The following is a 57,671-nucleotide window of genomic DNA, read 5'->3' on the forward strand; positions in this document are numbered from 1 at the left end:
TTCCAATCTACAGTAATGGTAGGGTCAACAATAGAAGCAGAACCAGGTATGTATTGCTCAGTACCATTAGTCCAAGAAGAGTTGTTAGTCCAAAGACCATTACTTGTTGTTGTATATGGTAATGGAGCAGCTTGATTATCCATAATATTTTTACCTGTTACTAGGTACTTTATTCTAACCCAGTTTTTGTGTCCAGAACCATCAACAACTGTTGTACCATAAAATTCATTTATGTTATGGTAAGCTTGCATCTCATTCCACGGTAAACTTGTTGCTTCATTAAGCGTGATAGTTTGTGGAAGGTAAGCACCATTAACAGTACCACTAAGGTTTTCTAGTTCTTGATTCATTAAATATTTGATTTGGTTTTGAGTTAATACTCTATCCCAAATTCTTACTTCATCTATATCTCCGTTAAAAGAATTACTAATAGTGTTTTTATCTATATAGTTTGCACCAATAGCAAAATAATCTGTAGTGGCAACAGGAATAGCTACTCCGCCGATAGGACTATTACCGTCTTCTACACCATCTATATATAGCCTTAAATTACCACCAGAATAGGTATATGCTATATGATGCCAATTAGTATCGGTTATTGAAGTAGCAGATTGTGCGTAATTTGTACCATTAATATTGGCTCTAACTCTTCCGTTACTCATAATTTCGAAATTATAAGCATTTCCTTTAGAGACATAATCACCTCCGTTTCCTAGATTTCTAACCCATGCAGATACTGTAAAAGAATTATTAAGGTTTACAAAGTTTTCACCTACTAAAAAATCACCAGCAGAAAATTCTACATTATATTTTCCTTCAACTCTTGAAGCAATACCAAAAGTGAAGTATTTAGTGTTTTCAAAATCATACCAAGTTTCAAAAGTTGATCCATTAACATTCATAGGAATAACGTCAACAATATCATTAGATCCAAAAGATGAAGAGTTAGAAACTACTAAAGCATATTCTTCATCAGCAGCTTTAGTAGGTAACACAGATGAAGGAATTGATATTTTAACGTCTCTAACATCATTTCCATTTTCAACAATTTTCCAACGTCTATCAAATAAAGTTGTTACAGAAGTTGAAGATGCACCTAAGTTTACAGATAAAACAGTAGACCCAGATAATGCTCCATTGTTGTGTCCCCAAACTAAATAATCTCTATCGTTATCAAAATTGTTAGTGTTGTTAGAGTTTGTTGTAACTATGTCCCCATGTCCAATTGTAATAACGCTAGATGTATTAATACTTTTAGATTGTTTTTGTTGGTGGTTAGAAGCATCGTCTCTAAATATTCCTGCAATATCATGATTAAATCCAGAATTAGCAGATGCATCCCAAACGATATTTCCGTTAGAATCTATATAATCCATTGCAGTACCGTTAACACCAAGTGTAATACCGTATTTTAATGCTAAATAGCTTTCAATTCTTCTTCTTTCTGAAGCACCGTCTAGTTTTCTTGAATTAAAAGTAATAACTTCTGCTATTTTACCATCAAAACTTCCTTCGTAATACTGACTTCTACCTAACCAATACTTTCTATTGTTAATTGGTGCGTAAAGAGAAATATCATTTAATGTAGTAGAAACAGAATTAGAGTTTAGGTAAACTTCCATATCTGTGTTTGCTGAATTTTGTCTTACGTTTATAATGTTGAATTTATTATAATTGTTAGCACCAGATGTGTCACCACGACCATATCCAGTATACGGACCGTTACCACTACTAGTACCAATGCAGTAGGTAAAACGCTCACCAGATAATCTTTGTGTATATCCACCAAATCCAACACCTGTTACGTCTTCGGCATAACTTTCTGCTAGCGGGTCAGTACTTGTAAAGGTGTCTAATGGATTCATAGATCCTGTTACTGTAGGATCTGCTACAACCACTAAAAACATGTCATTACTATTAAATCCTGAAGAGCCACTTAACTCATCTCTTCCGTTAATATATGTCATGTCAGGACTTGCAGTATTATGATTGTTTTCAAAATCAATTACAGGGTTGAAGTTTATGTTGTCTGTTTCATTATTTCTATAAACAGGCTCTTGTCCAGATACAGTTGTTGTTGCATTATTACCCTTACCGTTATCAACCCAAGTGGTTACGTTAGTACCATCAGTAGTAACACCATAACCATCAATTTTATCACCTCTTAACCATAAATCTAAATCTGCACTTACTCCTCCAGGACCATTTGTTGGTGTACAAAATGAAGTACCAGAAATTGTTACTAAATCAATAAATACTTGATCATCATTATCACTAGCATCACATCTTACTCTAAATCTTGATATAGCTGAAAATGTATAATCTGTAGCTAATATAGAAACGGTTCTTGCATAGAAAATAGGAGAGTTTGTTGATTCAAAATCTGCAGTTTTTTGTGCTACTTGTCCACTTTCAAAAGTTTTTACAGTAGTCCAAGATAGACCGCCATTATTACTATATTCTATTAAGAAGTTTTCTGAGTATGTTTTATTGCTACCACTGTATGAAGAATCCATACTGTTAGGTGCAAAGAAAAATTTAAAGTCTACTTTGTCATAAGCTGTAAAATTAAATATAGGAGAATCAAAAGAAGAATTAGTTCCTGAGTTATCTCTTACTACTAAAGAACTATTCCCAGAGTATGACCAAGTTGCATTAGTTGTTCTATATGCGTCATTTGAAAGTATATTTCCTTTAACCCATCCATTAGTTCCAGATTCGAAATCTGCAGTATGCAATACGGTTGTACCACAAGGAGGTGGAACTATACCTGTACCTTGTATATTAAAGTTGAAAGGGTTTTCATCTGTATCATCATTAGCAAACGATACGGTTGCTGTTCTTACTCCCGTAGCACTTGGATCAAATTGGATCGTAAAAGAAGTATTACCTCCTGGAGCTATAGGAGTAGTTGGATTGGTTATTAACGTAAAGTCTGTAGCATTAGCACCAGTTATTGTTACATAAGGAGAAGCGCCTGTTAAATTTAAATTAATATTTCCAGAATTTATGATAGAGAAGGTTTGGTTAACAGTTCCTCCTGCGATATCGGCATTTCCAAAATCTGTACCATCAACAGTTGAAGGTGTTGTGTCACCATCATCTATATTTGTAGCGTTTCCTGTAACACTAACTTCATTGTATGGGGTAGCTGAAACAATGTTTACTGTATAATCTTCAACTTCTCCGTAAGAAAAAACTTCACAAGAAGTAGGTGTACCACCAAACTTCATACTAACTCTCATTGTGGTATTACCAGTTAAAGCTGTAGCAGGTACAGTAAAACTTCCAGATACAGGAGAAGCGGTGCTTGCACCGTTAGAAAAAACTAACTCACCTGGATCTGTAAAATCGTTATCTTGATTATAGTCAATCCAAACCGCATATCCTTCGCTATAAATAGGACCTGTCCATATAGGTGTTACCGTTATCGTATAGTTAGAATTTTGAGTAAGATCTGTACTTATTGCTGTAAAATCTGAGTACCCTGTACTTGTTGTACCTACACCAGAGGTGTTATCAATTGCTTGTAATTGAACACGACCTATGTATTCATCATTTGTATTATTACCATTTGATGCACATTGAGAAAAGGCATAATTGCTTAAAAATAAATTAAACAAAATGACAATAGCAAGACATGACTTGTTTAAGTTTTTTGATTTCATAATAGTTTGGTTTAGATTAGTTTGGGGCTAATCTTGTTGTTGAATATTTACTTTTTACACTTAAAAAAGGGTGTTTCCTTTTTATTGTTTTATAAGTGTTTTAGTTATTAATTGTTGGTTTTCTAAGTCTTTTATTTTGATAAAATAAGTACCGTTAGAGATTGATTTTAAATTATCAACATTTATTGCTTTTTGATCAAAAACAGAATTTTCTTGTATTATTAATCTACCTCTCATATCATAGACAGACACTTCTATTTTATGACCTATAAAATTTGAGGATAAGCTTATATTAAAACTGTTATTAAATGGATTTGGATAGATTTTTACATCATTGATTGTAAATTGATTATTGCTTAAGCTTGGTTCAGTAATATTTACAGTGTAGTCTTCAACTTCTCCGTAAGAAAAACTTTCGCAAGATGCTGGACTAGCATTATACTTCATAGAAACTCTCATTCTAGTGCTACCTATTATAGCATTTCCAGGTATTGAAAAGTTACCAGTAACAGGTGTTGTTTGAGAAGCAGGACTATTAAAAACAGTTTCACCTGCATCTTCAAAGTCGCCATCTTTATTAAAGTCAATCCAAACAGTTACAGCTTCATTCCACATAGTTCCTGTCCATATTTTAGAAACACTGATATTATGTGTTAAGGTTTTGTCTAAGTCTGTTATTATGTATGTATAATCAGAATAACCAGTATCTGTAATACCTATTCCAGAATCATTGTTAATAGTGTTTAAAGTTACATTCCCAATATATTCATCAGAAGTACTTTGACCATTTGAGTCACAATAGTTAACTTCTGTTGTAGTAAAATTAATTGTAGATGAATAAGAAGATGTAGCTGTATCACATTTAGATCTAACCTCTACTTCATAAGTAGTTGTTGCTAGTAAATTTGTAATTGTATAACTACTAGTAGTTACATTTAGTATATCTGTCCATGTAGATGAACCTAAAACACGGTAACGTAAATCATAAGTTGCAGATGGTATTGCATCCCAAGTTACTGTAGCTTCAGTAGCTGTAATTGAAGATGTAGACACGTTTACAGGAACATCAGTTTGACAAGGTATTTGAATACTAATAATTTTAAAATCATCAATAAAAAAACCATCAGAAGTAGTTGTGTAATTTTCTGATACGTTACTACCATCTGTTCTAAATCTAAATCTGAATTTAACATTATTAGCACCTAATAAGTAAGAATTGTTTGCTGCATCTATAGCAATTTCTTCCATCACCCAATTATCTCTTCTGTCTCCATCATAAACTTGTCCCATACTATTAGCTTGGAAGTTAGAAGATCCTCCTTTATTATCATGGGTTGTAGTATTACTAGTTGCATTTGGTTTTGTATACTTACCACAAAGAGATTGCCAGTTATTACCACCATCAGTTGAACCTAAGATTTCAACAAAATCATAATTTCTTTCAATATCCCATTTAGAATAGTATTGTACAACAACAGATGTAGAATTAGAAAAGTCATAACTATTGGTAGTAGTTAATGTTCTTGTTGTATTATTAGAGTACGGAGCAACACCATTTGTTCTTAAAGTATTTGTTCCTGTATAGGTGTCTGCACTAGATAATGTCCATCCACCAGATTGTGTCCAACCAGTAATGCCATCTACATCAGGATCATGGTCAAAAAGTACTGTTGGTTGGTAATATTTTTCGTAGTTAACATCATATATAACACCATTATCGTTAGATAATTTTACATTATATTCTATTTTTTCGTTAGCAACAATGCTTGGATCTAGTTGTATTTGAGCAGATACATTTCTTTGCTCTAAGACATTCATACCAGTTTGTGTGGCAGGAGCATTAATACTAATTATATTAGATGAAATAGGAGTGATAGTTAAGGTGAAATTACTTGCAGTTTGACCAATTCTTTCAATTCCAAAATCTAAGTTAGCAGTTGTATCATCTATGTTGCTTTGCGTTAAGTCATGAAGTTTTGCGTATTTACCACCATAATAGGCAGTACCAAAAGAAATTCTCATCGATCTTTTTGCAATAGGAATAATAGATGTTTGTGGAGGCCAAAAACCTTCACTTCCGTGCTCTGGTGTAGTACCTAATATAGCTTGACCAGAACCAGTAGATCCATTATTATCAGGAGCTCCTCCTAACATCCAATCGTCAGGAATACCATTAGACTCATAAAAGATCGTAGCACCATATAGGTATCTGTTGTAGCGAGTCATTTCTTCGTGCCAACTATAAAATTCATCTTCTCTTCCTGAGTTTAAAGAAGGTACACCTCCATAAGGATGAGGTACAGAATTAGCGTAAGAGTGATTCCAAACAGCAGTTTGAAAGTTTTTACTTAAAATAAAATCTTCCATAATCTGAGTTTCAGGCTCAGAAGAAGGAGATGGACCTCTGTAAGTATTACTTGTTTGACTACCAGAAGAACCAACGTTATTGTAACCCCAATAATAATCAAAGTTTCTGTTTAAGTCTACACCTCTAATAGAAGTCGAACTTGAATTGCTACCTGTATTAGGTCTCGTGTTTTTACGTTGCATTCCACCTCCATTTGGACTTAAATGCTCATTCCATCTTAGTCCGTCAGGATTAACTATAGGTACAAAGTATAATTCATTATTATCTACTAATTCTTTAATAGCGTCATTGGTATTGTAGTTTTCAATTAAATACCACATGAAGAATATATTGTTCATTAAGGCGCTTACTTCTCTTGAGTGAATCATTGAAGTGAAAAGAATTTGTGGTTTTGTGTTTTCTGGAGTTGAAGATTCGTTACCAGTAATTCTTACATAATATATAGTTTCTGGGTTCCATCTACTGTTACCTATACCACTATAAGTTAATCCATTATTAAAAATTGTATTAGAAGGATTTCCCCAAGTGGTTTGTCCTGTAGGTGAAGCATCTAATTTTTGAGAAACTATATCTAAACCATTAGTAATAGAGAAACTTCTCATTTCATCAAGTTCAGTTTTCATTTCATCTACAGTTAAACATCCACCCATAGAACCAAGATGAAAGTTTTGTGGTGTTACCCAATTAATTTCATCACAGTTTATATATTGTATAATATTGTCTTGTACTGTATTAGAAATAGATGCGCGTTGTGTTGTGTTAGTGTTAGTAGCTGATAAAGATTTTTCAGCATTTAACTGCGCTATTGCTTTAGCTTTAGTTTTTACTGCTCTTTTTCTGTAAAATTCTTCTAAATCATCGATAATAACATTAAAAGAAACATTTTTATTAACTAATGCATTAACTTCTTCTTTTGATAAATCTAAAACAAGATTATCATGAGAGTGGCTAGCTCCGCAATTTAAATCTATACCAGAAGTAGCTATTTTTAGTAATGTTGATTTAGAAGGGTTAGTTATACTAATTCTTTTATGAGAATCCTGAGCTATAATTAATTGTGATAGCAATAATAAAATAAGAGTAACTAGTAGGTTAGTTTTTTTCATGATTTTTTAATTCAAATAAGGGTTTAATTAATTAATAATTTGGGTTAAGCAATATTAAAATATCCTAATCCGTAAATACTATTTCAATTATTGGAATCATTAGTTTTCTTTTAAACGCAAATTTATCCGACAAAAGGTATAAGTATTCGCTTACAAATGTAACTTACTTTAGTTAAATCATCTGTAAAACGCATAATTTTTCGATGAAATGCATATTTTTTTATCTGAAGCGGCGAAAATACGTACACTTGTAATATCAATTTTTTCATAAATTGACTATTCATTTTATGAAAAAACATACGTTTTTATGTTAATTATCTGTTTTTTAACAGGTTAAATCTTAATAAAAAGGTAATCTTAATTAATAATAAGTACGGGAATAGTAGAAGAAAAAACTATTTTATTGAAAAATAAAAAAGCTAAGACATACATCTTAGCTTTTTTCTTGTAGCGAGGACGAGATTTGAACTCGTGACCTCTGGGTTATGAATCCAACGCTCTAACCAACTGAGCTACCTCGCCATATTTTGGAGGTGCAAATATAATAACATTATTATATCAAGCAAACATTATTTTTAAAATTAAATATTTTTTAAAATGATTTCTAAACTTGTTAATTAATGTATATATTGGCAGTAATAATTTTCAAGTAAAAATAAATGGAAGAAAAAATTAAGTATGAGTTAGAGTTTCCTATCCATGCATCACCGTCATTAATATACCAGTATATATCAACACCTTCTGGATTGTCAGAATGGTTTGCAGATAATGTTAACTCTAGAGGAGAATTATTTAAATTTATCTGGGATGGAGCAGAAGAACAAGCTAAGTTACTAACAAAAAAGTCTGGAGAACGTGTAAAATTTAGATGGTTAGATGATGAAGATGATCCTTATTACTTTGAAATTAGAATTCAAGTAGACGAAATTACCAAAGATGTATCTTTAATGATTACAGACTATGCTGAAGAAGACGAGGTAGAAGAAGCAAAAATGTTATGGACTAATCAAATCTCTGACTTAAAACAAGTCTTAGGTTCTGCTTAAAAATCGCAACAATTAGAGTATATTTGTCCCAAAGAAATTTGGGACTTTTTTTATGATAAATTTTAACGGAAATCTTCAAGAAAATAATACAGTAATTACAAACAATAATCGTGCATATGCCTATGGTGATGGGCTTTTTGAAACCATAAAAGCAGTACACGGTAAACTTCTTTTTTTTGAAGACCATTACTTTAGATTAATGGCATCTATGCGTATTATGCGTATGGAGATACCTATGAGTTTTACTTTAGAGTTTCTTCAAGATGAAATTTTAAAAACCATAAAAGCTAATCAATTAGATACAGCTACTTGTAGAGTAAAATTGCAAGTGCATAGAGTAGAAGGTGGATTATATAAACCAGAAAGTAATGATGTAGAGTTTATTGTTTCTGTAAAAGCTTTAGATCAAGACTTCTATTTATTAAATGAAGGCGATTATGAAGTTGATTTATTTAAAGACTTTTATGTGTCTCCTAGTTTAATTTCAACATTAAAATCCAATAATAAAGCCTTAAATGTTGTTGGTAGTATTTATGCAAAAGAAAATTACCTTGACAACTGTTTGTTAATTAATACAAATAAAAGTGTAGTTGAGGCTTTAAACGGAAATGTATTTTTAGTTAAAGGGAATACTATTAAAACACCACCATTATCAGACGGATGTTTAAAAGGAATAATTAGAAAACAATTAATAGAAATTATTAATTTAATGGAAGAATATACTTTAGAAGAAGCTTCTATTTCGCCTTTTGAAATACAAAAAGCAGACGAAATGTTTATTACTAACGTAATAACAGGTATACAACCAGTATCAAAATATAGAAAAAAGCAGTTTGCGACAGATGTAGCAAAAGCATTATTGCAAAAGTTAAATGTAAAAGTTAGACTAAGCTAGTTATAACTTGGGTTTTCTGGAGCATTAGACCAAATAGAATAGTCACCACCTAACTCTAACATCTTTTCTTTCCAGAAGGTCTCGTAATCTTTTTCTATGATATCTTTTTCATAAGTGTTTTTTGTAACAACCCATGCATTAGATTTTAATTCGTCTTCTAGTTGATTTATTTCCCAACCAGAATACCCTAAAAAGAATTTTATATCTTTTTGATCAATTTTCTTTTCGGCAATAAGATTAGCAACTACATTAAAATCTCCTCCCCAAAAAATTCCTAAAGAAATTTCTATGCTATCTGGGATCAAATCTGGTCTTTTATGTATAAAATATAGATTGTCTTGCTCTACAGGTCCACCATTGTAAACTCTAAAAGAGGCATCAAGTTCTGGTATTAAATCTTTAATAGTGTAGTTTAAGGGCTTGTTAAGTATAAATCCAATAGAACCTTCTTTATTATGGTCTGTAAGTAATACTATAGATCTGTTAAAAGAAACATCTCCTATAATAGAAGGTTCTGCAATTAATAAATCACCCTTTTTTGGTTTGGTTGTAGTCATAATTTAAAAGGATTATTACATTAAATGTAACATTAATTTGTTTAAATACCAATTATAATACTCTATTAACAAAAAAAAGCCTTCTAAAATAGAAGGCTTTTTGGTAATTATTTTAAGCAAATACTAGTTTACAGCGTTTGCTAAATCAGATCCAGCTTTAAACTTAACAACGTTTTTAGCTTTGATTTTGATAGTCTTTCCTGTTTGAGGGTTTCTTCCTTCTCTTGCAGCTCTTCTAGTAACTGACCAAGATCCAAAACCAACTAAAGAAACTCTGTTTCCTTTTTGTAAAGCTCCTTCAATTTCGATTAATGCACACTCTAAAGCTTTTTTTGCTGCTGCTTTAGTAATTCCTGCGTGCTCCGCCATAGCGTCGATTAAATCTGTTTTGTTCATAATTTTAATTTTAATTATTAATAAATAGTTGATTAAACATATTTTTGTTAAATCCTCTTACAAATTTATACGGATTATGCTACTATGCAAGTAATAGTAAGGGAAATAGAGTGTTTTGTTAATAAGTTGCCCCTTTTGTTAATAAAGAAGCTTATTTTTTTTGCTTTTTTAATGAAATCAGTGATAATAAGGCTTTACAGCATTTTTGCATTTTCACTTAAAGAAAATCCGTTTAAAAGTGATTTTACATCCATATTTCTCTTTCCTGGAAGCTTAATTTCTAGTATTGATATAAAACCACCTTTTACTGCTACCTTAATTGAGGATTTGTCAAAAATAACAGTTCCTGTTATTAAATTATGATTTTCGGATTCTTTTTCAGCTTTATAGATTTTTACGTCTAATTCTTCATCTTCATTTTTTAAAATAGACCATGCAGCAGGATATGGACTAAGTCCTCTAATTTGGTTAAATATTTGATCTAAATCTGCTTCCCAATTAATTTTACAATTATCTCTATTTAATTTATAAGCTGTTTTACTAATAGCATCTTCTGGTTGAGGCGTAGTGTTTACATTTCCTTTTTCTATAAGTTTTATGGTATCTATAACCAGATCGCTACCAATATGCATTAATTTGTCATGTAAACTACCGGCATTTTCTGTTGGATCAATTTCTATTTCTTTTTGAAGGATCATTTCTCCTGTATCAATTTTTTCATCTATAAAAAATGTAGATACGCCTGTTTTAGTTTCGCCATTTATTATTGCCCAATTTATTGGTGCTGCACCGCGATAGTTTGGTAATAATGAAGCATGAAGATTAAATGTACCATGTTTTGGCATATCCCAAACTACTTTTGGTAACATCCTAAATGCTACTATAATTTGTAGATTGGCGTTTAGCGCTTTTAATTCGTCTAAAAAATCTTCGTTTTTAAGGTTTGTTGGTTGTAAAATGTGTAATCCTTTTTCTTTTGCAAAGGTTTTTACAGCGCTTTCGTTTAATTTTCTTCCACGACCGGCTGGTCTATCTGGTGCTGTAATAACACCAACTACATTATAATTATGCTCTAATATGGTTTTTAAGGTTTGCACAGCAAAATCTGGCGTCCCCATAAATACTATTCGTAAATCTTTCATTTTATAAATGTTTTAATTTATAAGTGTTTGTTGCTGTAACTTCTATTATGTTACGCTCTAACATTTGTTTTAATGTATTGTTTATTTGTTCTTCAGAAAAAGGTAATGCTTTAAATAAGTCTTTAGAGCTTAAATGACCAAATTCTAATTGTTTTATGATTTCTTTATTGACATCTGCTGAAGTTGTTTTAGCAGGAGCATTTTTCTTTTTAATACAGACTGAGCAAATTCCACATTCCTCTAATTCTTTTTCTCCAAAGTAGGATAGTAGCTGAATGCTTTTACAAACGTCATTATTATTTACATAATCTAAAACGGCTTTAACTTGCTTTTGCTTTAAGTCGTTTTGTTGTTTTATTGTTTTGGCAATACGGTTAATTGTTTTATCATCTTCTCTTGGTTCTATAAAGGTGATTTGAGCATCTGTTTTATGAATGTTAAGTGTAATAACTTCATCTTTTTCTAAATGCTTTAAAGCCATAAAAAGTTGCTGCTCACTTACATTTGCTTTATTAGCAACTAAATTGTTATTTATTTTTGTTTGATGTTCAAAAATACCACCATAGGTTCTTAAAATAGATTTGACGATGGTAGCAAGTTGTTTATTGGTTTCTAAATAAGAAAACAATGCTTTGTTAGGTATAATAAATTGTACTTCTGTACGGTTATTAAATTGTTTGCTTAAAGTTATTACGCTATTTCTATCTAAAATTTGTAATGTATTGTAAGCGCTTGTTGAGTTAAAGTTATAGGTTTTGCAAAAGTGATTAAAATTAAATTCAAAAGTTTGGTAAGCGCCTTCACCATAAGACACTTGAAAATAGTTACTTAATTTTCTATATACAGTTTTAACAAAATCTACTGTAGGTAATACACTTATAAATTGTTTGTGTAAAAGTGCATCGTCATTTTTATTTTTTAAGATAACTGCGTATGCTTTAGTATTATCTCTTCCTGCACGACCAGCTTCTTGAAAGTAGTTTTCTATACTATCTGGTAAGTTTAAATGTATAACTGTTTTTACATCTGGTTTGTCTATGCCCATTCCAAATGCATTAGTCGCTACCATAACTTGTTTTTGATTAGTTATCCATTGGTTAAGATGTTGGTCTTTTTCTGTATTATTTAAACCGCCATGATAAAAAGTACTACTGATGTTTTTTTGTTCTAAAAAGTTAGAAATTTCAATGGTCAGTCTTCTGTTTCTAACGTAAATAATTGAGGATTGTTTATTTTTATTTAAAATAGCTTCTAGACGAAAAAATTTATCTTCTTCTTCAAAAACCATATAAGCGATATTTTTTCTGTAAAAAGATTGCTTAAAGATTTTTGGATCTAAAAAATCAAGCTCGGTTACAATATCGTCAATAACATTAGGTGTTGCACTAGCTGTTAGCGCAATAACGTTAACGCTTGGTTGTAATTCTCTTAATAAGGTTATGTTTTTATAAGCAGGTCTAAAATCGTTTCCCCATTGGCTTATACAGTGTGCTTCGTCTACAGCAATTAAATTAACATTCATTTGTCTAATACGATCTTGTACTAGCTCTTGTTGTAAACGCTCTGGCGATAGGTATAAGAATTTGTAATTTCCGTAGATACAATTGTCTAAAAGGGTATCAATTTCAGAAGGTTTAATTCCGCTAGTTAATGCAATTGCTTTGATACCTTTATTTTGTAAAGCCCTAACTTGGTCTTTCATTAAAGCCACTAAAGGCGAAATAACTATGCAAATACCTTCTTTAGCCAAAGCCGGAACTTGAAAACAAATACTCTTTCCGCCACCAGTTGGTAGTAACGCAAAAGTGTCTTCGCCATTTAAAACAGCGTTTATAATATCTTCTTGTAAGGGTCTAAACGATGTAAATTTCCAATAACGTTCTAATATATTTATTGGATGTTGCATTACAAGGCTTTTACAACGTTTAAAATATGGTTAGCTCTTTCTTCGATACTTCCAAAAGGTACGTCTTGTAAGTGATAATCGTACTTTTTATAGGTTTCTAAAAGACATTCGTGTATTTGTTTTGCTTGTTCAAAGTTTTCATAACGTTCGTTATCACTTCTAAAAATTTCTTGCCAAGGTGCTAAAATAAAGACATAATCATAAGTATTTTCTTGACATGATGTAATGAAGTTTTCAGGATAACTTTCGTTAGCATAATCCATATATGCAACAACATCTGGTATACCACGGTCTAAAAATACAAATTCGTTGTTACTATTAGATGCGTTAGTATATTGCTTTTCTCTTCCTTTTAGTAATAACTCGCTAAATAATAATGGTTTGGTTAAAAATAATTGATCAACACCATCTTTTCTTGCATCTAGAGTAACTTGTCTAGAGATTTCTTCGTAGCAGGTATAACCACGTTTTGTAAGCTCGTTAATAATTGAAGATTTACCTGTTCCTGGTCCACCAGTAATAACTATTTTTTTTGTAATCAAGGTCTGTGTATTAAAGTGTAAAAATCGGAATTAAATTCTTTAAAAAAAAATGTAAACAAATTGGTATATTTGCGACTTATAATAACGCTATGGATAATATACCAAATAAAGACGAATTTTACGCTAAGTTAAAAAGCCAATTGCAAGATACCGCAATGTGGCCTACAGAATATTTGTATAAATTTATTGTGCAAACCGAAAAATCAAAAATAGAACACGTAGAGGTTATTTTTGATAACATGGGCGCAGTAATTAATACAAAAGAATCTAGCAATGGTAAATATACCAGCGTTTCGGTTAGCGTAAAAATGAAAAATCCAGACCACGTTATAGAAAAGTATAAAGAGGTTGGAGAAAAAATTGAAGGCGTAATAAGCCTTTAATTTTTTTTTGTATTTTGCAACTGCATTTAGAAACTTCAAAATGCAAAATATATAAATACTACACTTATTTAATTTTGATAGACAATTTAGAGTATAACACAGAGCGTGAACACTTGATTATTCCAGAGTATGGTAGACATATTCAAAAAATGATTAACTATGCAAAATCACGCGAAACAAAAGAAGAACGTAATAAAGTAGCCAAATCTATAATTGCAGTAATGGGTAATTTACAACCACATTTACGCGATGTTCCAGATTTTCAGCACAAACTTTGGGATCAACTATTTATTATGTCTAATTTTGAGTTGGATGTAGATTCACCATTTGAAAAACCTTCTAAAGAAGAATTATCAGAACGTCCTGTACCATTAAGATATCCCCAAAACTTTCCAAAATATCGTTTTTATGGAAACAATATTAAAACTATGATTGACGTTGCTAGAACATGGGAAGAAGGTGAAATGAAAGAAGCATTAGTGTATACTATTGCAAACCATATGAAAAAATGTTTCTTAAACTGGAATAAAGATACGGTTGAGGACGATGTAATTTATGATCATTTATTTGAATTATCTAATGGCGAATTAAATATCAAAAATTCAGAAGAAGATTTAACAGACTCTAGTAGTCTAATGAAAGCTTCTAGCGGAAAGAAATATTCCAACAACAAAAAAGGACACAAAAAAAATAACAGAAACCGAAAAAGATACTAAACTTATTTATGGGAACATTTAAAATTGAAGGTGGACACCAACTAAAAGGAAGCATTCAACCTCAAGGAGCAAAAAACGAAGCATTACAAATCTTATGTGCAGTATTATTAACTCCAGAAAAAGTCACCATAAATAACATACCCGATATAATAGACGTCAATAAACTAATTACTTTATTAGGAAACTTAGGCGTTAAAGTAGAAAAACTTTCTGAAGGTACTTACAGTTTTCAAGCCGATCAAGTAGATTTAAAATATTTAGAGTCTGCAGCTTTTAAAGAAGAAGGACGCGGTTTACGTGGCTCAATAATGATTGTTGGTCCATTATTAGCACGATTTGGTAAAGGATATATCCCAAAGCCTGGAGGTGATAAAATTGGTCGTCGTCGTTTAGATACTCACTTTGAAGGATTCATAAATCTTGGAGCTAAATTTAGATACAACCGTGAAGATTATTTTTACGGCGTAGAAGCAGATCAATTAGTAGGAACCGATATGCTTTTAGACGAAGCATCTGTAACAGGTACAGCAAATATTGTAATGGCTGCTGTATTAGCACAAGGTACTACGACAATATACAACGCAGCTTGCGAGCCTTATTTGCAGCAATTATGTAAAATGCTTAATAGAATGGGCGCAAAAATCTCTGGCGTTGGTTCTAACTTATTAACTATTGAAGGTGTTGAAAGTCTTGGCGGAACAGAGCATACCATGTTACCAGATATGATCGAAATTGGTAGCTGGATTGGTTTGGCTGCAATGACTAAGTCTGAACTTACTATAAAAAATGTAAGTTGGGATGATTTAGGACAAATACCAAATGTATTTAGAAAACTAGGAATTACTGTCGAAAAACAAGGAGACGATATACATATTCCTGCACATACAGATGGTTACGAAATACAAAACTACATAGATGGTTCTATTCTAACTATAGCAGATGCCCCTTGGCCAGGTTTTACTCCAGATTTATTAAGTATTGTTTTAGTTGTAGCTACACAGGCTAGAGGAGAAGTACTAGTACATCAAAAGATGTTTGAAAGTCGTTTATTCTTCGTAGATAAATTAATAGATATGGGTGCAAAAATTATCCTTTGCGATCCACATCGTGCTACAGTTATTGGTCATGATTTTAAATCACAATTAAAAGCAACAACCATGGTTTCTCCAGATATTAGAGCTGGTATTAGTTTGTTAATTGCTGCACTTTCTGCAAAAGGAACAAGTACAATTCATAATATTGAACAAATTGATAGAGGTTATCAAAAAATAGTAGAACGTCTTAAAGCTATTGGAGCAAAAATTGAACGTTTAGAAGGAAATTAATTTTAATTAATTCCTGAAAAAATAAAAGCATCTAATTTTAATTTAGATGCTTTTTTGTTTAATGCTTTTTCTAGGATACAGCTTCTTTATAAACCTTTAAGCAGCGTTCTCTAGCTTCTTTATGGTCTACAATTGGTTTAGTATATGTTGACTTTTGATACTCTGGGACCCATTTTTTTATATACTTATGTTCTTTATCAAACTTATCAATTTGTGTGGTTGGATTAAAAATTCTAAAGTATGGCGCTGCATCTACACCAGATCCTGCAACCCATTGCCAGTTACCAACGTTGCTTGCCATTTCGTAATCGTGTAATTTTTCGGCAAAATAGGCTTCGCCCCAACGCCAATCTATTAATAAATGTTTACATAAAAAACTACCAACTAACATGCGTACACGGTTGTGCATAAAACCAGTTTCGTTTAGTTCGCGCATACCAGCATCTACTAATGGGTAACCTGTATTTCCTGTTTTCCAAGCTTCAAACTCTTCTTTATTATTTCGCCATTTTATGTTATCGTATTTAGATTTAAACGCATTGGTTTGCGTTTTTGGATAATGCCATAAAATTTGCATAAAAAACTCGCGCCAAATTAACTCTTGCCAAAAGATTTCGTTTTGTTCTGCAATTGCTTTTTTAACCATTTTACGCACGCTAACCGTACCAAATCGTAGATGTGGACCAAGTTTTGAAGTCGCGTCTTTGGCAGGAAAATTTCTTTTGTCTTCGTATTCTTGGATTAACGTTGGTGTTACTGTGTAATCTGCAATTTTTTGTGAAGACGTTTTAAATCCCATGTCAGAAAGCGTTAAGTTTGGCAATCTTGTATTTTTTACCAAATTGTCTAAATACTCGTTAGTGTAATAGATGTTGAGGTCGTAGTTTTTAAAGTTTTCTTTCCAAGTACGCATGTATGGTGTGTAGACAACGTATGGATCGCCATCTTGCTTAACAACTTCGTCTTTTTCAAAGATAACTTGGTCTTTAAAGGTTTTAAAATTGATGTCATTTTCAGATAAGATGGTTTCAATTTCTGTATCACGTGTCTTAGCGTAAGGCTCGTAATCGTGATTGGTGTAAACCGTATCTATTTCGTAATCTTCAACTAACTGTTTAAAAACTTCTTTTGGAGTACTGTAATATATTGCAATACTACTGTCACGTTCATCTTGAAGTGTATTTCGCATGTTTTGCAATGTATTAAAAATGAAAGTTACTCTTGCGTCATCTTCTGGTAGTTCGTTTAAAATTTCTTTATCAAAAATAAAGATTGGCAACACAGGTTTATCTGCTTTTAGAGCATTGTAAAAGCCTACGTTATCATCTAATCTTAGGTCACGTCTAAACCAGAATATATTTAAAGGTTGTTTCATTTGTTAGTACTTAAAGTAGTTAAAGTGTCTAGAGTTGTAAATATTTAAAGTTAGTGTTTTTGTCTGTCTGATTAAAATTTACCAAATAATTCTTCTAGTTTTTTTGTACGATAATCAAAGATTTCTTTCAGTTTTGGTTTAACTAAAATAGGATGCACTAATTGTCCTAATATGCCCATTGGGATTTTGTAATCTATAATGTCTTCCATTTCTACGCCGCCATCAATTTCTTTAATAAAATGCTTGTGATGCCATAATGAATATGGTCCAAAACGTTGTTCGTCTACAAAATATTCACCATCAATAACATGAGTAATTTCCGTAACCCATTTTGTTTTAATTCCTAAAACTGGTGTGACAATATATTGAATGATTTGACCTGCAAACATTGGTCTATCTGCTCCAGAAAGTATATGAAATCCCATATAATCTGGCGTGATGACTTTTAAGTTTTTTGGGTCTGACAAAAAATCCCAAGCTTCTTGTTTTGTGATTGGTAAATTTTGTTTTTGATGTAATCTGTATATTTTCATAGCTTAAGTTTTTCCACGAAAGTGAAATCTTTTAATTATTTATTAGAATGTAAGCATTTAAAGATGTAGCAATTAGTAACCAAATCATATAAGGTAATAGGAGTAAACTTTTGGTTTTCATTATGTTTTTAAAGCTGAAAAAGATGTAAAACACAACAATAGTTAGTAGTATTATCGTAATTAACCCTAATAAAATTAAATGCTGATTGAAGAAAATAAAATTCCAAATAATGTTTAAAAACACTTGAATACTAAAGGCTATTTTAATGTTTTTAGAGCTTAATTTAGAAAATAAGTATGTTAAATAGATAGAAAAACACACCATAATAGTCGTCCAAGCTACACCAAATAGCCAACCTGGTGGCGTCCATGGAGCTTTATTTAAATTTAAATACCATTCTGATGTTGGTCCGTTATTCATCAATAAACTACCTAAGCCTAAACTACCAAGATTTATAAAAAGGAAGAATAAGAATCTTTTAAGATTATTCATTTTTTAAGGATTCAATTTTATTCATAATAGCTTCAGCTTCTGCATACACTTCATCACTTTTAGATCTATTGGTAGTTGAAAGTTTATGCCACTTTTGCATTAGTTTTTCGTATTTTACTTGTAGTTTTTCTACTTCAGATTTTGATTTAAAAAGCCCAAACATTTTTTTACTTTAAATATTTTAAAATTTTATTACTTTTTGGTGATGTTACCGAAAGAAAATAATTTATTAACTGTCCGTCTGGACCCACTAAATATTTTTGGAAATTCCATTTTACTTTAGAATTTTTTATTCCATTTTTTTCTTTCTGGGTTAGCCAAGCATACAAAGGATGCTTATTTGTACCTTTTACTTCAATTTTTTCTGTCATTAAAAACGAAACTCCGTAATTAGCTTGGCAAAAAGACATAATTTGGTCTTTATTTCCTGGTTCTTGGTTCCCAAATTGGTTACAAGGAACACCTATTATTATAATTTTATCACCATAAGTATCATGAAGACTTTGTAAGTCTTCATATTGAGGTGTAAATCCACATTTAGATGCAACATTTACAAACAAAATGTGTTTACCTTTAAATGCTTTAAAGTCTATTGGTTGTCCTTGTAAGGTATTAATGTTTATATCGTAAATAGAAGTTTGGCTTTGCAAATCTGATTTGGTAGAAACAGTACATAATGTTAACAAAAAGGCTTTTAAAACATTCATATGTTCTAAATTTTAAAGCTTACAATACCACAATCTAAATCAAACACTTGCCCAGAGATAGAAGACGCTTTATCAGAACATAAAAATGTAGCCATATTTGCAACATCTTCTGGTTGTAGGTATTTTTTTAACGGATGACGCTCTCGCATATTTTCTTCTTGCTTCTCGTTACGCAAAAGTTTTGATGCTAAATCTGTGTTAGTCACAGTTGGAGCAACTGCGTTTATTCTAACAGTTGGTGCCAATTCGGCACCAACAGATTTTACTAAACCTTCAACAGCACTTTTTGATGCAGCAACGCTTGCGTGAAAAGGCATACCTAACTTAGTAGCAACAGTACTAAATAATACAACAGAAGGGTTATTTCCTTTTTTTAAAGGCTCTAAGTATTTCTGTAATGCTTTTACGGCTCCAATGACGTTGATCTCAAAATCGGCTCTAAAATCGTCTAATTTTAAGCGTCCAATAGGTTTTAAATTGATACTTCCGGGACAATAAATTAAATGGTCTAAGTTTTCTATATCAGGTAAATCATCAGTTAAAACATCACAAGAATGGTGTGTTAAATTTTCATGAGAAAAGTCAGGCTTATTCCTGCTAATGTTAGTGACTTTATGAGTGTCTAAAAAACTTTTAGTAATAGCTTTTCCTATACCTTTACTTCCGCCAATAATAACTAGATGGTTCATAATTATATAGTTACTGTTGTAGGTAAACGTTTTTCTACTTTACGTTTTATAGCTGTTAAACGTTTCATTAAGTCCATGATTTTTTCGTCTTTCTTTTTCTTATAAATTTGATTTAATTCTAAGATTAAAGACTTTGCCTGTCTTGATAATTTTACACGATCACTAGTAGATAAAGATCTTAAACTAGTTTGCTCAAACTCTAATGCTTTTTCAATTGTACTCATAGCTTATTGTTTTAAATAGTTTTGTAATTCTGAGATTTTTTGTGGATTGGTAAATTGTCCACTATAAAAAGTTGTAACAGTAGCAGAAGTATCATCCTTTACGCCTCTTGATGATACACAAAGATGTTTAGCATCTATGATCACTGCTACGTCTTCTGTATTTAAAATTTGTTTTAAATCTTCGCCAATTTGATTAGTTAAACGTTCTTGTACTTGAGGTCTTTTTGCATAATATTGTACAATTCTGTTAAGTTTAGAAAGACCAATTACTTTTCCTGAAGATATGTAAGCTACGTGGGCTTTACCTATAATTGGGACAAAGTGATGCTCGCAGTTAGAATAAAAGGTTATATCTTTTTCTACTAGCATTTGGTTGTACTGATATTTATTATCAAACAAAGCTATTTTTGGCTTATTGGCAGGATTAAGTCCAGAAAAGATTTCTTCAACATACATTTTAGCTACACGTTTTGGTGTACCTTTTAATGAATCGTCGGTTAGGTCTAAACCAAGAACATCCATAATTTCTTCAAAAAGAATAGAAATACGTTCTTTTTTTTCTTCATCAGAAATTTTAAATGCATCTTTTTTCATTGGTGTTTCTAGACTGGTAAATAAATGATCATCACCGATGTCTTCAATAGAAAATCCATTTAATTTGTGTCCGTTGGTTGGAGTTACTAATTTTTCTTTATTCATAGCATCTTTTTTAATTGCTGTTTTCAATAATTGAAACAAAGCAGATTGGTTGTAATATCTAACGTTTAGATATTTTATTGTGTGTAATTTGTTTTTGTCTACTGCATTTAAATCTTCCATTTTCAAAAGATCTAAGTTTTTGATGTTTAGTAGCTCTTCCTTGTACACGTTTGCGCCAAAGTCTAAAACTACTAGGTTTCATCTCTCTACGCATAAGGTTTATGACTTCTTGTTCTTTTAATCCAAACTGAAAGGCAATAGCATCAAAGGTAGTTCGATCTTCCCAAGCCATTTCAATAATTCTATCAATTTCTCTTATCGTAAAATTCTTATTCATTATATGGTATTGTTGAAAATTGACTATCAAAATTTATTTTTTGATCTAATAGCTTTTTAAAAAATTGCTTATTTTCTTTAAAGGTTTTATTTTTTCTAAAATGAATAAATTTTCCATCTGCATGTATACTTGCGCCATTTGTTTTATAAATAACTAGTTTATAATATGGAATAACCCAAGCAAAGCGTTGTAATCCTTTACCAATATGAATCAAAATTCCTTTTGGTCTTAATTCAATACTACCGTAATTTATATCGTTAACTAAATTAACTATGGTATGTAGGTTAGGACTAACCTCGTCAATTATCATACGTTTAGAACCGATACCTTTTAATTTTATAGCTTTAATAAAGGAAAAAGGTTTACCCACCAAATTATTAATTTGTTTAGTAATTTCTTTATCGGTATAAGAAGTGTTAAAAAGCAATAGTTAAACTTTAAGATTCTAATCAAATTTACAAAATGTTTAATCTTTTAAAAAATAAGTTAAACAATATTTAACATATTATTTTTTGATGCATAATAATTAAAATCTATGGGTTATTAAGCATTTTTGTACGGTCATTTAAAGTATGTCGTTTTAAAATGCGATAGCTTTCTTGTTTCACTAAAAAATCATCTTTAAGTCCCCATAATATATCACTAGCTTTTTTTCGTGTTTCTTTTTCATTTACTATAGGAAAAGGATAGTGTTTGCCTAAAATGAAGCCTGTTAGTTGTTGATCAAAATAGGTTATTTCACTGGGATTATGTATAAACGGTGTTTCTAAATTTGCCAATTCAGGAACCCATTGTTTTATAAATTTACCTTCAGGATCGTGCTCCAGACTATTTTTTAATGGATTGTAAATGCGTAGCATATTAATTCCCGTTTCGCCAGCTTGCATTTGTATTTGCGGATAATGTATACCTGGTTCAAAATCTAAAAAAAAACTCGCTAAGTGTTCGCTTAAATCTTGCCAAGGTTGCCAAAGATTATGTGTGAAAAATGAAACCACTAAAGCACGCATTCTGAAGTTTAAATAGCCCGTAGTATTTAAGCAGCGCATGCAAGCATCTACTAACGGAAAACCTGTTTTGCCTTCTTTCCAAGCATTTTGTAATTCAACGTTTACTGGTTTTTCAAGTTGATGAAAGCCTTTATTTACACTTTTAAATTCCATAGTATGTTCCATTTCAAACTTTTGGATAAAGTGTGCTTGCCAACGTAAACGTGATACAAACGCATTTAAATGTCGCTTGTTTTTACCTTTTTCTCTTTCAATTCCAGCTGCATTTAGGACTTGTTTTATGGATAAATTTCCCCAAGCAATGTAAGGCGATAATCTGCTGCAACCTTTTCTGGCTTCAAAAGGTTTCGAGATATGAAACATGTAGTTTTTATAGCGATTACTGAAGAACGATTGCATGTATTTTATTCCTGTTGTTGTACCACCTTTTTGAAAATTTTTGTTGTGAATAGTTTCTGTTGAAATGGTTTTAAACTGAAGTTCTAATGCTTCAACTGAAGCAATACTTAATAACTGATTTTGTTTTGGCTGAAACTGAAACTCTGGTTGCATCATAAAATGATCCCAATCTTCAAACCAAGTGTTGCGGTTTCTAAGTCCGCGTTGTACGCCGTTATTAATGTTTTCAATCCAATTTATATGTTGAGTTCTGCAAAATTCCGCAAAAGCGATATCTCTTTTAAAAGTTGAAAGTATACCTGTTTCCATATGTGAAAACACGTGTGTAATGTTGAATTGATTTTGAAGTTGTTCAACTGTATTTTCAATAGAATTATTGACGATTAAAACTTTGGAATTATAAGGTTTTAACTGATGATTTATATCATGTAAAGACTGTTTAACAAAATCCCAATGACGTTGGCTGTAATGTTTATCTTGAAGTAAAAAATCCTCGAAAGTGTAGAGGAGAAGCACGTTTTGTTTGGTGTTTATGGCGTTGGTAATGGCTTCGTTATCCTGTAAACGAAGGTCGCGTTTTAACCAAACAATGCTAAGGTTGTTTTTCATTAAAAATTGTCAGGATTTTTAATTATACTTTGTGCACGTTTTTTGATGTTTACAAGTTGGTCTTTATCCATTTTATCAAGTAAACTGTACATCATTCCCATACGACGATTATTGCCTAAAATGCTGCGTTTGTCATCTAAAAAGTTCCAGTATAAGCTGTTAAACGGACACGCTTTTTCACCTAATTTTTCCTTTTTATCATAATAGCAATCGTCACAATAATTACTCATTTTATTAATGTAGCTTCCGCTAGAAACGTAGGGTTTTGTAGCAATTTTTCCACCATCAGCAAATTGGCTCATGCCACGTGTGTTGGGTAATTGTACCCATTCTAAAGCATCAACATAAATACCTAAATACCATGCGTCAACATCGTCTGGATTTATTTGTGCGAGCAACGCAAAATTACCAGTTACCATTAAACGCTGTATGTGATGCGCGTAACCATTATCAAGACTGTTTATTATGGCATTTTTTAGGCAATTCATTTTGGTTTTTCCTGTCCAATAAAATTCAGGTAGTTTGTTGGTGTTTTCTAAGTGGTTTTCGGTTTTGTACTCTGGCATTAAAGCCCAATACATACCGCGCATATACTCACGCCAACCAATAATTTGACGAATAAAACCTTCAACTTGAGAAATGTCAATATTGTCACCATGTTTTCGCCAATAATTTAAAACGGTATCCACAATATTTTTAGCTGAAATAAGCTTGATATTCATCGCAAAAGACAGTCGCGAATGGAATAAATACACTTCGTCCGTATGCATGGCATCTTGATAATCCCCAAAATGAATGAGCAGTTCTTCACAGAAATATTTAAGTTGATCAAGCGCTTGTGCTCTGGTAATTGGATAACTAAACGTTTTAGTATCAAACTTGCCAATGGTTTTGATGTCACTTTTTTTGATTAATTCAACAATATCAGAAACATCATTTTTAAAATATTTGTAAGTCGGAATTTGATGTTCGCCTTTCCATTTGTTGCGATTACTTTTGTCGTAGTTCCATTTACCGCCTTCAGGTTGGTTTCCAGCCATTAAAATATCGTGCTTTTTACGCATATCGCGGTAAAAATTCTCCATTAAATATTGCTTTTTTCCTTTAAAAAAAGCTTTTAAATCCTCGCGTTCTGTGTAAAAATGTTCTGTTGAAAACGCTTCAGATTCAATATCTATAAACTTGCAAAACTCTGACAATTGTTGGTCTAAACGATACTCATCTGGTAATTGGTATTCAAATTTTTTAATGTCGTGTTTTTTGATAAGTCGTTTTAAATTTTCTACTAAATCTTGCGTGTTGTTTTTATCGTCTAATTTGTAATAGTCTACGTTAAAATTGTTGTCTTTTAAGTGATTTGAAAACGCACGCATTGCAGCAAAAAAGCCAATTATTTTTTGAATATGATGCGTTACATAATCGGTTTCTTGGCGCATTTCAAATAGACAATACAGCACATTTTTATCATTGTTTTTATACCAACTGTGTTTGCTGTTTAATTGATCGCCTAGTATAAGTCTAAGTGTTTTCATGAATTTGTTTTTGTTCTCGATACATCCTTCGTTTTAACTCAGGACACTCGAACTGACGGTTAAAATAAAGTGTCTTGTAACCATAAACGCTGGTATTTGCCATTACTATCGTAGCGGTCGGCTTGAAGTTTGACGTTAAATTTTCGGTCTCTTGGATCATTACCAACGCCAGCAACATACATCCAATTACCATAATTGCTATGCACATCGTAATCGAGAAGTAAACTCTCAAAATACGCTGCACCAATGCGCCAATCTAGTTCCATAGACTTAGCGAAGTAACTCGCTACATTTTGTCTGCCACGATTACTCATCCAACCTGTTTTTTTAAGTTCGAGCATGTTAGCATTAACAAAAGGTTCAGGCGTTTTACCGTTTATCCAGTCGTTAATTTTTTGCTGATTTTTAGACCATTGGTAATCTTTGTTTAAAATTCCGCCGATTTTAAAAATCTGATTACCAAATTTTAGAGACACATATTTAAAATAGTCTCGCCAAATGAGTTCGAAAATAAGCCAGTATGTAGAATCGTTTTTAAAATGTGCTTTCTCAAACTGCTTGACTTGGTAGTAAATATGTTTAGCAGAAATGCTTCCATTGGCTAACCAAGGTGAAAATTTGGAACTAAAATCTTTGCCAATCAATCCGTTACGAGTCTTTTTATAAACGCCTAATTTTTTTGTGTTGAAAAAGTAGTCTTCTAAACGTTGCAAAGCTTCAGTTTCTCCACCTTTAAAAGGAAACGCTGAATTTGGATGTACTTCAAAATCGATAAAACCTAAATCAGAAAGTGATGGAATTGAAGTTAGGTTTTCTATACTTTCTTTATTTACTTTTTCTTTTGATGAAGAAGTTTCTTGTCTAATTTCACTTCTTTTTTCACAAGCTTTTCTAAATTCGGTGAAGACTTTAGGTAGTTGTTTTATATTGAAAGGAATATCCTCTGGATGGTATAAAAACTGACTGAAACTTGTTGAAATTTGTATGTGTTCAGGCAACTTTTCTTTCACCTTATTGAACACATCAACTTCTTCTTGCGTCCATTCTTCTTGAAAAAAAATATGGCTTATTTGATAGTTTTCTACCAAATTAGGAATACAATTTTCTGGTTTTATTGTATAAACGAATAATGGAATATTAAGTAGAGCTAGATTATTCTTTAAATCGGTTACGGTTTCTATTAAAAATTTAGCTCTGTATTTTTCGGTTTTTTTAAAGCCAAATTGATCTACTTCAAATTGTCTTGGATCAAAACAATATAAAGCGATTACACGATTATTACTACCAATAGCATTTGGTAATGACGCGTTATCGTGAATTCTTAAATCGTTTCTAAACCAAACTAGGCTTGTGTTTTGTTCTTTCTGCATTTTTCGCTACAATATTTTACGTTATCCCAATTTTTCTCCCATTTTTTTCGCCATGTAAATGGTAGTTGGCAAACGGGACAAATTTTTGTTGGTAAATGTTGTTTAGCTATTCCTCTAGGCATTGGCTAGTTTATTTATCATTCCGTTAAAAATAAATCCATGAAACGGTAAAACACTATACCAATAGAGTCTTCCCCATAGACCGCGTGGTCTAAAGGTAGCGCGTTGGTAAACTTTACCTTTTGCGACTTGAAACTCTAACCAAGCTTCGCCAGGTAATTTCATTTCGGCAAAAAGGATAAGGCGTTTTTGTTCTTTATCTGCTAATAATACACGCCAAAAATCTAAGGCATCACCAGTTTTAATATCAGTTTTATTGGTACGACCACGACGTAAACCAATACCACCTACTAGTTTATCTAAATAACCTCTAATTTTCCAAAGTGTTGTACCGTAATACCATCCATTTTCACCACCAATTGCCCAAATTTTTTCAAGTGTTCGGTTTTCATCTTTTACTTGTCGTTCTTTGATATCTTTAAAGCATCCAAATTTTGGAACTTTAAGGTATTTGGTTGATACTCTTTTTTTGTTTCGGCTACTTATAAAGGCGTCTTTCCAGCTGGAGACAATTTCATTTCCTTCAATTTTAGCAAAAGCTACTTTTACAGCCTCTTTATATGTTATAGGTTTAATGTCTAGAAATTGATTGATGTTACTTTTTTCACCTATAATTTCAATCCCCATACTATTTACTAAAGAAGAGGCTAATTTGTAAGATGTTGATGTTACAAAATATAACCAGTAGCTTGACAGTTTTGGCGTCATTACCGGAACAGTAATGATGTGTCTTTTTAATTTTCTTATGTCTGCAAATTGTAATAACATTTGCTTGTAAGTCATGATTTCTGGACCAAAAATATCATGAGATGTGTTGTACAATTCTTGTTTACCAAGTCCTTTAGTTAAAAACGCTAAAACATCTCTTACACCAATAGGTTGTGTTTTGGTGTTTAACCATTTTGGTGCGATCATTATGGGTAGTTTTTCGACTAAATCTCTAATAATTTCGAAACTAGCGCTACCAGAACCAACAATAATTCCTGCTTTAAAAACGGTTAATGCGTAAACATTAGATTTTAAAGTGTCTTCTACATTTTTTCTGGATAATAGGTGTTTAGAAAGTTTGGTGTCGTTAGTAATTCCGCTAAGATAAATAACTTGTTTGACGTTAGTAGTTTCGATATAATTTTTGAAGTTTAACGCACATTCTTCTTCTAATTTATGAAACTTGTCTACAGAATTTGACATAGAATGTATTAAATAATACGCAGCATCTATGTCTTTAGGGATGTTTTGTAAGGTGTCCGGTTTTAAAAAATCTGCTTCTACAACATGAAGATTTTCTTCATCTGAATATGCTTTTTCTGTACGTAATTTTCCGCGTACAGCGCAAACTACCGTATGACCTTGATCTAAAAGTAACGGAATAATACGCTTACCAATGTAACCTGTTGCTCCTGTTACTAATATTCTCATAGGTTTTGGTTTTTTTATCTACAGATAATTACATTTATTGATTGTTAACTAAAGATGGTTTAGGTCTTTGGTATTCTAAGCGTTTTTCTAAAGTAGGAATAGCGTAAGTGTCTAATCCGTTAATAGTTGCAATTTCTGCTTTAGATAGATTTACAAAGCCATCATTTTCTAATAAATTATCATTGATGAAAAGATTTTCAATTTCACCTAAAACAAGAATAGTATCGTTTTCTTTAATGAAATACTCTTGAACAAATTTCATTTGAAGCTGAACTGGCGCATCTTTTACAAAAGGCGCAAGACATTCATTTTTATATTCTGAATAGAGATTAGTCACTTCAAATTCTGAAATATTAGCATCGTATTTAGCAGATGTGTGATGCGCATCTTCAATTATTGATTTATGAATGTGATTAATCGTGTAAACACCAGTCGATTTGATATTCTCGTAAGTGTTGCGTAAAACGGTTGTTGGTCTGCAAAAAAAGCCTAAAAGTGGCGGATTGCTACCAACGTGCGTTACCGAACTAAATACTGCAACATTCTCGATATTATTCTTAGATTTTGTGCCAATTAGATTAGCGCTTTTAAATCCAGAGACACTATTTATAAGATTAATGCGGTATAAATGATGCATTTCGTCTATGTGTTTTTTACTGAAATGCTTCATTATTTTAAGTTTTTAAAATTATTGATTTTGATGTCTTTAGCTTTTAAATCGAACATTAAATTGTAAAGCCCAAAAAACGTACGATTAATGTAAATAAAATGCTTAGATCCGCGATTACCATTCATTTTTCTTAACTCTGTATTTTTACTGTAACGTTGTCCCATTTCTGAAATAGCATTAAAAAATTCAGGATCAGAAAAATCAAAAGTATCCACATGAAAAGGTTTGGTGAATAGGCTTAACAATTCATGAAACATTGCAGAGAAGAAGTCTAATTCTTCTTTGCTATCATCTTCTCTTAATATTTCTAATTCGAACATTTTTTTAATGAAAATATCTTTGTTTTCCAGACTTTCTTTTTTAGCCAATTCAAAATATGGTGTGTAAAAATCTTCAGGTACTATTTTCATACAACCAAAGTCTAACGCGATAAGTTCGCCATTTTTAGACACTAAAAAGTTTCCGGGATGCGGATCTGCGTGTACTTTTTTAAGTACATGCATTTGGTACATATAAAAATCCCATAGTGCTTGACCAATTTTATTTGCTACTTCTTGATTGGTATTGTGTGCCGTAAATTCAGAAAGATGTTCGCCTTCCATCCAATCCATAGTAATGATACGTTCTGAAGACAAATCTTCGTAATACTCAGGAAATTTAAGGTTAGGAATGTGTTTACATGCATTTACAATTTCTTTACTTTGCTTAACTTCTAGTATGTAGTTAGTTTCTTCTACTAATTTATTTTCGACTTCTTTAAAGTATTTATCACTATCTTTTCCTTTAATATTAAACATTTTAATAGCAATAGGTTTTACCAAAGCCAAATCGCTAGAAATGCTTTCTGCGACACCAGGATATTGAATTTTCACAGCAAGTTTTTTCCCATCCTTTTCTGCTAAATGCACTTGTCCAATACTAGCTGCATTAACCGAATTTAGATTGAAGGTGTCAAAGATTTGACTTGGTAATTGACCGAAATATTTTTTAAAAGTCTTCTTAACTAAAGGAGCCGATAGTGGCGGTACAGAAAATTGTGCTAACGAAAATTTTTCTACATAGGCTTGTGGTAAAATGCTTTTTTCCATACTAAGCATTTGAGCCACTTTTAAAGCACTTCCTTTAAGTTGTTTTAAACTGTCGTAAATATCGTCTGCGTTGTTTTTGTTTAAACGTTCTTTAGCTTCAACTTCAGATTTTGTAATCTTATCACCATAATATTTTAGGTAATTAACACCAACTTTAGCACCTGTAGATACTAATTTGGTTGCTCGAGATATTTTTGAAACAGGTATTTTGTCTATAGTTTTCAATAGCGGAAGAATTAAGAGTTCATTTGAAATTTTTCTTTATAAATAAACTTTCCAAAATCTATTAGGCTTTTTATTGGAGCAATGTCTAATACATCAAAACTTGTATTGACAGATTTTTCTATGAAAATGTCTGTTTTTTCAAAAGATGGAGACGTATCATCCATCCAAAATTTGATGGTTAATAATAATTGCATCCAAGCAGATTCTTTTAAACTTTTTTGTTGAAGTTTATCAATTTGCTCTTGTTTAGTTTCGATAAGCTCTATACCTAATTCTGAAATGTAGTGCGTAAAATGCGATTTTAAATCTTTTAAAACCACATAGTTTTTAAGCTTGTTTTTATGTTGATTAAGAGCATATATAACGTAGCTTCTGTTAGCTGTTAGGTTTTCGAAAAAAGTGAAGTAAAAACTTAATAGTTTATTACGAGGTTCGAAATTTTGGTAATCTTCGCTAGCATGTAATGCAGTGATTGTATTTTGGTAAAAGGCTTTAAAAATACCTTTTTCTATAGCTTCAAAATTACCAAAATGCTCGTAGAATTTAGCTTCTTCAAAATTGTTTTCTTTCGCGAAAGCATAAACAGATTTAGGTTGCTGGTTATGTTCTAGCACATAATCCATGTAAAATGAGATGATGTTACTAGCTGTTATGTTTTTCTTTTTTGCCATTACTGTGAAATTTAATAGCATAAAGATATAAAATGTTTAACTTATTTTAGTAATAGTTAAACAAAATTTAACAAGACTTTGTATTATGAATTTTTTGTCTTAAAAGAATTATGAAGGATTACTGCAGAAATAGCACCCAAAATATGTGCTAAAATGTATAAAAGAACATGAGAAAAGTGTCCTGTAAATAGAGCAGGAGCGATGGTGCGAACAGGATTCATAGAGGCTTTTGTCATTGGTCCAGCAAACATAGCTTCTAATAAAATAACACCACCAACTGCGATACCAGCCATAGTACCAACTTCTTTACTTCCTGTAGAGATGTGGATGATTACTGTCATTAATATAAAGGTGAGAATAAACTCTAAAATTGCAGCCTTATAATCAGGAAAACCAGTTGCGGGAATACTTTCCCCCAAAGTTTTACTGTCTGGAAATAAAAACCATAGTAAAGCAATTGCTACAATTGCACCAATTAGTTGAAATAAAAAATACTTAGGAACTTCTTTCCAAGAAAACTTTTTTGCAACCGCAAACCCAATGGAAACTGCAGGGTTAAAATGCGCACCAGACGTCGCGCCAAATGCATAAATCATTGCCATTACAATTAATCCCCAAACGGAAGCCACACCAACGTGAGATATGCTACCATTGGTAATTTCGTCAATTGTCATTGCGCCACAACCACAAAAAATCATTCCGAAAGTACCAATAGTTTCTGCTATATATTTCTTCATTTATAATTTTAATTTCTGGTAAAGATTAAATTATTTTTTGAAAAACGTATTTCATTTCAGTAGCAATTTGATTGGAACGTTCTAAATATTTTTCGTCTTGCAAATCGGTATTGTCAAATAATTTTGGGTCTTCGTAAGTGATTGGTATGCGTTTTTCGGCACCAGCAATAAAAGGGCAGCCACCATCTGCTTGAGAGCAAGTCATGATAGCAGCAAAATTAGATTTTGGATTAAAATTGTCTCCGTAAGTTTTAGAAAACCCTATTATAGGATGTGAGTTTTGATCATATTTAATGGTGTAAATAGGATTGTTTCCTTCTGAAATTTTATCGATATCAAATCCAGTATTTTGCAAAGTCTCCGCTACTTTTGGATACATTGCTGTAGCTTCAGTACCACCAGAAAAACAAGTTACATTTTCAATATTATAAAAGTTTGCAATTGTTTGTGCCCAAATTTGGGATAGATGGCTACGTCTAGAGTTGTGTGTACAAATAAAATTAATTGTAATTGGTAATTTTTTAGATGCTTTATCTTGTATAAAAGCTACAAGTGGTTTTAAAGTCTCTTTTCTGTCATTAGATATTGTATCAATATCTAGTGCTTTAATATAATCTTCGATTTGAGTATTCATAATTATAATAAAAAAATTAGCAGCAGTTTCCGTCTGAAGAGCAACAAGGCTCGTTATTTAAATCTTCAAGTTTAACTTTTGGTTTTGGTAATTGTTTTTCAGGAATACCACATTTATCCTTAGCAAGACAATTTGTTTGAGTAGAGGTAAGTAAAAACTGACCATTTTGGTAGTCTAAACCAAATTTTTGGATGCTTTGCTCACCTTGATATTCGACTTCAATCTCAAGATCTTTTAGATTAAAAATATCTTCTGATAATTCGATAATATGAATTAATTTTTCAGGATGTAGTCTGTGATCGTAATCGTTGGCATTCCATAGTTGAAAATTTACCTTTTTTTCTTGTCTTACAGTTCCGCCACAATCAATAAAATGTTTTGTGGTTTTACCAACTTCTGTTACATGAAAATGGTTAGGTACTAAACTACCATCGGGTAATATAAACGCAATAGTGTCTAGATTTTTTAAATGTTTTTTAATTTCTGATAATGTCATAATATTTAATTTTTTAACAACAAGAGTTAGTGTTAGTTTCTGCGTCTAGAAAAGCGGTTAAAGTGTTTTTCATTTTTGTCCAATTATCTTGATTTATACAGTAACAAACACTTGTCCCTTCAATAGTTCCTTGAATTAGTCCTAATTTTTTTAGTTCTTTTAAGTGCTGAGAAATTGTAGGTTGAGCTAGTCCAATAACATCTACCAAATCACCACAAACACAAGTGTTAATTTTAAATAAATGCTGAATAATTGCTACACGTGCAGGATGACCAAAAGCTTTAAAATATAAGGCTAATTGATTTTGTTCTTCTGTAAACATTTCCGCTTTAATTAATCCCATAATTATATTTGTATATTTGTTTATAGCAATATTACGATTAATAATATTTTGGGACAAGATTTTTTATCTTTTTAAGTTTTTGTTAACAATTATAGGGTAATCAATATGTAATTTTATGCATCTAAAATTTAAAACTAAAACCAAAATGAAAAAGTTAATTACACTTTTAATGGTGTTTGCAGTAACTTTTACTGTAAATGCACAAATCGAAACACCACAACCAAGCCCATTACAAAAAATTGAGCAGAAGGTAGGTTTAACAGATGTCTCTGTACAATATTCTAGACCATCTATGAAAGGTCGTACTATTTTTGGAGATTTAGTTCCTTACGGTAAGCTTTGGCGTACAGGAGCAAACCAGAATACGATGGTTACATTTAGTACAGATGTTATGGTTGGAGAGTCTACTTTAAAGGCAGGATCTTATGCAATCTTTTCTAAACCAAATAAGGATAACTGGGAAGTTATTTTTTATAGTGATACAAATAATTGGGGAACACCTCAAAAGTGGGATGATAGCAAAGTAGCGGCAACAGTAAATGCAAAAGTTTATGATATACCAATGGATATTGAAACTTTTACTGTGTCTTTTGATGATTTAACAAATGATTCTGCTGTATTAGGTATTATGTGGGAAAAAACTTATGTAGCTGTAAAGTTTGATGTTCCAACAGATAAAGCTGTAACAACTGCTATTAATAAAGTAATGAATGGTCCATCTGCAGATGATTATTATGCAGCTGCACGTTACTATTTAGAATCAGGTAAAGACATTAACAAAGCTGTTGTTTGGATGGATAAAGCTATTGATATGACTAAAGAAAATCCAAGATTTTGGTGGTTACGTCAACAATCATTAATTAAAGCAAAAGCTGGTGATACAAAAGGAGCAATTAAAGCTGCAAAAGCAAGTTTAGAAGGCGCTGAAAAAGCTGGAAATGCAGATTATATCAAAATGAATAAAGACTCTTTAAAAGAATGGGGAGCAATGTAAATTAGATCTTTAGATAGTTAGATATCTAGATTTTGAGATAAAAAGCGCAATCTATCCGATTGCGCTTTTATTGTTTGTATTTAAAAACGTTTAACTATTTCTATTTTTATTTAACTCGTCTTGTAATTGACGTCTCACTTTTTGTTCACGTTCTAAAGCGTTACGTCTATGTTCTTCAAACTCTTCTTCAACTTCTGTTAATTTAGATTTTGCTTCTCGGGTTACGCTATTACTATTTTTAAATTTAAAAATAAAGAAAAGTAAAAAGGCTAAAAGCACAGCAATAATACTCCACATTAATCCATTGTATCCGCTTTTGCTCATTTGTATTCCAAATAAAGACATACTATCTTTTTCTTCTTTAGTAGATTTTAAGTTTGTTTTAGTAGAGGATAAGCTACTTTTTAAACGTTCTATTTCTTCATTTTGATTTTTAACGGTGTTTTGCGTTGTTATTAACTCGTTTTTTACAGCTTTTAACGAGTCTAATGTATGAGATTTAAGCTTTGATAACCAGTTGCTTTTAATGACTTCATAGTTTTGACCTCTTTCATCTCTCCAACTATTAGATTTTTGAATAACGTATTCAAATTGATTGTCTAAGGTACCAGAATCTAATGATAACTCATCTTCGTTATTTTCTGTTTGAGAAAATGAAGAAAAAGTGACTAAAAAAAGTAATAAGAATAAAATAGGGAAACTTTTGATTTTTAACATCTTAAGATTTGTTTTTTAAGTTTTATGTTTTTTTAAAAATATAAAATGCACTCTTTGCGGTTTAAAGATAGCAAAAAGCCCCACAATTGTGAGGCTTTGTATATACGTTTTTAAAAAGTGTTTTGGATTTTAATAGTAAGTAAAACGTCTTACTTTAGCTATATATTTAGCTAATCTTATTACTTGATGACTATAACCATATTCGTTATCATACCATACATATAGCACTGCATTTTTACCATCTTTTCTTACTATTGTTGCTTTACTGTCGTAAATTGAAGGCGCAGAGCTACCTACAATATCGCTAGAAACAAGCTCGTCACTCATTTCATATTTAATTTGCTCTACTAAATCTCCTTCTAAAGCATATTTTTTTAGTGTTGCGTTAATACCTTCTACTGATGTTTCAGTTTCTAGTTCTAAGTTTAGTATAGCTAAAGATCCGTTTGGTACAGGTACACGAATGGCATTAGATGTTAATTTACCATCAAAGCTTGGTAAAGCTTTAGATACAGCTTGTCCTGCGCCAGTTTCAGTAATTACCATATTTAATGCAGCAGCACGACCACGACGATATTTTTTATGGAAATTATCTACTAAGTTTTGATCATTAGTGTAAGCGTGAATAGTTTCTAAATGTCCGCTTTTTACACCATAAGTATCTTCCATTGCTTTTAAAACTGGTGTAATAGCATTTGTTGTACAAGAAGCAGCAGAGAAAATATCAAGTTTATCAGGGTTATTCTCTAAATGATTAACACCATAAACAATATTTGGTATTCCTTTACCAGGAGCTGTTAATAAGACTTTATCGGCTCCTTTAGAGTTTTTTAATCTGGTTAAAGCTTCTTTATCTCTAAAAGCACCAGTATTATCAATAATTAAAGCATTATCAATACCATATTTAGTATAATCTATATCTTCTGGTTGGTTAGCAGTAATAATTTTTACAGTTGTACCATTAATAATTAAAGCTTCATTTTTAAGGTCTGTATTTACAGTACCAGGAAAATCCCCATGAACAGAGTCGTTACGTAATAAAGAAGCACGTTTTTCTAAAACAGTTTGGTCTAATTTACCACGTGTTACAATAGCACGAAGACGTAGTTGGCTTCCTTTACCTGTTCTAGTCATTAACTCTCTGGCTAATAAACGACCGATACGACCAAAACCATATAATACAACGTCTTTAGGAGTTACATTTTCTTTCTTTTTGGCATCTTTTAATTTTTCTGCCACAAAAGACATAGCGTTGCTATATTTTTTTTCTTCTAAGTGATACTCGTAAGTTAATTTACCAATATCTAATTTAGATGCTGGTATGTCAAGAGTTTTAATAGCTTGAACTATTTCTACAGAATCAAAAATTGAAATTGGTTTTTGAACAAATTCTCCTGCATATTCATGAAGGTTTAAAATTTCAGAAACATTTCTGTCGATTAATTGGTTTCTAAACAATACCAATTCTATCGATTTATCATACCATAAATCGCTTACAATTTTAATAAATTCTACAGTTGCTCTTCGCCTGTCTGCCTGAAACGCTAATTCGTTTTCGTAAGTTTCGTTAATAGACATTTTGTGTTTTAGTTTGTTGTGTTGTTAATTTTTAAATTGGCTACTTTATAGTGTAGCCTTCTATAATTTTTGGCAAAAGTATAGATTTCAAACGTTTTCGTAAAACAAAAAATGATAAAAAAATAAAAGCACTTCATTTTTATGTTGAAGTGCTTTTAAAACAGGATAAAATCGAATTTAATTTACCTTAATCCATAACGTGTTTTTTCTCCTTTAGAGTTTATAATCTCAATACTTAATGGTTTGTAAGGATCTCTGTTTTCAATAATTGTTTTTACATCATCAATAGAATTAACTTCTGTATTATTTATTGCTGTTATAATGTTTCCTTCTTTAATACCTTCACTTGTTAAATAATCTTTGTAACTACCATAAACTTTTGTGATTTTTACACCATTTTTAACTTTAAATTTCTTTAAGTCGTTAGGTTTTGCATCTTTAATCTCGCCAATAAAAGGTAAAATGTATCTGTTGTTTTTAAGAAGTTTTACTTTTTTTTCAATTAAGTTATTTCCTCTTAAAGCTTTAACATGTATTATATCGTTAGGTCGTTTTGAATTAAGGTAACCTCTTAAATCAGATTCTTTAGAAATTTTTAATCCATCAATTTCCTTTATGATATCACCAACCTTTAAACCAGCGTTTTCTGCACCTGAGTCTTCTTCAACTTCTTCAATGTAAACACCTTCAGTTTCATTAATACCTAATTTTTCTGAGGTGAAAGTACCTAAATTTCTTGGTACAATACCGATTAAACCTCTTTGTACATTACCAAATTCCATAATATCTTGTACTACTTTTTTAGCAATATTACTTGGTACTGCAAAAGAATAACCTATATAAGAGCCTGTTTGAGAGCTAATAGCGGTGTTTATACCAATTAAATCTCCATTTGTATTTACTAAAGCGCCTCCAGAATTTCCTGGGTTAACAGCTGCATCGGTTTGTATAAAAGATTGTATGTTTTTTCCGCTTAAATCTCTAGATTTTGCACTAATAATTCCAGCGGTTACTGTAGATGTTAAGTTAAATGGATTACCAACAGCTAATACCCATTCGCCAATTTTAGCAGTATCACTATCTCCAAAAGTGACGTAAGGTAAATCTTCTTCAGTTTCAACTTTTAATAGAGCAATATCTGTATTTGGATCGCTACCAACAATGGTAGCTTCTAGAGTTTGATTATCGTTTAAAGTAACGCTTAACTGTTCAGAATCTTCAATAACATGGTTGTTGGTAATGATGTACCCGTCTGGCGATATAATTACACCACTACCAGTCCCTAACTGTCTACGTTGTGGTACACGACCATAAAATAGGTCTTGTAACGTTGGTTGTGCAGTTGTAATAGCTACATTTTTAACGTGTACAACAGCATGCACAGTTTTTTCTGCAGCAGTAGTAAAATCAATATTTTCGGCAGCTGCAAGAGCTGTCTTTGTGGTGTTTAAATTGGTTGGTAAAAAACTTGGCTGTTCTATAGTAGCCTGTTGTGCAATTTGTGGTTTTTCTTTTTCAAGAAAGGTTTTGTAAGTTCCTAGAGTAATTGCGCCTCCTAATACAGAAACAAAAACCAAAGTAATCAACTTCTTCATGTTCTTTTAGTTTAGGTTTATTAGAATAACGATTAAAATTAATTAAATATTGAGCGCCTATTTCAACTTTAACGAGTATTTAACAGCACAATTGTGCTATATTTGTGTCTCAATTTTTTACGTTAATGACTTTAACATTTTACAAATATCAAGGCACAGGTAACGACTTTGTTATCATTGATAATAGACAAGAATTATTTGACAAAAATGATACCAAATATGTCAAATTTTTATGTGACAGACGTTTTGGCATTGGTGCAGATGGATTGATTTTATTAGAAAATCATCCAGATGCAGATTTTAAAATGGTGTATTATAATGCAGATGGTAATGAAAGTACCATGTGCGGTAATGGAGGACGCTGTATTGTCGCTTTCGCTGAATTTTTAGGCATTTTTAAAAACACAACAACGTTTTATGCAATAGATGGATTGCATCATGCAAAGATTGAAGAAAATTTAATTCATCTTCAAATGAAAAATGTCGAGACTATTGACACTTTTACTACCCATCATTTTTTAGATACAGGATCTCCACATCATGTTCAGTTTGTTGATAATTTAAAGACGTTTAATGTGAAAGCAGAAGGTGAAAAAATTCGTTATGGCGCACCATACAATCAAGCTGGAAGTAATGTTAATTTTGTAGAAAAAATTAACCCAAACACTTTTGCAGTTCGTACTTACGAAAGAGGAGTAGAGGACGAAACTTTATCTTGCGGTACTGGTGTAACAGCAGTTGCAATAGCAATGTATGATTCAGGAGAAAGTGCATCAAATATCATTAACCTTAATGTAGAAGGCGGACAATTAAAAGTGTCTTTTGATAAAGTAGAAGATACTTATAAAAATGTGATGTTAATCGGTCCAGCAACTCAGGTTTTTAAAGGCGAAATAGAATGTTAACATTAAAAGGAGAACATATTTATTTACGTGCTTTAGAGCCAGAAGATTTAGAGTTTATTCATCAAATTGAAAATGATGAAACCATTTGGGAAATAAGCAACACCATTACACCTTATTCTAAATATTTAATCAAGCAATATCTAGAAAATGCTCATAAAGATATTTATGAAGTTAAGCAATTACGACTAGTAATTTGTAATGATGCAGACACAGCTATCGGAATGATAGACTTATTTGATTTTGATATAAAAAACAAACGCGCAGGAATTGGTATATTGGTAAAATCTGAAACCGATAGACAAAAAGGATATGGTAAAGAAGCTTTAAAACTATTGATAAAATATAGTTTTAAACACTTAGATTTGCATCAATTATATTGTAATATTTCTGAAGATAATGAAGCAAGTTTAAACTTGTTTAAAAATCAAGGATTTGAAGAAATTGGTTTAAAAAAAGACTGGAATTATCTTAACGGAAGCTATAAAAACGAATACTTACTTCAACTAATAAATACTAATGTACATTAAAAAAATACTCTTAGCAATAGCCTTAATTGGATTAGTTATAGCTGGCTACTTTGCCTATTTTGTATACAATGCAATGCTAAAGCCAAATACGGCATTTAATAATGAAACGGCTTATATTTATATACCTACCAATGCAACCTATGTAGAAGTTAGAGAGCAATTAGAACCATTATTAAAAGATATTGATAGTTTTGATGCGTTAGCGATTCAAAAAAAATATACAACTAATATTAAAGCTGGACGATTTCCTGTAAAAAAAGGAATGAGTAATAATGACATTATTAATTCTATAAGAAGTAATAACTTACCAATAAAGCTTAGTTTTAATAATCAAGAACGAATAGAAGATTTAGCAGGTCGTATCGCACAACAAATAGAACCTGATAGTTTGTCGTTATTAAAAGCAATGACAGATTCTACATTCTTAAAAGAAAAAAACTTTACTAAGCAAACCGTGATTAATATGTATGTTCCTAATACATACGAGTTTTTTTGGAACACATCACCAGAGTTATTTAGAGATAAAATGTTAGGTGAATATTATCGTTTTTGGAATGATGAGCGACAAGCAAAACGAAAAGCATTAAAATTATCTGTTAACGAAGTAATGACTATTGCATCTATCGTTCAAAAAGAAACAGCTAAAGTAGATGAAAGACCACGTGTTGCAGGTGTTTATTTAAATAGAATAAGAAAAGGTTGGCCTCTAGAAGCAGATCCAACAGTTATATATGCTAAAAAACTTAAAGAAAACAATTTTGATCAAGTAATAAAACGTGTGCTTTACAAAGATTTAGAAATAGATTCTAAATACAATACGTATAAATATCCGGGTATACCACCAGGACCAATCACAATGCCAGACGTTTCTGCAATAGATGCTGTATTAAACCCAGAAAAACATAATTATATGTTTTTTGTAGCAGACGTTAAAAATTTTGGCTACCATAAATTTGCAAAGACATTAGCGCAACATAATGCTAATAAGAGATTGTATACACAATGGATTAGTAGTCAAGGTATAAATAGATAGACTTGTTTAGATATTTAATTTTTATAATTTTTTGTGTTAGTTCTGTATTAAGTCAAACAGAACAAAGCTCTTTTTTTACACCAAGCGATACATTAAATGTAAAAAGAAGAAATGCAGTTATAATTGCCGAAAGCACTTTAGGAGGCATCACACTTCTTGGATTAAATCAATTATGGTACGCAGATTATGAGCGTTCTAAATTTCATACCATAAATGATAATTCAGAATGGTATCAAATGGATAAGTTAGGGCACACATTTACAGCTTATCATTTAGGAAGATTTGGTGCTCAAACATTAAACTGGGCAGGAGTAAGCAAGAAAAATCAATTAATTTATGGCGGCTCACTAGGTTTTATGTTTTTAACTGGTGTTGAAGTTTTAGATGGATTTTCTGAAGAATGGGGATTTTCTTGGGGAGATTTTGCAGCAAATGCAGCAGGTTCTGGATTGTTTATTGGACAAGAATTACTCTGGGAAGAACAACGCATTAGTTTAAAATACTCTTTTAACAGAACACGTTTTGCATCTAAAAACCCAAATAAGTTGGGTAATGGTATTTTAGAAGAAATACTGAAAGATTATAACGGACAAACGTATTGGTTAAGTGCTAATTTACATTCTTTTTTTAAAGAAAGTAAATTACCTAAATGGTTAAATGTTGCTGTTGGTTACGGTGTTGATGGATTGTTGTATGGTGAATCTAATTTACAACAGCTCAATTTTCCTAATCAAAAAAGAAGTAGACAATTTTATTTAAGTCTTGATGTAGATTTAACTAAAATTGAAACTAAATCAGAATTTTTAAAGCAAGTTTTTAATGTCTTTAATGTAGTTAAGATACCATTTCCTACTTTAGAAATTAATGGTAACGGTAAGCTAGTTGGGCACTTTGTTTACTTTTAACAATTCTTAACATGTTGATTTTCAGTATTAAATAATTTGTTGTATATTTGCACGCTGAAATTTTAACCCTATCTATATTTTAAGATTTGGTTATAAATCAAAAACAATGAAAAAAAATATTGGAAAGTTATTATCGCTAGTACTTACAATATCAATTTTATTAGCAGTTGTATTTTACAACAATAATAAAGAAGCTATCATCATAAAAGATGAAGAGCAAACAACAAAAAGCACAGAAATATCTAATGATATTGCTTTTTATGATGTAAAAGAGCAATATACTCCGCACTTAGGAAAATCTTTTGCTGGATTTAAAGAGGCATTAGGTTTTAAAGAATCTCAAAACAACTACTTTAGAGTCAATAAGTTTGGGTATTTAGGGAAATACCAATTTGGAAAAAGTACTTTAAAATTAATTGGTATTTATGATTCTAACATGTTTCTAAAAACACCAGAGTTACAAGAAAAAGCATTTATAGCAAATGCACAACGTAACAAATGGGTTTTGCGTAGAGATATCAAAAGATTTGTAGGTAAAAAAATTAATGGCATAGAAATTACTGAGTCAGGTATACTAGCTGCAGCACATTTAGCAGGACCAGGAAGTGTAAAGAAATACCTAAGAAGCTATGGTAAAAATGGATTTTCTGATGCGTTTGGAACTTCTGTAAGATATTACATGAAAAAGTTTTCTGGGTACGATACTTCTTCTATCAAACCGTTAAAAAAAGTTAAAGTTAAGCATAGTAGAGCTTAACAATATTATTCCTTATGAATTATAAATAGTGTTGGTCTTTTATGTAGGTCAGCACTATTTTTTTTCCATTGATTAGCAGTTTGTGTTTTGATAAATTCTGTATCCAAAGTAATATCACAAGCAACACAGATCAAACAATCGTTACTTAACGTGTTGCAAAGATCTTCTAACATTTTATTGTTCCTGTAAGGTGTTTCTATAAAAGATTGAGATTGATTGTAATCTTTGCTAATTCGTTCTAATCTTTTTATTTCAGATTTTCTTTCATTTTTATCTATAGGCAGATAACCATTAAAAGCGAAAGATTGTCCATTCATACCAGAAGCCATCATGGCGAGTAGAATAGAAGATGGACCAACTAAAGGAACAACTTTTATATTATTTTGATGTGCTAATTTTACAATATCTGCACCTGGATCTGCAATACCTGGGCAACCAGCATCCGATAATAAACCAATAGTTTTTCCTTCTAAACAAGGTTTTATAAAATTAGGTAAATCTTCAGGTTGTGTATGTTTATTTAATTCAAAAAGCGTTAAACTAGGTTGTGATTTTTCTGGAGAAATACTTTTTATAAATTTTCTAGCTGCTTTAGAGTTTTCAACAATAAAAGTATCTAAACTATCAATTATTGTTTTTACTTGTGCTGGTAATACATCAAAAGGATTGTTTTCTCCTAATGTATTCGGAATTAAATAGAGCTGTCCTTTATTCATAACCCTAAAAGTAACAAATTATGATGATGTATTTATTCGTTTTGCAATAATTTCACAAGCATTATCTAGCATATTGTAAACATTTTCAAAACCTTTTTCGCCACCATAATAAGGATCTGGTACATCTAAGTTTTTATCAGGAAAACTTTCATTTAAAATAAGTTTTACTTTTTCTTTTTGTTGATCATTTTCTGCTAGTGCAATTATATTTTGATAATTTGAGTTATCCATTGCATAAATGATATCAAAGTCTTCAAAATCTTGCTTGTTAAATTTTCTTGCGCGTTGGTTAGTGATATTTAATCCATTTTGACTTGCAACAGCAATCGATCTTGGATCTGGTTTATTACCAACATGATAAGCTGCTGTACCAGCAGATTCTACAATAAAATTAGAATCTAATTTTGATTTTAGGATACCTTCAGCTAGAGGAGAACGACAAATGTTTCCTAAGCAAACCATTAAAATTTTAGTCATGGTAATTGTAAATTATACCGAAAGCTTTTTAGTTAAATCCTCTACGTATTTTCTAAATTGCTTGTCTGTAGATGATAAGTTGTCTACTGTTTTACAAGCGTGTAATACTGTAGCATGATCGCGCTTTCCTATTTGAGATCCAATACTTGCTAAAGAAGCTTTAGTAAACTTTTTTGCAAAGAACATAGCCAATTGTCTAGCTTGTACAATGTGACGTTTTCTTGTTTTAGATTGTAAAGTGTCTACATCCATTTGGAAGTAATCTGATACAATTTTCTGTATGTAATCTATTGATACTTCGCGTTTTGTGTTCTTTACAAACTTTTCTACAACTTGTTTAGCTAAATCGATATTTACTTCCTTTTTGTTGAAAGAAGATTGAGCAATTAAAGAAATTATAGCACCTTCAAGTTCTCTAATATTGGTTTTTATATTTTTTGCAATATATTCTACAATATCGTCAGGCATTTCAACACCATCTCTATAAAGCTTGTTCTTTAAGATAGACACTCTGGTTTCAAAATCTGGTGTTTGTAGCTCTGCAGATAATCCCCATTTAAAACGAGATAATAAACGTTGTTCAATATCTTGCATATCAACAGGCGCTTTGTCGCTTGTTAAAATAACTTGTTTTCCGTTTTGATGTAAATGATTAAATATATGGAAGAATACATCTTGCGTACCCGATTTACCAGATAAGAATTGTACATCATCAATAATTAACACGTCTACCAATTGGTAAAAATGTATAAAATCGTTTCTGTTATTTTTCTTTACTGAATCTATATATTGTTGTGTGAATTTTTCAGCTGAAATATATAAAACAGTTTTTTCTGGATACTTATCTTTAATATCAACACCAATAGCGTGAGCAAGGTGAGTTTTACCTAATCCAACACCTCCAAAAATTAAAAGAGGATTAAAAGATGTACCTCCTGGTTTTGCAGATACAGCCAATCCTGCACTTCTTGCTAAACGGTTAGAGTCACCTTCTAAAAAGTTATCAAAATTATAATTAGGATTAAGCTGAGATTCTATCTTAACGTTTCTAATACCAGGAATTACAAATGGGTTTTTTAACTCTGGATTTTTATTGTTTAACGGTACATCAACATCTTGAGATTTTACAGCACTTCTATTTGTACTAGGTATCTTTTCTGTAAAAGGTTGCTTGTTACCGTAGGTGTTTTCCATTTTTATAATGTAAACCAACTTTGCTGTTTCTCCTAGTTCTTTGGTAAGTGCTACTTTTAGTAACTTAACATAATGCTCTTCAAGCCACTCGTAGAAAAATTTACTAGGTACCTGAATACTTAAAGCATTATCAGTTAGTTTAACTGCGACTATAGGTTCAAACCAAGTTTTGTATGCTTGAGGTTGGATATTATCTTTTATAAATTGTAGACAGTTATTCCATACCGATTGCGCAGTTACACTCATAATACTATTAAACGTTGTTTTTGTTAGTTAAAAAAAGACCTTAAGAGTTAGAGAAAAGCCTTTAGATTTACAGCTGGACAAATATGTGAACAAAATTCTAAAAAAAAAAATGAAACAGTGTTGAATTTCTAGTTTTTTTTTCTCATGTTAAACCAGATTTCTAAACTACAAAAAAATATTGATTAAATGGCTATAAAACCAGATGAAATTGAAATAAGAGTTAGATATGCAGAAACCGACCAAATGGGTGTTGTGCATCACGGTAATTACGCATTATATCTAGAGATGGCAAGGATTGAATGGTTGCGTAAACTAGGAATTTCTTACAAAAATATGGAAGAAAACGGTATAGGTTTGCCTGTTGTTTCTTTATCTATAAATTTTAAAAAATCAGCATTTTATGATGATGTAATTAAAGTCAAAACTCAGCTTAAAAAACAACCAACAGCTTTAGTTAATTTTGACTATATATTAACCAATCAAAATGACGAATTATTATGTACAGCAGAAGTTGTTTTAGCATTTATGGATATGAAAACTAAAAGACCTACGCGTCCGCCTAAATATTTTTTAGAAGCATTAAAAAATTAGTTGTCTAATTCTTTAATTTCTACTTCGTAAATACTATCAAAAATAGATGCTATCGTACTAGCATCTTTTTTTCTTACTGAAATAGTAATTTGGCAATCTAATTCTAATTTCTGGTTGATAATATTTAGATTTTTCTCTTTAATAACACGCATCACCTTATTCATGTTTTTATAATCAAATGTGATTACAAAATCTACATTTATGGTTTTAGTTACTATTTTACAAGCCTCTAATGCCATTTGTGCTGTGGTTTTATAAGCGTTTATTAATCCGCCAACACCTAATTTTACACCACCAAAATATCTAACAACTACAATTAGTACATTGTTAACTTCAAAAGATTGAATTTGACCATAAATTGGCATTCCTGCACTATTATTAGGTTCGCCATCATCATTGGCGCGGTATATTAAATCAGGTTCTTCAAATCCAATTTGATATGCATAACACCAATGTCTAGCGCTGTGATGTTGTTTTTTTAGATTTTCGATGTGAGCTTTAACTTCATCTTCATTTTTTACAGGAAATGCATACCCAAAAAACTTAGAGTTTTTGTCTTTAAAAAGTACTTCGTCATTTGGTTTTACAATGGTTTTGTAAGTATCGTTTTCCATAAATTAAGCTAAAGTCACTAATATAATAGATATAATTGCAATAGCAATTCCTGACCAGTTTTTTATAGATAATTTTTCTTTAAAAAATAACAATCCAACTAAGGTTGAAAGCATTACAATAGCTACATTATTAACAGTGAAAATGGTCGAACTTTCAAAATTTTCGGCATCTAAAGCCTTTAATAACATGTAAATAGAGTAGTAGTTTACTATACCTAAAATAAATCCAGAAAGTATTGCTTTTTTGTCAAAAGTAAATTGTTTTTGTATCGCTTTCGCGGAAATAAAGCTAACACCTATTAATCCAGCCATCATAAATATACATGCCGAAAATATTGGGATATCGCCATCTGGAATAAAATTAGTTTCAATATATTTTATGGATGTATCAATAACACCAGATCCAAAAAATAACAATAACGGAAGCCAAAGTCCTTTTAAAGCAAAACCAGTTTCGGTACGCTTTTTAACCGACGCTAAATACACAGCAACTAATGCTAATAAAATACCAACTGCTTTTTGCAAACCCAAACTTTCATTATAAGCAAAAAGTCCGAATATTATGGGAATGATCACACTCATTTTACTAGCAACAGACGCAACCGAAATCCCGTTACGCTGCGCAGTTAAAGCCATAACGTTAAAAATTGAAATAAATAAAACGCCTAAACCAATTGCGCCATAAAACCATTTGGATTGGATAATTTCGGAAGTGTTTATTGGCTGACTGTAACTAATAACACCTAAACTAAATGCAGTAAAGTAATTAAATACAATAGTTTGCAGCGTATTTATTTTAAACTTACCAACTAAAGTAAAAATGATAAATATTAATGTTGAAGCTAGTATGCTAAGCAGTAAATACATTAAAATAAGTCCTTTTTAATTGTAAAAATATCAACAATATCTTCAGTAGCTGGATTGTTATTCCAAACATTAATTCCTAATTGTTGTGCAGTTTGTGTGTTTTCTAAAGTGTCGTCAATAAAAAGACATTCTTCTGCATTCAGTTTATTTTCAGTTAATACAAAATTGAAAATATCTGCATTGGGTTTTCTTAAATTAATTTCGTGAGACAGATAAAATTGGTCAAAGCAATTTTTAAAGTCTTCATAAAAAGACACATTCTTTTTAATGTAATCTATATGAAGCTCGTTAGTATTACTTAACAATATTAATTGATAATTGTTGTCTTTTGCTAATTGTTTGATAAACTGTAATCTATGTTCTGGGAAATCTTTAATAATGTGATTCCAAATAGATTTTAATTCGTCTTTATTCAATTTAGGAAAGTTATCTGCGTAAAAGTCTAAAAACTCGTCTGTAGAAATTAAACCTTGTTCATACAAAGCGTTTATAGATTGAAGTTCTTCGTCTAATTCTTTAATTTCAAATTTTTCTAAAGCTAATTTTAAAGCGCCTTCTTTATCTAAATTGATAAATACGTCTCCAAAATCGAATATGATGGTTTTAATCATTTATTAATTGTTTTCGTTTTTGTAAATAGACAACGTGTCTTCTAAAATATGAGACTTTTCAATAAGTTGTCCATTAAGTTTTGGTGCTTTTACACCAGATTTAAATGTTGTTTTTCCTTTAAAAACTCGTGCTTCGTCCCAAAGGTTTTCATCAATAAACAGTTGTAATGTTCTTGCGCCACCTTCAATAATTACTGAATTTATTTCAGCTTTAAATAATCTGTCGCAAATAGCTTTTGCAGTTGTGTCTTTAAAGGTTAAAGTTTCAGCTTTAGCATTAAAAACTGAAAAAGTTTGATCCAAACTTTCGTTTTTATCTAATACAATTCGTGTTGGATTATTTCCAGTCCAATCTCTTACCGTTAATGTAGGATTGTCTTGTAAAACTGTGTTTGTGCCAACCAAAATAGCTTGTTCTTCGGCGCGCCATTTGTGCACTAATTGCCTAGAAAATGTATTGGTAATCCAAACTGGTGCTTGTTTGTCTCTTTGGTTTGGTGCGATAAAACCATCTTCGGTTTCTGCCCATTTTAAAATAATATAAGGTCGTTTTTTATTATGAAATGTAAAAAAACGTTTGTGATGCGCTTTGCAATCTTCTTCGCAAATACCAACTCTAACTTTGCAGCCAGCTTCCATTAATTTTTTAATGCCTTTTCCAGCAACTTCAGGATTATCATCTACGCAACCAATAACCACATTTGGGATTTTATGATGAATAATTAAATCGCTACAAGGTGGCGTTTTTCCGTAATGGCTGCAAGGTTCTAAAGTTACATAAAGCGTTGCTTTTTGTAGCAAACTTTTATCGGCTACTTTATTTATAGCATTTACTTCGGCGTGATTACCGCCATAAGCGCTAGTAAAAGCTTCGGCAATTATTTTATTATCAACCACAATAACACAACCAACCATTGGGTTTGGACGTGTTGTTCCTAAACCGTTTTTGGCAATTTGTAAAGCGCGTTGTATGTAAAATTGATCGTTCAAATTATAGTTTGATTTTTACGTTATCAATAACATCTACGTGGTATTTGTGCGAAAATCCCATGATTTTATAATCAATATCACCAACGTACTGTACTTTCATGTTTTTGGTTAATAAGCTACCTAAAATACTGCTTAAATTTTTATCACTAAATAAACTATCTGTTGGGATTTTTGCGCGTAACGGAATGGTAAATTTATCTTTTGCAGGCACGTTAAAACTTTCGGTAGTTACAGACGAGATTTCGTTATTATTAATAATGACCTTAAGATCATCGGTTTTTAAAGTACCGCCAATATCGTTAGGATTTAAAAATTCGGCTTCCGCTTTTAGCGTAATAAACTTAGAATTAGAATCTTCAACCTCAATAGTATTTACGCCAATAAATTCTGGTGTTTCGTTAACTGTGCAGTTAAAAAAACAAGCCAATATTGTTAATAAGAATAACGCTTTCTTCATTGCTCTGTGATTAGGTTTGTTGTATCTTCAACCTCTAAAAATTTGTGTAAAAATAGCATTTTAAAGTGAGTAATTCGACTATTGAAATAAGAGAAATCCAACCAGAAGATAATAAGCAAATGGAAGCTGTAATTCGAGAAGTTTTTATAGAGTACAACTTGCCTTTAGTCGGTACAGCTTACGCCGATGCCGAAACGCCAAAAATGTTTGAATCTTACGCAGGCGATAAAGAAGTGTATTTTGTGGTTACTGTAGATGGAAAAGTTGAAGGTGGCGGCGGACTTAAACCGCTTAACAACGCACAAAACGAGGTTTGCGAAATCCAAAAAATGTATTTTTCTAATCGCTTACGCGGAAAAGGTTACGGCAAAAAACTATTTTTAAAATGCCTAGAAACCGCTAAATCTTATGGATTTAAAAACGCGTATTTAGAAACTATCCCAGAGCTTAAAGAAGCGATACATATTTATGAAACGAATGGTTTTAAGTTTTTAGATGGACCTTTAGGTGATACCGGTCATTTTAATTGCGGAGTTTGGATGTTGAAAGATTTATAATAGTTTGATGAAATTAAAAGATTTAAAACAAAAATTTCACGAGCATTTAGATGCAATTTACGGTAAAGAAGAAGTGCAAACTTTTTTCTTTATGCTTACAGAATACTACAATGCTATTAAACGTATTGATTTAGCTTTAAACACAGAGTTGACTATTGAAGATGACTTTGTTTTAAAGTACGAAAGTGCTTTAAAAGCCTTAAAAAATCATGAACCAATACAATATATTATTGGACAAACTGAATTTTATGGATTGCCATTTTATGTTAATAAAAACACATTAATACCAAGACCAGAAACTGAAGAATTGGTTGAATTAATTTTATCAAATACCAATGCTAATAGTCAACTTGAGAATATTGAAGGTAATAACCAATTTAATATTTTAGATATTGGTACAGGAACAGGTTGTATCGCTATTAGCTTAGCAAAACAATTGCCAAATGCTAATGTTTCTGCGATAGATGTTTCTGCAAAAGCGTTAGAAATGGCAAACAAAAACGCACAACTAAACCAAGTAGATATTAATTTTATTGAAAATGATATATTAAAAATCTGTAATTCTGAACTTGATTCAGCAACCAAATTTGATATTATCGTTTCCAATCCGCCATACGTTAGACAATTAGAAAAGCAGCAAATGCAAGACAATGTGCTTAACCACGAGCCACATTTGGCTTTGTTTGTCGAAGATGAAAATCCGCTAATATTTTATAGAGCCATTACACAGTTTGCGACTATAAATTTAAAACCAAATGGCGAGCTGTATTTTGAAATAAATGAATATCTTGGAAAAGAAATGATGGCACTTTTAGAAGAATTTGGCTTTAAAAACATTAAGTTAAAGCAAGATCTTTTTGGGAAGGATAGAATGATTTGTGGTGTACTAAAATAAAGAACAAGTGACAAACCAATGAATATAAAACAGCAAATAACCCAACTACGTGACGAGCTTCGTCAGCATAACTATAATTACTACGTACTTGATAATCCAACGATTAGCGATTACGATTTTGATATTAAATTAAAAGAATTACAAGCTTTAGAAGCAGCGCATCCAGAGTTTTATGATGCAAATTCGCCAACCTTGCGTGTTGGTGGCGAAGTGACTAAAAACTTTAAAACTGTTGTACATGCACACAGAATGTATAGTTTGGATAATTCGTATTCTTTAGAAGATTTAAAAGATTGGGAAACTAGAATTAAAAAGTTGGTAGATGGTGATGTGCAATACACTTGCGAGCTTAAATATGATGGTGCATCTATAAATTTAACTTATAAAAACGGTACGTTAGTGCAAGCTGTTACACGTGGCGATGGTGTGCAAGGTGATGATGTGACAGCAAATGTAAAAACCATAAATTCAGTACCATTACAATTAAAACCGCCATTTCCTGAGCAATTTGAAATTAGAGGTGAAATCGTACTTCCGTTTGATGGATTTAACAAAATGAATGAAGAGCGAATCGCTAACGGAGAAGAACCATATAGAAATCCGCGAAACACAGCATCTGGAAGTTTAAAACTACAAGATAGCGCCGAAGTTGCAAAGCGTCCGTTAGACTGTTTATTATATGGATTGGTTGGAAGTAATTTCAATTTTACAACGCAATTTGAAAGTTTAGAACGCGCCAGACAAATGGGTTTTAAAGCACCAAAAGAATCTAAATTATGCAATACAATAGATGAAGTTTTTGAATTTATAAACCATTGGGATCAAGCAAGACATGAGTTGCCTTACGAGACAGATGGAGTTGTCGTAAAAGTCAATAGTTTATACCAGCAAGAAGAATTAGGTTTTACTGCAAAAGCGCCACGTTGGGCAATAGCATACAAATTTAAAGCAGAGCAGGTAAGTACTGTTTTAAACGAAATTACCTATCAAGTTGGTCGTACTGGCGCCATTACACCTGTAGCTAATTTAGAGCCAGTCGAATTGGCAGGAACCATTGTAAAACGTGCGTCTTTACATAACGCAGATCAAATTGAAAAACTTGATATTAGAGTAGGAGATACGGTTTATGTAGAAAAAGGAGGCGAAATTATCCCAAAAATTATAGCGGTTAATTTAGAAGAACGACCAGTAGATTCTAAACCAACAGAATACATCACCAACTGTCCAGAATGTAATACACCTTTAGAACGTATTGAAGGCGAAGCCAAGCATTATTGTCCAAATTATAATGGTTGTAATCCTCAGATAATTGGAAGGATACAACATTATATTTCAAGGAAAGCAATGGATATTGAAGGTTTAGGAGGAGAAACCGTTGCGCTTTTAGTTAATGCTGGATTGATCAATAACTTTGCAGACTTATATGAGTTAACCAAAGAAGACATTCTTCCTTTAGAGCGAATGGCAGAAAAAAGTGCCGATAATTTAATCGCTGGTATTGAGGCTTCAAAGCAAATACCGTTTGAACGTGTATTGTTTGCAATCGGTATTAGATTTGTAGGTGAAACTGTTGCTAAAAAACTAGCAAAACATTACAAATCTATTGAAGCTTTACAAAATGCAAGTATTGAAGAATTGGTTAATGTAGATGAAATTGGAACTAAAATAGCAGAAAGTGTCGTCGATTTCTTTTCAAATGAAGAAAATCAGAAAAGCATTAGTCGATTAAAATCTTATGGAGTTCAGTTAGAAATTTCAGCAGAAAAATTAGCTAATCAAACCAATAAGTTGGAAGGGAATATCTTTGTCGTTTCAGGTGTGTTTTATCAAGTGTCTAGAACAGAACTTAAAAAGCTTATTGAAGATAATGGAGGTAAAGTATCTTCATCAATTTCATCTAAAACAAATTATATAGTTGCAGGCGATAAAATGGGACCAAGTAAAAAGGAAAAAGCCGAAAAAATAGGTGTAGAGATTATTAGCGAGGAAGACTTTTTATTAATGATTAAATAGTAGGAATTTTCTTCAGAAAAACATAATTGTGGTAAAAACTGTAAAATTATCATATTTTTATATTTATAGTTAATTTTTTAATTTATATTCATTTTTATAGTCTTTAAAATGTATTTGTTGGTTTAAAATTGTCTTTTGTTGTTTTTTATTGAATATTAATAAATGTTTTTTCGTTCAAAATAATCGATAAAATGCAATTTTATTTGGTTTAAATGTGTTTTAATAATACATTTGTGAACCAAAGTTACAATTAATGAAGTTAAGCAAATACAAAACCATAACTTTAACACTAGTTATCTTGGTTGTAATATCATTACTTGGTAATTTATTTCAGAATAATGTTCTGTCAGAAATTGCTTGGGTATTAATATTGCCTACGCTTATCTTTTTTTATACTTCATATAAAAGTAAAAAAAGCATTTTGTTTATTGTTTTTTTATCAGGTTTTGCAATTTCAGAAATATTAAAACTTTGGTTTATAACTTCAGAAGTAATTTATTATTACTCATCTTATGTTTTTATTATGTTAGCTTACTCCAGCTTAATAATTTTATTTATTAAGGGCATTAAATTTAAAAAGCTAATAAAGTATTTTAAGTTTCATTTAATTATTCTTGTAGCATTTAATTTGTATATTTTATATACATTAAATGAAATGATTCTTCAAGATGAAACATTAGAGGTTAATACAATTATTTTCTATGTAGAAGTCATGTATAATGTGCTTATTTTATTGATGTTGTCAACATCCTTAATGTATTACCTTCATAATTTAAATAAACAATCTTTATTATTGTTTTTGGCTTGTGTTTGTATTGTTTTTTCAGAAATGATTCAAGTAGCTTATGTATTTATTACAGCAGAAATTTTCCTAAAAATGATATATTCAATACTTATGGCTATTGGTTTTGGGCTTATTTATTATTATACATTAATTGACGTAAAAAGAAGACAGCTAATTACACAATAATAGATGTGCCGTTAGCAGATTTACTATTGTCTGCATCAAAATAAAAGTCTATTTTACCTAAGTTTATACCGTAACAACCTACCTGGTTTACAAGTACATTTTTGCCTTCTAAATTTTTTGCAACAGTTGGTTTTGGTAAAAACGTATGTGTATGACCACCAATAATTAAATCTATGTTTTTGGTTGACTTTGCTAGGTTTAAATCGCTAATTTTTTCTGGAGATTTGCTATAATGGTAACCTAAATGTGATAAGCAGATAATAAGATCGCATTGCTCTTGGTCTTTAAGTATTCTAGTCATTTCTTGAGACGTTTCAATAGGGTCTAAGTACACTGTTTCTTTATACATTTTTTTGTCTACTAAACCATCTAATTTAATACCAATACCAAAAACACCTATTTTGATACCGTCTTTAATAAATATTTGATACGGTTTTGCATGTGTATCCATCACGGTGTTTTTAAAATCGTAATTGGCGCTAATAAACTGAAAATTAGCATGTGGTAATTGTGCGTAGAGTCCGTCAATACCATTGTCAAAATCATGATTTCCTATAGTGGCAGCATCATATTTAAGTTTGCTCATAAGTTTAAATTCTAATTCGCCTCCATAATAATTAAAGTAAGGTGTACCTTGAAAAATATCTCCCGCATCAAGAAGTAATGTATTTGGATTTTCTTTTCTGATATTTTCAATTAGAGTAGCACGCCTAGCAACACCACCTTGGTTTGCGTTACGACTATCATCAGGACCAAAAGGATCTATATGGCTATGTACATCGTTAGTATGTAAAATAGTAATTTTTTTAGTAGAAGAACCTGCTGCAAACGAAGAAAATCCATATCCTCCAATAGTTGCAAGTGCTGTCGCTGCTGTTGCTTGTTGTATAAAATCTCTACGTTTCATGCTTATTGTATTTGGGTAAATCTATCGTCTAATTTTGGATTTATGGTGTCTACTTTTTTAAAGTAGTCAATCATTGCGTTTCTTATTTTATAGTCTAAAGTGTAGACAGTGTCATTGGTTTTAAAAAACTTCATATTATCACCACCATTGTATAAATAATCATTAGTAGCTACATAATAAGTCTTATTACTATCTATTTTTTCTTTGTTAATTAAAGCTTCAACTATATTATAATTTTTATCTAAGGTTAATTTTAAGCCTTCAATAGGATGCGCTTTTTTTGCTTTGCTTAGATAATAAACTAAGCTGTCTATTTGTTGTCCTTTTAAAGCTACTACAACTATACTGTTTTCAAAAGGCATGACTTGATAAGCTGTTTCTGTAGTAATATTTCCTTTGTTAATAGCAGCTCTAATTCCACCATGATTTAGTAAAACCATGTCAATGTTTTTTCCTGTTCTTTTATTAAAAATAGGATTACCTTCTTCTAAAACAATATGCGCCATCAAATTACCAATTGCAGTATTTAAATTTCCGTCTTTTTTGTGGTAAGTTTTTGGTGCGTAAGACAACACTTTGCTCATGTCTTTTTCAAGGTTGTCTCTAAAAGGTTTTATAAAATCATCAATTTCTGTATCTAAAGCAATACTGTCTGACACAGGGATTTGTTTACCTTTAATTTTACTTAAATGATGCTCTTGTTTACAAGAAAACAAAAGACATATAATAGCTATTATTAGAAAGGAATTTTTTTGCATAATAATGTTGAAAAATTTCAAGTTAAATTCATGATACAATTACTACATTTGCATCAAAGCAATAAAGATAAATGATTTTAAAAGGTTTAAAAGAAAAATCTAATAAAAACTACATTGATAAATGTGTTAAAAATCGAGTAATGGTTTCTAACAGTAATATTATCAAAACAGTAGGATTTATAGTAGACGATTCTGAATTTTTAGACCTTGATTGGATTAATAAATTATCAGAAGTTTTAAAAGTAAAAAAAGAAGACTTCGAAATATTAGCTCTAACAAATCCAAAACTTAAAACCGAAAGTATTTATCCAAATACATTTTCAAGAAAAGATTTAGGTTGGAAAGGAAACGTAAAAACCGAAACCTTAAAATCATTTCTTAACAAAAAAAGTGATTTGCTTATAAGTTATTATATTTCAGATAAACTTCCTTTAGTGTTTGCTACAGCAACAAGTGAAGCCAAATTTAAAGTAGGTCTTATAGAAGAAACAAATGTTAATGATTTAGTCATTAAAACAGATATAAACGACACATCAACTTTTGAAAACGAGTTGGTAAAATATTTACGCATTTTAAATAAATTATAGTTATGAATAACCCTTTTTTAGGAACAGGAATTGCAATTGTGACACCATACAACCAAGATGGATCGGTAGATCATGAAGCATTAAAAAAGATTGTAAATTTTAACGTAGAAAACGGTACAAATTACATAGTAATTAGTGGTACAACAGGAGAAAGTGTTACAATTACCAAACAAGAAAAAAAGGAGATTATAAAAACTGTAAAAGAAGCTAATGCTAACAGATTACCACTAGTTTTAGGTATTGGAGGTAACAACACAGCAGCAGTTATTGAAGAGATAAACGCAACAGATTTGTCAGATTTTGCTGGTATTTTATCAGTATCTCCATATTACTCAAAGCCAACACAAGAAGGTATGTATCAACATTTTAAAGCAATTGCAGAAGCTTGTCCCGTACCAATTATACTATACAATGTACCTGGTCGTACCGCAAAAAATATGGAGCCAGCAACAGTTTTAAGATTAGCTAATGATTTTGAAAATATAGTAGCAGTAAAAGAAGCTGGTAATAACCTACAGCAGTATTATGAATTATTAAGAGATAAACCAGAAGATTTCTCTATAATTTCAGGCGATGACGATTTAGCTTTAGGTGTTGTTTTAGCAGGTGGAGCAGGAGTTATTTCTGTTATTGGTCAGGCGTTTCCAAAGGAATTTTCAAAAATGATACAATTAGGATTAGAAGGTAAAGCAAAAGAAGCTTACAATATTCATTATAAATTAATGGAAATTGTTGGTTTAATTTTCTCTGAAAACAACCCAGCTGGTATTAAAGCAGTTTTAAAAACTTTAGATTTATGCTCTGATAAAGTAAGGTTGCCATTAGTTGAAGCATCATCAGAATTAAAAAACAAGATAGAAAGTTTTGTTTCAGCATTTTATAAAAGTTAAATAATGCTTAAACCTATTTTAAACTATAATCTAACGATTAATTTAGCGTTTAAATTATATTTTTAAAATCCATTTAAATAGCGTATTTTTGCGCTTCGTTAAAATTTTATGAAGCATTTATTTTACATTTTAGTCGCATCTGTTTTATTAAGTTCTTGTGGTGAATTTCAAAAGGTATTAAAATCTGAAGATACAGCTGCAAAGTTTCAGTTAGGAGAACAATTGTATAACGAAGGTAAATACAACAAAGCCAATCGTTTATTTACTCAAATTGTGCCTTCTTACAGAGGTAAACCTCAAGCAGAAAAGTTAATGTACCTATATGCAAATACTTTTTATGAAACAGGAGAGCATTATTTAGCAGGTTATCAATTTGAAAGATTTGTAACCGCATATCCAAGAAGCGAAAAGTTAGAAGAAGCCTATTATAAGAGTGCAATTAGTTATGCAGCACTTTCACCAGTATATTCTAAAGACCAGCACGAAACAAAAAACGCTTTAGAAAAATTACAATTATTTGCTAATTTATACCCAAACTCTAGCTATATGCCAGAGATTAACCAAACCGTAAAAGATTTACAATACAAATTAGAGTTAAAAGCGTATAGTACAGCAAAGCAATATAATCATATAACAGATTACAAAGCTTCAATAAAATCTTTTGATAACTTTATAGTAGATTTTCCTGGGTCAAGCTTACGCGAAAAAGCTTTGTTTTACAGGTTTGATTCTGCTTATCAATTAGCGATAAAAAGTATTGAAGATAAAAAACAAGAACGTTTAGAAAAAGCATTAACTTATTATAATGCTTTCAAAAAATTATACGCACAGTCCGAGTTTATTGAAGATGCAGATAAAATGAACGAAGACATTATTAAACAATTAGAACAATATAGTACAAATAGCTAATATTATGGATTTAAAAAAAATCGATGCTCCAGCATCTACAGTAACGTATAACAGAAATGAAGTAGATGCACAAACAAATAACATCTACGAAGCAATTTCTATTATATCAAGAAGAGCTGAGCAAATTAATTCTGAAATCAAAAAAGAATTAATAGAGAAGTTAGAAGAGTTTGCTACTTACAATGATAGCTTAGAAGAAATCTTTGAAAACAAAGAGCAAATTGAAGTTTCTAAATTCTACGAAAAATTACCAAAACCACATGCTTTAGCGGTAAAAGAGTGGTTAGACGAAAAAATCTACTACCGTAATACAGAAGAAGACAACAAATAATAAACTAATGTCAATTTTAAGCGGCAAAAACATACTATTAGGCGTTAGCGCTGGTATTGCTGCATATAAAACAGCTACATTAGTTAGACAATTTATAAAAGCAGGTGCCAATGTACAAGTAGTCATGACACCTGCTTCTAAGGATTTTGTAACACCATTAACATTATCCACACTTTCTAAAAATCCAGTTTACTCTACATTTACAGACGAAGAAGATGAAAACGCCACATGGAATAACCACGTAGAGCTTGGTCTTTGGGCAGATTACTTTGTAATCGCACCTGCAACAGCAAATACATTGTCAAAAATGGCAAATGGTACTTGCGATAATTTGTTATTAGCAACCTATTTATCGGCTAAATGTAAAGTCTATTTTGCTCCAGCAATGGATTTGGATATGTACAAACATCCATCTACTTTAAATTCTTTTGAAAAATTACAATCTTTCGGAAATGTTATGATTCCTGCAACTTCAGGCGAATTAGCTAGCGGATTGGTAGGACAAGGTAGAATGGCAGAACCAGAAGATATTGTTTCATTTATTGAAAAAGATATTTTAAATGGGCTTCCGTTAAACGGAAAAAAAGTAATGATTACAGCAGGTCCAACCTACGAAGCTATAGATCCTGTCCGATTTATTGGTAATCATT

At 31.1% G+C, this 57,671-nt stretch carries 63 protein-coding genes and 1 tRNA gene (1 of these 64 running past the window's edge); 21 read left to right on the forward strand and 43 right to left on the reverse strand.

What is annotated here, in order from left to right; all coding sequences use genetic code 11:
* From ACEQT4_RS03730 to ACEQT4_RS03740, 3 genes are all read right to left on the reverse strand, one after another.
* Positions 1–3,668, reverse strand: a 3,668-nt coding sequence (locus ACEQT4_RS03730) for a LamG-like jellyroll fold domain-containing protein (protein ID WP_370226067.1), incomplete at its 3' end; no start/stop codon positions are given.
* A gap of 81 nt (positions 3,669–3,749) precedes the next feature.
* A complete protein-coding gene (locus tag ACEQT4_RS03735) occupies positions 3,750–7,142 on the reverse strand; it encodes a M14 family zinc carboxypeptidase (protein WP_370226068.1) in 3,393 nt (1,130 codons plus the stop codon).
* Between the two features lie 448 nt (positions 7,143–7,590).
* Positions 7,591–7,664: transfer RNA gene (locus ACEQT4_RS03740), tRNA-Met, on the reverse strand.
* Positions 7,665–7,801: 137 nt separating this feature from the next.
* Between ACEQT4_RS03740 and ACEQT4_RS03745 the strand changes: the two genes are divergently transcribed.
* Complete coding sequence (locus ACEQT4_RS03745) at positions 7,802–8,188, forward strand: START-like domain-containing protein (protein ID WP_027878695.1); 387 nt, start codon at positions 7,802–7,804, stop codon at positions 8,186–8,188.
* A gap of 52 nt (positions 8,189–8,240) precedes the next feature.
* Positions 8,241–9,083, forward strand: coding sequence for an aminotransferase class IV (locus ACEQT4_RS03750; RefSeq protein ID WP_370226070.1), 843 nt, complete (start codon positions 8,241–8,243; stop codon positions 9,081–9,083).
* On the opposite strand, the gene ACEQT4_RS03755 is transcribed toward ACEQT4_RS03750, so the two are convergent.
* The 5 genes from ACEQT4_RS03755 to ACEQT4_RS03775 form a co-directional block, all read right to left on the reverse strand.
* Positions 9,080–9,640, reverse strand: a complete 561-nt coding sequence (locus ACEQT4_RS03755; RefSeq protein ID WP_027878697.1) for a YqgE/AlgH family protein — start codon at positions 9,638–9,640, stop codon at positions 9,080–9,082. The genes ACEQT4_RS03750 and ACEQT4_RS03755 overlap by 4 nt on opposite strands.
* A 123-nt stretch (positions 9,641–9,763) precedes the next feature.
* Positions 9,764–10,036 (reverse strand): HU family DNA-binding protein, encoded by a 273-nt coding sequence (locus tag ACEQT4_RS03760; RefSeq protein WP_027878698.1) that lies wholly within the window; start codon positions 10,034–10,036, stop codon positions 9,764–9,766.
* Positions 10,037–10,230: 194 nt separating this feature from the next.
* Positions 10,231–11,178: a methionyl-tRNA formyltransferase gene (gene fmt / locus ACEQT4_RS03765; protein WP_027878699.1), complete on the reverse strand. Its 948-nt coding sequence runs from the start codon at positions 11,176–11,178 to the stop codon at positions 10,231–10,233.
* Between the two features lies 1 nt (position 11,179).
* Positions 11,180–13,084 (reverse strand): ATP-dependent DNA helicase RecQ, encoded by a 1,905-nt coding sequence (locus ACEQT4_RS03770; protein WP_370226071.1) that lies wholly within the window; start codon positions 13,082–13,084, stop codon positions 11,180–11,182.
* Entirely contained in the window at positions 13,084–13,626 is a 543-nt protein-coding gene (locus ACEQT4_RS03775; protein ID WP_370226072.1) for an AAA family ATPase, read from the reverse strand. Before ACEQT4_RS03775 ends, ACEQT4_RS03770 begins: the two co-directional genes overlap by 1 nt.
* Before the next feature lie 89 nt (positions 13,627–13,715).
* On the opposite strand from ACEQT4_RS03775, the gene ACEQT4_RS03780 reads away from it, so the two are divergent.
* From ACEQT4_RS03780 to murA, 3 genes are all read left to right on the forward strand, one after another.
* On the forward strand, positions 13,716–14,009 hold the full coding sequence (locus ACEQT4_RS03780) for a DUF493 family protein (RefSeq protein WP_027878702.1): 294 nt from the start codon (positions 13,716–13,718) through the stop codon (positions 14,007–14,009).
* Positions 14,010–14,083: 74 nt separating this feature from the next.
* Complete coding sequence (locus ACEQT4_RS03785; protein ID WP_370226074.1) at positions 14,084–14,725, forward strand: DUF4290 domain-containing protein; 642 nt, start codon at positions 14,084–14,086, stop codon at positions 14,723–14,725.
* An 8-nt stretch (positions 14,726–14,733) separates the two neighbouring features.
* The gene (gene murA, locus ACEQT4_RS03790; protein ID WP_370226075.1) at positions 14,734–16,050 is read left to right on the forward strand and encodes a UDP-N-acetylglucosamine 1-carboxyvinyltransferase; all 1,317 of its coding nucleotides are present in this window, start codon (positions 14,734–14,736) and stop codon (positions 16,048–16,050) included.
* A gap of 70 nt (positions 16,051–16,120) precedes the next feature.
* Here the strand turns inward: murA and ACEQT4_RS03795 are convergent, their stop codons facing one another.
* From ACEQT4_RS03795 to ACEQT4_RS03900, 22 genes are all read right to left on the reverse strand, one after another.
* A complete protein-coding gene (locus tag ACEQT4_RS03795; protein ID WP_370226076.1) occupies positions 16,121–17,425 on the reverse strand; it encodes a deoxyribodipyrimidine photo-lyase in 1,305 nt (434 codons plus the stop codon).
* A 71-nt stretch (positions 17,426–17,496) separates the two neighbouring features.
* Positions 17,497–17,958: an SRPBCC family protein gene (locus ACEQT4_RS03800; protein WP_027878706.1), complete on the reverse strand. Its 462-nt coding sequence runs from the start codon at positions 17,956–17,958 to the stop codon at positions 17,497–17,499.
* Between the two features lie 31 nt (positions 17,959–17,989).
* Positions 17,990–18,451: a TspO/MBR family protein gene (locus tag ACEQT4_RS03805; RefSeq protein ID WP_223076980.1), complete on the reverse strand. Its 462-nt coding sequence runs from the start codon at positions 18,449–18,451 to the stop codon at positions 17,990–17,992.
* Complete coding sequence (locus ACEQT4_RS03810) at positions 18,444–18,614, reverse strand: Lacal_2735 family protein (RefSeq protein ID WP_036226876.1); 171 nt, start codon at positions 18,612–18,614, stop codon at positions 18,444–18,446. The genes ACEQT4_RS03805 and ACEQT4_RS03810 overlap by 8 nt, the downstream gene beginning before the upstream one ends.
* A 4-nt stretch (positions 18,615–18,618) precedes the next feature.
* Positions 18,619–19,158: a glutathione peroxidase gene (locus tag ACEQT4_RS03815; protein WP_370226078.1), complete on the reverse strand. Its 540-nt coding sequence runs from the start codon at positions 19,156–19,158 to the stop codon at positions 18,619–18,621.
* Positions 19,159–19,163: 5 nt separating this feature from the next.
* Positions 19,164–19,847: an SDR family NAD(P)-dependent oxidoreductase gene (locus tag ACEQT4_RS03820; protein ID WP_370226079.1), complete on the reverse strand. Its 684-nt coding sequence runs from the start codon at positions 19,845–19,847 to the stop codon at positions 19,164–19,166.
* Between the two features lie 2 nt (positions 19,848–19,849).
* Positions 19,850–20,071, reverse strand: a complete 222-nt coding sequence (locus tag ACEQT4_RS03825) for a hypothetical protein (RefSeq protein WP_027878710.1) — start codon at positions 20,069–20,071, stop codon at positions 19,850–19,852.
* A 3-nt stretch (positions 20,072–20,074) separates the two neighbouring features.
* A complete protein-coding gene (gene folE / locus ACEQT4_RS03830; protein WP_106678320.1) occupies positions 20,075–20,770 on the reverse strand; it encodes a GTP cyclohydrolase I FolE in 696 nt (231 codons plus the stop codon).
* Positions 20,771–20,828: 58 nt separating this feature from the next.
* Complete coding sequence (locus ACEQT4_RS03835) at positions 20,829–21,107, reverse strand: TIGR03643 family protein (protein WP_106678269.1); 279 nt, start codon at positions 21,105–21,107, stop codon at positions 20,829–20,831.
* Complete coding sequence (locus ACEQT4_RS03840) at positions 21,100–21,534, reverse strand: hypothetical protein (RefSeq protein WP_027878713.1); 435 nt, start codon at positions 21,532–21,534, stop codon at positions 21,100–21,102. Before ACEQT4_RS03840 ends, ACEQT4_RS03835 begins: the two co-directional genes overlap by 8 nt.
* A gap of 106 nt (positions 21,535–21,640) precedes the next feature.
* Positions 21,641–23,125, reverse strand: a complete 1,485-nt coding sequence (locus ACEQT4_RS03845; RefSeq protein ID WP_370226081.1) for a deoxyribodipyrimidine photo-lyase/cryptochrome family protein — start codon at positions 23,123–23,125, stop codon at positions 21,641–21,643.
* A complete protein-coding gene (locus ACEQT4_RS03850; protein WP_370226082.1) occupies positions 23,125–24,657 on the reverse strand; it encodes a cryptochrome/photolyase family protein in 1,533 nt (510 codons plus the stop codon). Before ACEQT4_RS03850 ends, ACEQT4_RS03845 begins: the two co-directional genes overlap by 1 nt.
* A 59-nt stretch (positions 24,658–24,716) precedes the next feature.
* A complete protein-coding gene (locus ACEQT4_RS03855; RefSeq protein WP_370226084.1) occupies positions 24,717–26,027 on the reverse strand; it encodes a DASH family cryptochrome in 1,311 nt (436 codons plus the stop codon).
* Positions 26,000–26,137, reverse strand: coding sequence for a DUF2256 domain-containing protein (locus ACEQT4_RS03860; protein ID WP_205619335.1), 138 nt, complete (start codon positions 26,135–26,137; stop codon positions 26,000–26,002). The genes ACEQT4_RS03855 and ACEQT4_RS03860 overlap by 28 nt, the downstream gene beginning before the upstream one ends.
* A 4-nt stretch (positions 26,138–26,141) precedes the next feature.
* Positions 26,142–27,566, reverse strand: coding sequence for an SDR family oxidoreductase (locus ACEQT4_RS03865; RefSeq protein WP_370226086.1), 1,425 nt, complete (start codon positions 27,564–27,566; stop codon positions 26,142–26,144).
* Between the two features lie 34 nt (positions 27,567–27,600).
* Positions 27,601–28,236 carry a flavin reductase family protein gene (locus tag ACEQT4_RS03870; RefSeq protein WP_370226087.1) on the reverse strand — a complete coding sequence of 212 codons (636 nt, stop codon included), beginning with the start codon at positions 28,234–28,236 and terminating at the stop codon, positions 27,601–27,603.
* Entirely contained in the window at positions 28,236–29,549 is a 1,314-nt protein-coding gene (locus tag ACEQT4_RS03875; RefSeq protein WP_370226089.1) for an ABC1 kinase family protein, read from the reverse strand. Before ACEQT4_RS03875 ends, ACEQT4_RS03870 begins: the two co-directional genes overlap by 1 nt.
* Before the next feature lie 11 nt (positions 29,550–29,560).
* A complete protein-coding gene (locus ACEQT4_RS03880; protein WP_370226090.1) occupies positions 29,561–30,220 on the reverse strand; it encodes a TetR family transcriptional regulator C-terminal domain-containing protein in 660 nt (219 codons plus the stop codon).
* 83 nt (positions 30,221–30,303) lie between these two features.
* Entirely contained in the window at positions 30,304–30,957 is a 654-nt protein-coding gene (locus tag ACEQT4_RS03885; protein WP_027878721.1) for an MIP/aquaporin family protein, read from the reverse strand.
* Positions 30,958–30,982: 25 nt separating this feature from the next.
* Positions 30,983–31,591, reverse strand: a complete 609-nt coding sequence (locus ACEQT4_RS03890) for a low molecular weight phosphatase family protein (RefSeq protein WP_370226091.1) — start codon at positions 31,589–31,591, stop codon at positions 30,983–30,985.
* Between the two features lie 16 nt (positions 31,592–31,607).
* Positions 31,608–32,087, reverse strand: coding sequence for a DUF6428 family protein (locus ACEQT4_RS03895; RefSeq protein WP_370226093.1), 480 nt, complete (start codon positions 32,085–32,087; stop codon positions 31,608–31,610).
* A gap of 13 nt (positions 32,088–32,100) precedes the next feature.
* On the reverse strand, positions 32,101–32,430 hold the full coding sequence (locus ACEQT4_RS03900) for a helix-turn-helix transcriptional regulator (protein ID WP_027878724.1): 330 nt from the start codon (positions 32,428–32,430) through the stop codon (positions 32,101–32,103).
* Between the two features lie 145 nt (positions 32,431–32,575).
* Here ACEQT4_RS03900 and ACEQT4_RS03905 point away from each other — a divergent pair, with 145 nt between their 5' ends.
* On the forward strand, positions 32,576–33,424 hold the full coding sequence (locus tag ACEQT4_RS03905; RefSeq protein WP_370226095.1) for a DUF2911 domain-containing protein: 849 nt from the start codon (positions 32,576–32,578) through the stop codon (positions 33,422–33,424).
* A 90-nt stretch (positions 33,425–33,514) separates the two neighbouring features.
* Here the strand turns inward: ACEQT4_RS03905 and ACEQT4_RS03910 are convergent, their stop codons facing one another.
* The 3 genes from ACEQT4_RS03910 to ACEQT4_RS03920 form a co-directional block, all read right to left on the reverse strand.
* Positions 33,515–34,141, reverse strand: coding sequence for a tRNA (guanine-N1)-methyltransferase (locus tag ACEQT4_RS03910; RefSeq protein WP_370226097.1), 627 nt, complete (start codon positions 34,139–34,141; stop codon positions 33,515–33,517).
* Positions 34,142–34,270: 129 nt separating this feature from the next.
* On the reverse strand, positions 34,271–35,719 hold the full coding sequence (locus tag ACEQT4_RS03915) for a glyceraldehyde-3-phosphate dehydrogenase (protein WP_370226099.1): 1,449 nt from the start codon (positions 35,717–35,719) through the stop codon (positions 34,271–34,273).
* 182 nt (positions 35,720–35,901) lie between these two features.
* Positions 35,902–37,314 carry a trypsin-like peptidase domain-containing protein gene (locus ACEQT4_RS03920; protein WP_370226100.1) on the reverse strand — a complete coding sequence of 471 codons (1,413 nt, stop codon included), beginning with the start codon at positions 37,312–37,314 and terminating at the stop codon, positions 35,902–35,904.
* A 125-nt stretch (positions 37,315–37,439) separates the two neighbouring features.
* Here ACEQT4_RS03920 and dapF point away from each other — a divergent pair, with 125 nt between their 5' ends.
* The 5 genes from dapF (at position 37,440) to ACEQT4_RS03945 (ending at position 41,441) form a co-directional block, all read left to right on the forward strand.
* A complete protein-coding gene (dapF, locus tag ACEQT4_RS03925; protein ID WP_370226102.1) occupies positions 37,440–38,219 on the forward strand; it encodes a diaminopimelate epimerase in 780 nt (259 codons plus the stop codon).
* Positions 38,213–38,746 (forward strand): GNAT family N-acetyltransferase, encoded by a 534-nt coding sequence (locus tag ACEQT4_RS03930; RefSeq protein WP_223076958.1) that lies wholly within the window; start codon positions 38,213–38,215, stop codon positions 38,744–38,746. Before dapF ends, ACEQT4_RS03930 begins: the two co-directional genes overlap by 7 nt.
* Entirely contained in the window at positions 38,736–39,779 is a 1,044-nt protein-coding gene (gene mltG / locus ACEQT4_RS03935; protein ID WP_370226104.1) for an endolytic transglycosylase MltG, read from the forward strand. Before ACEQT4_RS03930 ends, mltG begins: the two co-directional genes overlap by 11 nt.
* Positions 39,776–40,684, forward strand: coding sequence for a DUF2279 domain-containing protein (locus ACEQT4_RS03940; protein ID WP_370226385.1), 909 nt, complete (start codon positions 39,776–39,778; stop codon positions 40,682–40,684). Before mltG ends, ACEQT4_RS03940 begins: the two co-directional genes overlap by 4 nt.
* 106 nt (positions 40,685–40,790) lie before the next feature.
* Positions 40,791–41,441 (forward strand): peptidoglycan-binding protein LysM, encoded by a 651-nt coding sequence (locus ACEQT4_RS03945; protein ID WP_370226106.1) that lies wholly within the window; start codon positions 40,791–40,793, stop codon positions 41,439–41,441.
* 5 nt (positions 41,442–41,446) lie between these two features.
* Here the strand turns inward: ACEQT4_RS03945 and ACEQT4_RS03950 are convergent, their stop codons facing one another.
* From ACEQT4_RS03950 to dnaA, 3 genes are read right to left on the reverse strand one after another with little or no spacing between them, the layout of a single operon-like run.
* Positions 41,447–42,157, reverse strand: coding sequence for an SAM-dependent methyltransferase (locus ACEQT4_RS03950; protein WP_370226108.1), 711 nt, complete (start codon positions 42,155–42,157; stop codon positions 41,447–41,449).
* Positions 42,158–42,175: 18 nt separating this feature from the next.
* Positions 42,176–42,634 (reverse strand): low molecular weight protein-tyrosine-phosphatase, encoded by a 459-nt coding sequence (locus ACEQT4_RS03955; RefSeq protein WP_370226110.1) that lies wholly within the window; start codon positions 42,632–42,634, stop codon positions 42,176–42,178.
* Between the two features lie 12 nt (positions 42,635–42,646).
* A complete protein-coding gene (gene dnaA, locus ACEQT4_RS03960; protein ID WP_027878736.1) occupies positions 42,647–44,074 on the reverse strand; it encodes a chromosomal replication initiator protein DnaA in 1,428 nt (475 codons plus the stop codon).
* A gap of 186 nt (positions 44,075–44,260) precedes the next feature.
* Between dnaA and ACEQT4_RS03965 the strand changes: the two genes are divergently transcribed.
* Positions 44,261–44,665: an acyl-CoA thioesterase gene (locus ACEQT4_RS03965; protein WP_370226112.1), complete on the forward strand. Its 405-nt coding sequence runs from the start codon at positions 44,261–44,263 to the stop codon at positions 44,663–44,665.
* Here the strand turns inward: ACEQT4_RS03965 and ACEQT4_RS03970 are convergent.
* From ACEQT4_RS03970 to ACEQT4_RS03990, 5 genes are read right to left on the reverse strand one after another with little or no spacing between them, the layout of a single operon-like run.
* Positions 44,662–45,279 carry a YigZ family protein gene (locus ACEQT4_RS03970; protein ID WP_370226114.1) on the reverse strand — a complete coding sequence of 206 codons (618 nt, stop codon included), beginning with the start codon at positions 45,277–45,279 and terminating at the stop codon, positions 44,662–44,664. The two genes, ACEQT4_RS03965 and ACEQT4_RS03970, sit on opposite strands and share 4 nt — an antisense overlap.
* Positions 45,280–45,282: 3 nt before the next feature.
* Positions 45,283–46,146 carry an EamA family transporter gene (locus ACEQT4_RS03975; RefSeq protein WP_370226115.1) on the reverse strand — a complete coding sequence of 288 codons (864 nt, stop codon included), beginning with the start codon at positions 46,144–46,146 and terminating at the stop codon, positions 45,283–45,285.
* A complete protein-coding gene (locus ACEQT4_RS03980) occupies positions 46,146–46,757 on the reverse strand; it encodes an HAD-IA family hydrolase (RefSeq protein WP_370226116.1) in 612 nt (203 codons plus the stop codon). The genes ACEQT4_RS03975 and ACEQT4_RS03980 overlap by 1 nt, the downstream gene beginning before the upstream one ends.
* A gap of 3 nt (positions 46,758–46,760) precedes the next feature.
* Positions 46,761–47,747 (reverse strand): bifunctional diaminohydroxyphosphoribosylaminopyrimidine deaminase/5-amino-6-(5-phosphoribosylamino)uracil reductase RibD, encoded by a 987-nt coding sequence (gene ribD, locus ACEQT4_RS03985; RefSeq protein ID WP_370226117.1) that lies wholly within the window; start codon positions 47,745–47,747, stop codon positions 46,761–46,763.
* A gap of 1 nt (position 47,748) precedes the next feature.
* Positions 47,749–48,204 (reverse strand): LEA type 2 family protein, encoded by a 456-nt coding sequence (locus ACEQT4_RS03990; protein WP_370226119.1) that lies wholly within the window; start codon positions 48,202–48,204, stop codon positions 47,749–47,751.
* 65 nt (positions 48,205–48,269) lie between these two features.
* Here ACEQT4_RS03990 and ACEQT4_RS03995 point away from each other — a divergent pair, with 65 nt between their 5' ends.
* From ACEQT4_RS03995 to ACEQT4_RS04010, 4 genes are all read left to right on the forward strand, one after another.
* Positions 48,270–48,761: a GNAT family N-acetyltransferase gene (locus ACEQT4_RS03995; protein WP_027878743.1), complete on the forward strand. Its 492-nt coding sequence runs from the start codon at positions 48,270–48,272 to the stop codon at positions 48,759–48,761.
* Positions 48,762–48,768: 7 nt separating this feature from the next.
* Positions 48,769–49,656 carry a peptide chain release factor N(5)-glutamine methyltransferase gene (gene prmC, locus ACEQT4_RS04000; protein WP_370226121.1) on the forward strand — a complete coding sequence of 296 codons (888 nt, stop codon included), beginning with the start codon at positions 48,769–48,771 and terminating at the stop codon, positions 49,654–49,656.
* Positions 49,657–49,674: 18 nt separating this feature from the next.
* The gene (gene ligA, locus ACEQT4_RS04005; protein WP_370226123.1) at positions 49,675–51,669 is read left to right on the forward strand and encodes an NAD-dependent DNA ligase LigA; all 1,995 of its coding nucleotides are present in this window, start codon (positions 49,675–49,677) and stop codon (positions 51,667–51,669) included.
* 253 nt (positions 51,670–51,922) lie between these two features.
* Positions 51,923–52,639 carry a hypothetical protein gene (locus ACEQT4_RS04010; protein WP_370226124.1) on the forward strand — a complete coding sequence of 239 codons (717 nt, stop codon included), beginning with the start codon at positions 51,923–51,925 and terminating at the stop codon, positions 52,637–52,639.
* Here ACEQT4_RS04010 and ACEQT4_RS04015 read toward each other — a convergent pair.
* Entirely contained in the window at positions 52,629–53,546 is a 918-nt protein-coding gene (locus ACEQT4_RS04015; RefSeq protein ID WP_370226125.1) for a bifunctional UDP-sugar hydrolase/5'-nucleotidase, read from the reverse strand. The genes ACEQT4_RS04010 and ACEQT4_RS04015 overlap by 11 nt on opposite strands.
* A gap of 2 nt (positions 53,547–53,548) precedes the next feature.
* Positions 53,549–54,205 (reverse strand): 5'-nucleotidase C-terminal domain-containing protein, encoded by a 657-nt coding sequence (locus ACEQT4_RS04020; RefSeq protein ID WP_370226127.1) that lies wholly within the window; start codon positions 54,203–54,205, stop codon positions 53,549–53,551.
* Between the two features lie 170 nt (positions 54,206–54,375).
* On the opposite strand from ACEQT4_RS04020, the gene ACEQT4_RS04025 reads away from it, so the two are divergent.
* The 5 genes from ACEQT4_RS04025 to coaBC all read left to right on the forward strand — a co-directional run.
* Positions 54,376–54,891, forward strand: coding sequence for a hypothetical protein (locus ACEQT4_RS04025; RefSeq protein WP_370226128.1), 516 nt, complete (start codon positions 54,376–54,378; stop codon positions 54,889–54,891).
* 2 nt (positions 54,892–54,893) lie between these two features.
* Positions 54,894–55,781: a 4-hydroxy-tetrahydrodipicolinate synthase gene (gene dapA / locus ACEQT4_RS04030; protein ID WP_370226130.1), complete on the forward strand. Its 888-nt coding sequence runs from the start codon at positions 54,894–54,896 to the stop codon at positions 55,779–55,781.
* A gap of 108 nt (positions 55,782–55,889) precedes the next feature.
* Positions 55,890–56,690, forward strand: a complete 801-nt coding sequence (locus ACEQT4_RS04035) for an outer membrane protein assembly factor BamD (protein WP_027878751.1) — start codon at positions 55,890–55,892, stop codon at positions 56,688–56,690.
* Positions 56,691–56,694: 4 nt separating this feature from the next.
* Positions 56,695–57,021, forward strand: coding sequence for a DNA-directed RNA polymerase subunit omega (locus ACEQT4_RS04040; protein ID WP_027878752.1), 327 nt, complete (start codon positions 56,695–56,697; stop codon positions 57,019–57,021).
* Between the two features lie 7 nt (positions 57,022–57,028).
* Positions 57,029–57,671 carry the 5' portion of a bifunctional phosphopantothenoylcysteine decarboxylase/phosphopantothenate--cysteine ligase CoaBC gene (coaBC, locus tag ACEQT4_RS04045; protein ID WP_106678218.1) on the forward strand. Its footprint extends 569 nt past the window's final position, so 643 of the gene's 1,212 nt are visible here — the first part of the coding sequence; it begins with the start codon at positions 57,029–57,031; its stop codon lies beyond the right edge, outside the window.

The sequence above is a fragment of the Mesoflavibacter sp. genome, assembly GCF_964226795.1.
Taxonomy (GTDB): Bacteria; Bacteroidota; Bacteroidia; order Flavobacteriales; family Flavobacteriaceae; genus Mesoflavibacter; species Mesoflavibacter zeaxanthinifaciens.

Bases quoted from the DNA above. Each gene is read 5' to 3' on its own strand.
- ACEQT4_RS03735 (WP_370226068.1), bottom strand. From the start codon at position 7,142: ATGAAAAAAACTAACCTACTAGTTACTCTTATTTTATTATTGCTATCA.
- ACEQT4_RS03745 (WP_027878695.1), top strand. From the start codon at position 7,802: ATGGAAGAAAAAATTAAGTATGAGTTAGAGTTTCCTATCCATGCATCA.
- ACEQT4_RS03750 (WP_370226070.1), top strand. From the start codon at position 8,241: ATGATAAATTTTAACGGAAATCTTCAAGAAAATAATACAGTAATTACA.
- ACEQT4_RS03755 (WP_027878697.1), bottom strand. From the start codon at position 9,640: ATGACTACAACCAAACCAAAAAAGGGTGATTTATTAATTGCAGAACCT.
- ACEQT4_RS03760 (WP_027878698.1), bottom strand. From the start codon at position 10,036: ATGAACAAAACAGATTTAATCGACGCTATGGCGGAGCACGCAGGAATT.
- fmt (WP_027878699.1), bottom strand. From the start codon at position 11,178: ATGAAAGATTTACGAATAGTATTTATGGGGACGCCAGATTTTGCTGTG.
- ACEQT4_RS03770 (WP_370226071.1), bottom strand. From the start codon at position 13,084: ATGCAACATCCAATAAATATATTAGAACGTTATTGGAAATTTACATCG.
- ACEQT4_RS03780 (WP_027878702.1), top strand. From the start codon at position 13,716: ATGGATAATATACCAAATAAAGACGAATTTTACGCTAAGTTAAAAAGC.
- murA (WP_370226075.1), top strand. From the start codon at position 14,734: ATGGGAACATTTAAAATTGAAGGTGGACACCAACTAAAAGGAAGCATT.
- ACEQT4_RS03795 (WP_370226076.1), bottom strand. From the start codon at position 17,425: ATGAAACAACCTTTAAATATATTCTGGTTTAGACGTGACCTAAGATTA.
- ACEQT4_RS03800 (WP_027878706.1), bottom strand. From the start codon at position 17,958: ATGAAAATATACAGATTACATCAAAAACAAAATTTACCAATCACAAAA.
- ACEQT4_RS03805 (WP_223076980.1), bottom strand. From the start codon at position 18,451: ATGAATAATCTTAAAAGATTCTTATTCTTCCTTTTTATAAATCTTGGT.
- ACEQT4_RS03810 (WP_036226876.1), bottom strand. From the start codon at position 18,614: ATGTTTGGGCTTTTTAAATCAAAATCTGAAGTAGAAAAACTACAAGTA.
- ACEQT4_RS03815 (WP_370226078.1), bottom strand. From the start codon at position 19,158: ATGAATGTTTTAAAAGCCTTTTTGTTAACATTATGTACTGTTTCTACC.
- ACEQT4_RS03820 (WP_370226079.1), bottom strand. From the start codon at position 19,847: ATGAACCATCTAGTTATTATTGGCGGAAGTAAAGGTATAGGAAAAGCT.
- ACEQT4_RS03825 (WP_027878710.1), bottom strand. From the start codon at position 20,071: ATGAGTACAATTGAAAAAGCATTAGAGTTTGAGCAAACTAGTTTAAGA.
- folE (WP_106678320.1), bottom strand. From the start codon at position 20,770: ATGAATAAAGAAAAATTAGTAACTCCAACCAACGGACACAAATTAAAT.
- ACEQT4_RS03835 (WP_106678269.1), bottom strand. From the start codon at position 21,107: ATGAATAAGAATTTTACGATAAGAGAAATTGATAGAATTATTGAAATG.
- ACEQT4_RS03845 (WP_370226081.1), bottom strand. From the start codon at position 23,125: ATGAAAAACAACCTTAGCATTGTTTGGTTAAAACGCGACCTTCGTTTA.
- ACEQT4_RS03850 (WP_370226082.1), bottom strand. From the start codon at position 24,657: ATGAAAACACTTAGACTTATACTAGGCGATCAATTAAACAGCAAACAC.
- ACEQT4_RS03855 (WP_370226084.1), bottom strand. From the start codon at position 26,027: ATGCAGAAAGAACAAAACACAAGCCTAGTTTGGTTTAGAAACGATTTA.
- ACEQT4_RS03865 (WP_370226086.1), bottom strand. From the start codon at position 27,566: ATGAGAATATTAGTAACAGGAGCAACAGGTTACATTGGTAAGCGTATT.
- ACEQT4_RS03870 (WP_370226087.1), bottom strand. From the start codon at position 28,236: ATGAAGCATTTCAGTAAAAAACACATAGACGAAATGCATCATTTATAC.
- ACEQT4_RS03880 (WP_370226090.1), bottom strand. From the start codon at position 30,220: ATGGCAAAAAAGAAAAACATAACAGCTAGTAACATCATCTCATTTTAC.
- ACEQT4_RS03885 (WP_027878721.1), bottom strand. From the start codon at position 30,957: ATGAAGAAATATATAGCAGAAACTATTGGTACTTTCGGAATGATTTTT.
- ACEQT4_RS03890 (WP_370226091.1), bottom strand. From the start codon at position 31,591: ATGAATACTCAAATCGAAGATTATATTAAAGCACTAGATATTGATACA.
- ACEQT4_RS03895 (WP_370226093.1), bottom strand. From the start codon at position 32,087: ATGACATTATCAGAAATTAAAAAACATTTAAAAAATCTAGACACTATT.
- ACEQT4_RS03900 (WP_027878724.1), bottom strand. From the start codon at position 32,430: ATGGGATTAATTAAAGCGGAAATGTTTACAGAAGAACAAAATCAATTA.
- ACEQT4_RS03905 (WP_370226095.1), top strand. From the start codon at position 32,576: ATGAAAAAGTTAATTACACTTTTAATGGTGTTTGCAGTAACTTTTACT.
- ACEQT4_RS03910 (WP_370226097.1), bottom strand. From the start codon at position 34,141: ATGTTAAAAATCAAAAGTTTCCCTATTTTATTCTTATTACTTTTTTTA.
- ACEQT4_RS03915 (WP_370226099.1), bottom strand. From the start codon at position 35,719: ATGTCTATTAACGAAACTTACGAAAACGAATTAGCGTTTCAGGCAGAC.
- ACEQT4_RS03920 (WP_370226100.1), bottom strand. From the start codon at position 37,314: ATGAAGAAGTTGATTACTTTGGTTTTTGTTTCTGTATTAGGAGGCGCA.
- dapF (WP_370226102.1), top strand. From the start codon at position 37,440: ATGACTTTAACATTTTACAAATATCAAGGCACAGGTAACGACTTTGTT.
- ACEQT4_RS03930 (WP_223076958.1), top strand. From the start codon at position 38,213: ATGTTAACATTAAAAGGAGAACATATTTATTTACGTGCTTTAGAGCCA.
- mltG (WP_370226104.1), top strand. From the start codon at position 38,736: ATGTACATTAAAAAAATACTCTTAGCAATAGCCTTAATTGGATTAGTT.
- ACEQT4_RS03945 (WP_370226106.1), top strand. From the start codon at position 40,791: ATGAAAAAAAATATTGGAAAGTTATTATCGCTAGTACTTACAATATCA.
- ACEQT4_RS03950 (WP_370226108.1), bottom strand. From the start codon at position 42,157: ATGAATAAAGGACAGCTCTATTTAATTCCGAATACATTAGGAGAAAAC.
- ACEQT4_RS03955 (WP_370226110.1), bottom strand. From the start codon at position 42,634: ATGACTAAAATTTTAATGGTTTGCTTAGGAAACATTTGTCGTTCTCCT.
- dnaA (WP_027878736.1), bottom strand. From the start codon at position 44,074: ATGAGTGTAACTGCGCAATCGGTATGGAATAACTGTCTACAATTTATA.
- ACEQT4_RS03965 (WP_370226112.1), top strand. From the start codon at position 44,261: ATGGCTATAAAACCAGATGAAATTGAAATAAGAGTTAGATATGCAGAA.
- ACEQT4_RS03970 (WP_370226114.1), bottom strand. From the start codon at position 45,279: ATGGAAAACGATACTTACAAAACCATTGTAAAACCAAATGACGAAGTA.
- ACEQT4_RS03975 (WP_370226115.1), bottom strand. From the start codon at position 46,146: ATGTATTTACTGCTTAGCATACTAGCTTCAACATTAATATTTATCATT.
- ACEQT4_RS03980 (WP_370226116.1), bottom strand. From the start codon at position 46,757: ATGATTAAAACCATCATATTCGATTTTGGAGACGTATTTATCAATTTA.
- ACEQT4_RS03990 (WP_370226119.1), bottom strand. From the start codon at position 48,204: ATGAAGAAAGCGTTATTCTTATTAACAATATTGGCTTGTTTTTTTAAC.
- prmC (WP_370226121.1), top strand. From the start codon at position 48,769: ATGAAATTAAAAGATTTAAAACAAAAATTTCACGAGCATTTAGATGCA.
- ligA (WP_370226123.1), top strand. From the start codon at position 49,675: ATGAATATAAAACAGCAAATAACCCAACTACGTGACGAGCTTCGTCAG.
- ACEQT4_RS04010 (WP_370226124.1), top strand. From the start codon at position 51,923: ATGAAGTTAAGCAAATACAAAACCATAACTTTAACACTAGTTATCTTG.
- ACEQT4_RS04015 (WP_370226125.1), bottom strand. From the start codon at position 53,546: ATGAAACGTAGAGATTTTATACAACAAGCAACAGCAGCGACAGCACTT.
- ACEQT4_RS04025 (WP_370226128.1), top strand. From the start codon at position 54,376: ATGATTTTAAAAGGTTTAAAAGAAAAATCTAATAAAAACTACATTGAT.
- dapA (WP_370226130.1), top strand. From the start codon at position 54,894: ATGAATAACCCTTTTTTAGGAACAGGAATTGCAATTGTGACACCATAC.
- ACEQT4_RS04035 (WP_027878751.1), top strand. From the start codon at position 55,890: ATGAAGCATTTATTTTACATTTTAGTCGCATCTGTTTTATTAAGTTCT.
- ACEQT4_RS04040 (WP_027878752.1), top strand. From the start codon at position 56,695: ATGGATTTAAAAAAAATCGATGCTCCAGCATCTACAGTAACGTATAAC.